The 57,671-nt window shown below is 37.4% G+C and carries 49 protein-coding genes (1 of these 49 running past the window's edge); 23 read left to right on the top strand and 26 right to left on the bottom strand.

Annotated features, from left to right (window positions below):
• Both hutI and fumC read right to left on the bottom strand, forming a co-directional pair.
• On the bottom strand, positions 1–1,147 hold the 5' portion of the coding sequence (gene hutI / locus JEM65_RS04445) for an imidazolonepropionase (protein WP_199597488.1). 104 nt of this gene lie to the left of the window's left edge; 1,147 of the gene's 1,251 nt are visible here — the first part of the coding sequence; its start codon is at positions 1,145–1,147; the stop codon falls past the left edge of the window.
• 129 nt (positions 1,148–1,276) lie between these two features.
• Positions 1,277–2,674: a class II fumarate hydratase gene (gene fumC / locus JEM65_RS04440; RefSeq protein WP_199597486.1), complete on the bottom strand. Its 1,398-nt coding sequence runs from the start codon at positions 2,672–2,674 to the stop codon at positions 1,277–1,279.
• Positions 2,675–2,982: 308 nt separating this feature from the next.
• Here fumC and JEM65_RS04435 point away from each other — a divergent pair, with 308 nt between their 5' ends.
• Together JEM65_RS04435 and JEM65_RS04430 are read left to right on the top strand one after the other, a co-directional pair.
• Entirely contained in the window at positions 2,983–3,624 is a 642-nt protein-coding gene (locus tag JEM65_RS04435) for a peroxiredoxin (RefSeq protein WP_199597484.1), read from the top strand.
• A gap of 95 nt (positions 3,625–3,719) precedes the next feature.
• Positions 3,720–3,911: a hypothetical protein gene (locus tag JEM65_RS04430; RefSeq protein ID WP_199597483.1), complete on the top strand. Its 192-nt coding sequence runs from the start codon at positions 3,720–3,722 to the stop codon at positions 3,909–3,911.
• 63 nt (positions 3,912–3,974) lie between these two features.
• Here JEM65_RS04430 and JEM65_RS04425 read toward each other — a convergent pair whose 3' ends face one another.
• From JEM65_RS04425 to prfB, 5 genes are all read right to left on the bottom strand, one after another.
• Positions 3,975–6,431, bottom strand: a complete 2,457-nt coding sequence (locus tag JEM65_RS04425; RefSeq protein ID WP_199597481.1) for a TonB-dependent receptor domain-containing protein — start codon at positions 6,429–6,431, stop codon at positions 3,975–3,977.
• A gap of 6 nt (positions 6,432–6,437) precedes the next feature.
• Positions 6,438–6,857 (bottom strand): hypothetical protein, encoded by a 420-nt coding sequence (locus JEM65_RS04420; RefSeq protein ID WP_199597475.1) that lies wholly within the window; start codon positions 6,855–6,857, stop codon positions 6,438–6,440.
• Between the two features lie 81 nt (positions 6,858–6,938).
• Positions 6,939–7,280: an arsenate reductase (glutaredoxin) gene (gene arsC / locus JEM65_RS04415; protein ID WP_199597473.1), complete on the bottom strand. Its 342-nt coding sequence runs from the start codon at positions 7,278–7,280 to the stop codon at positions 6,939–6,941.
• A gap of 75 nt (positions 7,281–7,355) precedes the next feature.
• Entirely contained in the window at positions 7,356–7,973 is a 618-nt protein-coding gene (locus JEM65_RS04410) for an HAD family hydrolase (protein ID WP_199597471.1), read from the bottom strand.
• Between the two features lie 33 nt (positions 7,974–8,006).
• Positions 8,007–9,117, bottom strand: a protein-coding gene (prfB, locus tag JEM65_RS04405) for a peptide chain release factor 2 (RefSeq protein ID WP_199597469.1) whose coding sequence is annotated in 2 segments (ribosomal slippage) — positions 8,007–9,053 and positions 9,055–9,117 — 1,110 coding nt in all. Because the reading frame shifts where the segments join, the coding sequence is not laid out codon by codon here.
• Between the two features lie 110 nt (positions 9,118–9,227).
• Here prfB and JEM65_RS04400 point away from each other — a divergent pair.
• From JEM65_RS04400 to JEM65_RS04390, 3 genes are all read left to right on the top strand, one after another.
• A complete protein-coding gene (locus JEM65_RS04400; protein ID WP_199597467.1) occupies positions 9,228–11,642 on the top strand; it encodes a zinc-dependent metalloprotease in 2,415 nt (804 codons plus the stop codon).
• A 6-nt stretch (positions 11,643–11,648) separates the two neighbouring features.
• On the top strand, positions 11,649–12,668 hold the full coding sequence (locus JEM65_RS04395; protein WP_199597465.1) for a threonine aldolase family protein: 1,020 nt from the start codon (positions 11,649–11,651) through the stop codon (positions 12,666–12,668).
• 157 nt (positions 12,669–12,825) lie between these two features.
• Positions 12,826–13,881 carry a glycosyltransferase gene (locus JEM65_RS04390; RefSeq protein ID WP_199597461.1) on the top strand — a complete coding sequence of 352 codons (1,056 nt, stop codon included), beginning with the start codon at positions 12,826–12,828 and terminating at the stop codon, positions 13,879–13,881.
• A gap of 64 nt (positions 13,882–13,945) precedes the next feature.
• Here the strand turns inward: JEM65_RS04390 and JEM65_RS04385 are convergent, their stop codons facing one another.
• Positions 13,946–14,269 (bottom strand): YbaB/EbfC family nucleoid-associated protein, encoded by a 324-nt coding sequence (locus tag JEM65_RS04385; RefSeq protein WP_199597459.1) that lies wholly within the window; start codon positions 14,267–14,269, stop codon positions 13,946–13,948.
• A 198-nt stretch (positions 14,270–14,467) separates the two neighbouring features.
• Between JEM65_RS04385 and JEM65_RS04380 the strand changes: the two genes are divergently transcribed.
• The 3 genes from JEM65_RS04380 (at position 14,468) to JEM65_RS04370 (ending at position 19,217) form a co-directional block, all read left to right on the top strand.
• Entirely contained in the window at positions 14,468–16,528 is a 2,061-nt protein-coding gene (locus tag JEM65_RS04380; protein ID WP_199597457.1) for a S9 family peptidase, read from the top strand.
• 163 nt (positions 16,529–16,691) lie between these two features.
• Positions 16,692–17,732: a PLP-dependent cysteine synthase family protein gene (locus tag JEM65_RS04375; RefSeq protein ID WP_199597456.1), complete on the top strand. Its 1,041-nt coding sequence runs from the start codon at positions 16,692–16,694 to the stop codon at positions 17,730–17,732.
• A gap of 225 nt (positions 17,733–17,957) precedes the next feature.
• On the top strand, positions 17,958–19,217 hold the full coding sequence (locus JEM65_RS04370; protein ID WP_199597455.1) for an aminotransferase class I/II-fold pyridoxal phosphate-dependent enzyme: 1,260 nt from the start codon (positions 17,958–17,960) through the stop codon (positions 19,215–19,217).
• Positions 19,218–19,347: 130 nt separating this feature from the next.
• On the opposite strand, the gene JEM65_RS04365 is transcribed toward JEM65_RS04370, so the two are convergent.
• Entirely contained in the window at positions 19,348–20,469 is a 1,122-nt protein-coding gene (locus tag JEM65_RS04365; RefSeq protein WP_199597451.1) for a GTP cyclohydrolase, read from the bottom strand.
• 28 nt (positions 20,470–20,497) lie between these two features.
• Entirely contained in the window at positions 20,498–21,451 is a 954-nt protein-coding gene (locus tag JEM65_RS04360; protein ID WP_199597449.1) for a transporter, read from the bottom strand.
• Positions 21,452–21,656: 205 nt separating this feature from the next.
• On the opposite strand from JEM65_RS04360, the gene JEM65_RS04355 reads away from it, so the two are divergent.
• The 4 genes from JEM65_RS04355 (at position 21,657) to JEM65_RS04340 (ending at position 27,249) form a co-directional block, all read left to right on the top strand.
• Positions 21,657–21,935, top strand: a complete 279-nt coding sequence (locus tag JEM65_RS04355; RefSeq protein WP_199597447.1) for a DUF4834 family protein — start codon at positions 21,657–21,659, stop codon at positions 21,933–21,935.
• A 30-nt stretch (positions 21,936–21,965) separates the two neighbouring features.
• Positions 21,966–24,398, top strand: coding sequence for a YfhO family protein (locus JEM65_RS04350; protein ID WP_199597445.1), 2,433 nt, complete (start codon positions 21,966–21,968; stop codon positions 24,396–24,398).
• A gap of 67 nt (positions 24,399–24,465) precedes the next feature.
• Positions 24,466–25,743, top strand: a complete 1,278-nt coding sequence (locus JEM65_RS04345; RefSeq protein WP_199597444.1) for a glycosyltransferase — start codon at positions 24,466–24,468, stop codon at positions 25,741–25,743.
• A gap of 48 nt (positions 25,744–25,791) precedes the next feature.
• Complete coding sequence (locus JEM65_RS04340; RefSeq protein ID WP_199597442.1) at positions 25,792–27,249, top strand: oligosaccharide flippase family protein; 1,458 nt, start codon at positions 25,792–25,794, stop codon at positions 27,247–27,249.
• 239 nt (positions 27,250–27,488) lie between these two features.
• On the opposite strand, the gene JEM65_RS04335 is transcribed toward JEM65_RS04340, so the two are convergent.
• Both JEM65_RS04335 and JEM65_RS04330 read right to left on the bottom strand, forming a co-directional pair.
• Positions 27,489–28,760: a hypothetical protein gene (locus tag JEM65_RS04335; protein ID WP_199597440.1), complete on the bottom strand. Its 1,272-nt coding sequence runs from the start codon at positions 28,758–28,760 to the stop codon at positions 27,489–27,491.
• A 443-nt stretch (positions 28,761–29,203) separates the two neighbouring features.
• Positions 29,204–30,130, bottom strand: a complete 927-nt coding sequence (locus JEM65_RS04330; RefSeq protein ID WP_199597438.1) for a helix-turn-helix domain-containing protein — start codon at positions 30,128–30,130, stop codon at positions 29,204–29,206.
• Positions 30,131–31,195: 1,065 nt separating this feature from the next.
• Between JEM65_RS04330 and JEM65_RS04325 the strand changes: the two genes are divergently transcribed.
• Together JEM65_RS04325 and JEM65_RS04320 are read left to right on the top strand one after the other, a co-directional pair.
• Positions 31,196–32,161, top strand: a complete 966-nt coding sequence (locus JEM65_RS04325; RefSeq protein WP_199597436.1) for a sterol desaturase family protein — start codon at positions 31,196–31,198, stop codon at positions 32,159–32,161.
• A 141-nt stretch (positions 32,162–32,302) separates the two neighbouring features.
• Complete coding sequence (locus tag JEM65_RS04320) at positions 32,303–33,349, top strand: DUF3667 domain-containing protein (protein WP_199597434.1); 1,047 nt, start codon at positions 32,303–32,305, stop codon at positions 33,347–33,349.
• Positions 33,350–33,441: 92 nt separating this feature from the next.
• Here the strand turns inward: JEM65_RS04320 and uvrA are convergent, their stop codons facing one another.
• Positions 33,442–36,225, bottom strand: coding sequence for an excinuclease ABC subunit UvrA (uvrA, locus tag JEM65_RS04315; RefSeq protein ID WP_199597432.1), 2,784 nt, complete (start codon positions 36,223–36,225; stop codon positions 33,442–33,444).
• Between the two features lie 228 nt (positions 36,226–36,453).
• On the opposite strand from uvrA, the gene JEM65_RS04310 reads away from it, so the two are divergent.
• Positions 36,454–37,038 carry an RNA polymerase sigma factor gene (locus JEM65_RS04310; protein WP_199597431.1) on the top strand — a complete coding sequence of 195 codons (585 nt, stop codon included), beginning with the start codon at positions 36,454–36,456 and terminating at the stop codon, positions 37,036–37,038.
• Positions 37,039–37,340: 302 nt separating this feature from the next.
• Here the strand turns inward: JEM65_RS04310 and JEM65_RS04305 are convergent, their stop codons facing one another.
• Entirely contained in the window at positions 37,341–38,021 is a 681-nt protein-coding gene (locus JEM65_RS04305; protein WP_199597429.1) for an endonuclease III domain-containing protein, read from the bottom strand.
• 37 nt (positions 38,022–38,058) lie between these two features.
• On the opposite strand from JEM65_RS04305, the gene bcp reads away from it, so the two are divergent.
• Positions 38,059–38,511 carry a thioredoxin-dependent thiol peroxidase gene (gene bcp / locus JEM65_RS04300; RefSeq protein ID WP_199597427.1) on the top strand — a complete coding sequence of 151 codons (453 nt, stop codon included), beginning with the start codon at positions 38,059–38,061 and terminating at the stop codon, positions 38,509–38,511.
• A gap of 59 nt (positions 38,512–38,570) precedes the next feature.
• Here bcp and JEM65_RS04295 read toward each other — a convergent pair whose 3' ends face one another.
• Positions 38,571–40,022 (bottom strand): TonB-dependent receptor, encoded by a 1,452-nt coding sequence (locus JEM65_RS04295; protein WP_199597425.1) that lies wholly within the window; start codon positions 40,020–40,022, stop codon positions 38,571–38,573.
• A gap of 90 nt (positions 40,023–40,112) precedes the next feature.
• On the opposite strand from JEM65_RS04295, the gene JEM65_RS04290 reads away from it, so the two are divergent.
• Together JEM65_RS04290 and JEM65_RS04285 are read left to right on the top strand one after the other, a co-directional pair.
• Positions 40,113–40,874 carry an MBL fold metallo-hydrolase gene (locus JEM65_RS04290; RefSeq protein ID WP_199597423.1) on the top strand — a complete coding sequence of 254 codons (762 nt, stop codon included), beginning with the start codon at positions 40,113–40,115 and terminating at the stop codon, positions 40,872–40,874.
• 5 nt (positions 40,875–40,879) lie between these two features.
• Positions 40,880–41,074 carry a hypothetical protein gene (locus tag JEM65_RS04285; RefSeq protein WP_199597419.1) on the top strand — a complete coding sequence of 65 codons (195 nt, stop codon included), beginning with the start codon at positions 40,880–40,882 and terminating at the stop codon, positions 41,072–41,074.
• A 47-nt stretch (positions 41,075–41,121) separates the two neighbouring features.
• Here JEM65_RS04285 and JEM65_RS04280 read toward each other — a convergent pair whose 3' ends face one another.
• The 5 genes from JEM65_RS04280 to JEM65_RS04260 form a co-directional block, all read right to left on the bottom strand.
• Positions 41,122–41,778, bottom strand: a complete 657-nt coding sequence (locus tag JEM65_RS04280) for an alpha/beta hydrolase (RefSeq protein WP_199597417.1) — start codon at positions 41,776–41,778, stop codon at positions 41,122–41,124.
• Between the two features lie 2 nt (positions 41,779–41,780).
• Positions 41,781–42,107, bottom strand: coding sequence for a DUF4870 domain-containing protein (locus JEM65_RS04275; protein WP_199597415.1), 327 nt, complete (start codon positions 42,105–42,107; stop codon positions 41,781–41,783).
• A gap of 1 nt (position 42,108) precedes the next feature.
• Positions 42,109–43,362 carry a dihydroorotase gene (locus tag JEM65_RS04270; RefSeq protein WP_199597413.1) on the bottom strand — a complete coding sequence of 418 codons (1,254 nt, stop codon included), beginning with the start codon at positions 43,360–43,362 and terminating at the stop codon, positions 42,109–42,111.
• A complete protein-coding gene (locus JEM65_RS04265; protein ID WP_199597411.1) occupies positions 43,359–45,281 on the bottom strand; it encodes a BatA domain-containing protein in 1,923 nt (640 codons plus the stop codon). The genes JEM65_RS04270 and JEM65_RS04265 overlap by 4 nt, the downstream gene beginning before the upstream one ends.
• 107 nt (positions 45,282–45,388) lie before the next feature.
• The gene (locus JEM65_RS04260) at positions 45,389–46,396 is read right to left on the bottom strand and encodes a glycosyltransferase family 2 protein (protein ID WP_199597409.1); all 1,008 of its coding nucleotides are present in this window, start codon (positions 46,394–46,396) and stop codon (positions 45,389–45,391) included.
• A 157-nt stretch (positions 46,397–46,553) separates the two neighbouring features.
• Between JEM65_RS04260 and JEM65_RS04255 the strand changes: the two genes are divergently transcribed.
• Positions 46,554–48,440, top strand: a complete 1,887-nt coding sequence (locus tag JEM65_RS04255; protein WP_199597407.1) for a M61 family metallopeptidase — start codon at positions 46,554–46,556, stop codon at positions 48,438–48,440.
• A gap of 69 nt (positions 48,441–48,509) precedes the next feature.
• Here the strand turns inward: JEM65_RS04255 and JEM65_RS04250 are convergent, their stop codons facing one another.
• Together JEM65_RS04250 and JEM65_RS04245 are read right to left on the bottom strand one after the other, a co-directional pair.
• Positions 48,510–49,991, bottom strand: coding sequence for a S10 family peptidase (locus tag JEM65_RS04250; RefSeq protein WP_199597405.1), 1,482 nt, complete (start codon positions 49,989–49,991; stop codon positions 48,510–48,512).
• 343 nt (positions 49,992–50,334) lie between these two features.
• Positions 50,335–51,108 carry a TIGR02757 family protein gene (locus tag JEM65_RS04245; protein ID WP_199597403.1) on the bottom strand — a complete coding sequence of 258 codons (774 nt, stop codon included), beginning with the start codon at positions 51,106–51,108 and terminating at the stop codon, positions 50,335–50,337.
• A gap of 205 nt (positions 51,109–51,313) precedes the next feature.
• Between JEM65_RS04245 and JEM65_RS04240 the strand changes: the two genes are divergently transcribed.
• Together JEM65_RS04240 and JEM65_RS04235 are read left to right on the top strand one after the other, a co-directional pair.
• Positions 51,314–51,460 (top strand): hypothetical protein, encoded by a 147-nt coding sequence (locus tag JEM65_RS04240; protein ID WP_199597401.1) that lies wholly within the window; start codon positions 51,314–51,316, stop codon positions 51,458–51,460.
• Positions 51,441–51,620 carry a hypothetical protein gene (locus JEM65_RS04235; RefSeq protein WP_199597399.1) on the top strand — a complete coding sequence of 60 codons (180 nt, stop codon included), beginning with the start codon at positions 51,441–51,443 and terminating at the stop codon, positions 51,618–51,620. Before JEM65_RS04240 ends, JEM65_RS04235 begins: the two co-directional genes overlap by 20 nt.
• Positions 51,621–51,622: 2 nt before the next feature.
• On the opposite strand, the gene JEM65_RS04230 is transcribed toward JEM65_RS04235, so the two are convergent.
• Positions 51,623–52,282 (bottom strand): ABC transporter ATP-binding protein, encoded by a 660-nt coding sequence (locus JEM65_RS04230; RefSeq protein WP_199597398.1) that lies wholly within the window; start codon positions 52,280–52,282, stop codon positions 51,623–51,625.
• Between the two features lie 516 nt (positions 52,283–52,798).
• On the opposite strand from JEM65_RS04230, the gene folE reads away from it, so the two are divergent.
• A complete protein-coding gene (folE, locus tag JEM65_RS04225; protein ID WP_199597396.1) occupies positions 52,799–53,395 on the top strand; it encodes a GTP cyclohydrolase I FolE in 597 nt (198 codons plus the stop codon).
• A gap of 49 nt (positions 53,396–53,444) precedes the next feature.
• Positions 53,445–53,717: a hypothetical protein gene (locus JEM65_RS04220; RefSeq protein WP_199597394.1), complete on the top strand. Its 273-nt coding sequence runs from the start codon at positions 53,445–53,447 to the stop codon at positions 53,715–53,717.
• A 37-nt stretch (positions 53,718–53,754) separates the two neighbouring features.
• On the opposite strand, the gene JEM65_RS04215 is transcribed toward JEM65_RS04220, so the two are convergent.
• From JEM65_RS04215 to JEM65_RS04205, 3 genes are all read right to left on the bottom strand, one after another.
• Positions 53,755–55,998, bottom strand: coding sequence for a TonB-dependent receptor (locus JEM65_RS04215; RefSeq protein WP_199597392.1), 2,244 nt, complete (start codon positions 55,996–55,998; stop codon positions 53,755–53,757).
• Between the two features lie 392 nt (positions 55,999–56,390).
• Positions 56,391–56,885: a DUF6787 family protein gene (locus tag JEM65_RS04210; protein ID WP_199597386.1), complete on the bottom strand. Its 495-nt coding sequence runs from the start codon at positions 56,883–56,885 to the stop codon at positions 56,391–56,393.
• 36 nt (positions 56,886–56,921) lie between these two features.
• The gene (locus JEM65_RS04205; RefSeq protein WP_199597385.1) at positions 56,922–57,353 is read right to left on the bottom strand and encodes a DUF6146 family protein; all 432 of its coding nucleotides are present in this window, start codon (positions 57,351–57,353) and stop codon (positions 56,922–56,924) included.
• Positions 57,354–57,671: the final 318 nt, after the last annotated feature.

Below are 57,671 nucleotides of genomic sequence, written 5' to 3'. Positions count from 1 at the left end.
TGATTATGATATTTGCTTTTTTTCCTCTACAGATGCTACCGTATTGATTGGAGATACCCATGGCATAGGCACCATTGATGGTTGCGGCGTTAATAGCCTCTTCAGGTGTCATCTTCATTTTAATGCAAGCCGTACTTACTACAAAGTTCATATTGCCACTTGGTGTAGAGCCGGGATTATAATCAGTTGCTAAAGCTAATGGAAGTCCAGCATCAATGATTTGCCGTGCAGGCGAATAGGGGATGCTCAAGAAATAGGAACAGGAGGGAAGTGCGACCGGCATCGTACCACTGCCTTTTAAGGCTTCTATATCTTCTGGTCTCATTTCCTCTAAATGGTCTACAGAACGGGCTTTATGTTTTACCGCAAGTGCGACGCCTCCAAAAGCATTGAATTGGTTGACGTGGATTTTAGGGATCATGCCGTGCGCTTTACCCGCAGCCAATATACGATCAGTGTCCTCCAAATTGAAATACCCTTTTTCACAAAACACATCCACGTAATCGGCAAGTTTAGCGTTTCCAACTTCAGGAATCATTTCAGATACGATCAGATCAACATATCCTGTCTTGTTATCTTTATAGTCTTTGGGCACAGCATGGGCAGCGAGTAAGGTGGTTTTAATGACAGCTAACGATTCTTTCTTTAACCGTTTGATAACACGAAGCATTTTTAATTCCGCTTCAACCGTTAAGCCATAGCCAGATTTTATTTCAATAGCACCTGTACCTAACTGCATGACGTTGTTCAGACGCTTTAAGGATTGTTCGTATAAGTCTTCCTCCGACGTGTTTTGCAAGACTTCAGCAGAGTTTAGGATGCCACCACCACGTTCTGCTATTTCTTCATAGGTCAACCCATTAATACGATCTACAAACTCCTGGGAGCGGTCTCCAGCATACACAATGTGGGTATGGGAATCACACCAAGCAGGAAGCACCATTTTTCCGGCAGCATCAATAACCTCGTCCGCTTCATACTCTGTATATGCTGACATCGGTCCATATTCTACAATGGTGTCATTTTCAATAATGAGATACGCGTTTTTAAGGGTGGGAAGCGTTTTCATGTCTTCGCCTTTAACTATCGTGACGTTGGTTTGCCTAACTTGAAGCAGCTCCTTAATATTTTTGATGAGTATGGACATAGTATGAATTTGAAATTGAACTTGAAATTGAAAAAAAATGAAATAAAAAAAAGCAAGTTATTAAAATTAACTTGCTTTTTATAGAATTCGAATAGCTTTATAATTTTTGAAAACGCTATTGGTTAGGGTTTATTTAAGTCCTCCAACCATTTCCTCAGGTTTTACCCATGCGTCATAGTCTTCTGCAGTAACATACCCTAAATTGATGGCTTCTTCCTTTAAAGTCGTGCCGTTTTTATGGGCTGTGTTGGCAATTTCTGCCGCTTTATAATACCCAATTTTTGTGTTTAAGGCAGTTACCAACATCAAGGAATTATTCAACAAATGTTTGATAACATCGTGGTTAGGTTCTATACCTTGGGCACAATGCTCGTCAAAACTTCTACAGGCATCTCCTAAAAGTTGGGCAGATTGCAACACGTTTGCCGCCATCATCGGTTTAAAAACGTTCAATTCATAATGGCCTTGCGTACCACCAACCGTTACGGCAATATCATTGCCCATGACCTGCGCACAGACCATTGTTAATGCTTCACATTGTGTTGGATTGACTTTTCCAGGCATGATTGAACTTCCGGGCTCATTGGCCGGAATTATGATCTCACCAATTCCGCTTCTTGGACCAGAAGCCATCATACGGATATCATTGGCTATTTTATTCAAACTTACCGCCAATTGCTTTAAGGCACCATGTGTTTCTACTAAAGCGTCATGCGCAGCAAGAGCTTCAAATTTATTAGGCGCTGTAACAAAGGGTAACTCCGTAAATTTTGCGATATATTCTGCTACCAGTTTGCTGTAGCCTTTTGGGGTATTTAATCCCGTACCTACTGCTGTTCCACCAAGAGCAACCTCACTTAAGTGTGGTAAGGTGTTTTGTAAAGCTTTTAATCCATAGTCCAGTTGCGCCACATAACCAGAAATTTCTTGGCCGAGTGTAATGGGCGTGGCATCCATTAAGTGGGTGCGTCCTATTTTGACAACATCTTTAAATTCGCCAGCTTTGTTATGGAGTGTATTGCGGAGTTGAATCACGCCGTGAATGGTGTTTTCAACAACTTTTTTATAAATAGCGATGTGCATTCCCGTTGGGAAGGTATCGTTGGACGATTGTGATTTGTTAACGTCATCATTCGCTTTGATGACTGGCTCATCTTCGCCAATGTTCTTATTTGCCAATTGCTGCGCTCTATTGGCAATGACTTCATTGACGTTCATATTACTTTGTGTACCAGAACCCGTTTGCCAAATTACCAACGGAAACTGATCATCATGTTGACCTTCTAAAATCTCATCACATACTTGCGCAATCAAATCGCGTTTTTCTTCAGGTAAAACCCCTAATTCGCAATTGGTATAAGCGGCCGCTTTTTTAAGATAAGCAAAACCGTGAATGATTTCTAAAGGCATGGATGCAGGAGCACCTATTTTGAAATTATTTCGGGAACGTTCAGTTTGTGCGCCCCAAAGTTTGTCTGCAGGGACTTTAACATCTCCCATTGTGTCTTTTTCAATTCTGTATTCCATAATTTTTTGATGATTAATTACCTTTACAAAGTTAAGATTTTGAGGAGGATTTAAGAGCAGTTTAAAGGTTTAATTTTTATGTGTAATTTATAGAACCGCTTATAATAGTGAGTAGCGCGACGAATTATTAAAGTTTTAAAAGCTTAAGGGAAAAAGACAAATAAGTCTATAGTATTCTTGCTTATTTCAATTACCTTTTCTAAAGTTAATTTAGCCTTTTCAAAGTTTAATTAACAATTCCTTCATAATAATCCTTGGCAATTATCCCTATCTTTAGTTTTATTAATTACTAAAAAAATAAGATATTTATGAAAACGATTCGATTAGGTGATGAAGCTCCAAATTTTAATGCACAGACCACAGAAGGAGATATTAATTTTCATGAGTGGTTAGGGGATAGCTGGGGAATTCTATTTTCGCACCCTGCTGATTATACGCCCGTTTGTACCACAGAACTGGGTACTGTAGCCAAATACAAAAAAGAATTTGATAAGCGTAATACCAAGGTTATTGCACTTAGTGTTGATGGACTGGAATCTCATAAGGATTGGATTAAGGACATTAATGAGACTCAAAATACCACGGTAAATTTTCCAATCATTGCTGATGAGGATCATAAGGTATCAAATTTATATGATATGATCCATCCCAATGCCGATAGTAAACACACGGTAAGATCAGTTTTTGTGATTGCACCAGACAAAACCATTAAATTAACAATTACCTATCCTGCTTCAACGGGTAGAAATTTTGATGAATTACTGCGCGTCATTGATTCGTTACAATTAACTGCCTATCAAAAAGTCGCGACACCGGCCAATTGGAACGATGGGGAGGACTGTGTTATTGTTCCGGCTGTAAGCAATGAAGAGGCAACAAAACTGTTCCCAAAAGGGTTTACTGAATTGCGCCCTTATTTAAGAATGACGCCGCAACCTAGCAAAAACTAAGTCTTAACAACCTTGTTAATAAAAGTTAATTAAGGTATTGTATAACACAATCCTTTCTTATATCTTTGTTTCAATTATTAAAAATAACTTTCAGCATGTTTACATTTGACCAATATTTAGGGTTTTTAGCGTTTTTGACAATTTTAACCATCGGTTTCTGGCTGATGATATTTTTGATGACTTTTGTTATTCCTTACTGGATTTTTGGTTCTTCAATGGAACGTTTTAAAGAAATGAAAGCAGAGCGCAAAGCAAAAAGAGAGGCGACAAGCTTAGATCAATTATAATTAACGATATAAAAAAGCGGTTTCTATATGAGACCGCTTTTTTTATGCTTTAATTGTGAGGTTTTATCCTTCAAAATCCATGTCATCTCCACCATTGTTGCGTTCATTATTGCGCTGCTGTTTCTTTTGTTGATTGAAACGGTAGGTAAAAGAAATATTATAACTGCGCTGTCTCCACTGAAATTCTGCATTACTATTGAATGTTGGGGTAAAAGATTCCATACTACGTTTTCTAGTATTAAATAAATCGCTGACATTAAATGCTATAGAAGCACGGTCGTCAAATAAATCTTTGCTGAATGCCATATCTGTAGAGAACATCCCTTTTCTTTTATTTTGAGCATCTTCACTTGGTCCCATATAAAAAATACGTGTTTGCCAATCAACATTACCAGGAAGTGTATATTTATTGTTCAACCTTGCAAACCAGCTTAAGTTCTCTGCACCATAATCAAATCCGTTATAAAACCCTTCAGTATTAGATTGAAATAAATTGAAGTTACCATTAATATTCCAATCTTTCGATGGTCTGTAAGTCAGTGTAAACTCAAAACCAAAACGGTCATTAGTAGCAAGATTTATTGGTGTACGACGTATAATGGGAAATTCTGTTCCGTTGATCATGGCAACCTCACCAGTATCTTCTGAAATAAAAGTGAAAACATCTGTAGCGCGCTGATAGTACAGGGAGCTGTTTAAGGTTAATTTCCCAAATTTATTTAAATACCCTAAATCCACTTTATTGGAATAACTAGGGTTAAGGTCTGGGTTACCTTGAAAAAGGTTTGTTGCACTACTTCTGGAAGGGAATGGATTGATAAATCGGGATCTTGGTCTACTGATTCTGCGGTTGTAGCCTAACTGTAAACTTTGATTTTCATTAATTTCATAACCTAAATTAACTGTAGGAAATACATCTAAATAATTTTTTCTTTGAAAATCGTTACTGGTTAACTGATCAATGGTTAATCTGGTCGATTCCATACGAAGGCCTAACAAATAAGAAAATTTACTTTTTATTTTACTGCCAAATTGAGAGTAAACAGAATTTACGTATTCTCTATATATCAGGTTGTTACTCACGTCTGTGTCCAAAACAAACTCACCGTCATCATTAAATTCTAAACTGTAGTCTGTGTCCAATTCATTAAAATTACCACGATAGCCCAGTTCAAATTGACTGTTTTCTCCAAGGGGTAACACGTAATCTGATTGCAGTAATATTTCATCTTGAGACTGTAGTGTTTTGACGCGTTCAGCAGCATCACCATCTTGAGATATTATAGAGCGTTCGTTTTCATCGCTAGTTTCGTATTGAAAGTCAAAAGTAAGCTTGTGCTGACTATTGCCACCAAACTGTTTATCATAGTTTACCGAATATTGGATGGTTTTATCGTCTTCAAATTCCGGATCAAATCGTGTGGATTCATTCAATATATCGCCAGCTGCGTTGAATTCCTTAATAAAGTTGGAGGTACTATTTTCTTCATCACTATTTCTATAAACAACTGATGTTGTTAAAGAAGCTGAATCTGTAATGTACCATTCCAATCCTATATTGGTTGTGAAGTTTTTATCCTGTCTATCTGTTTCACGATTTTCATTGAGAAACGTATCAGGATTATCAATTATAAGATTCCCATTTTCATCAAATTGTCTGTTAAAATACTGTGTTTCAGTAAATGATTTTCCCGGAGATTCTCTATAACTGTATCCTGTTGTATTAAAAAAGTTGAAATCGCCAGTTCTATAATTAATGTTTCCAGAAAGCCCAGCGGTAGCAGGATATCCAGCGTTTGCAGTAATGGCACCATTAAAACCTTGAAGTTTACTTCTTCTTAAAATAATATTTAATATACCTGCAGTTCCTTCAGCATCATAACGTGCAGAAGGAGACGTGATCACCTCCACACGTTCAATAGACTCCGCTGGTAATTGACGCAATGCATCTGTTGAGTTAAGACCGACTAATCCGGAAGGTTTACCGTTGATTAATATGGTCACGTTATCATTTCCTCTTAAAGAGACATTACCTTCAACATCTACAGACACTGAAGGAACATTGTCTAAAACATCACTTACAGTACCTCCTCTAACAGTAAGGTCTTGTCCTACATTATAAATCTTCTTGTCTAATTTGATCTCTACAGTAGTGCGTTCTGCAATAATAGAAACTTCACCTAAGGATTGCGCATCAATGGCAATGCCCATAACACCTAAGTCGATATCCTTGTTAATGGTTTTATTTGGAATATTTTTAGTACCGTAGGAAATATATTCTATAGAGATATCATAGGTGCCTTTGGGTACTTTAATATCGAATTTACCATCGAGGTCGGTAATACCACCAGTCACGATTCTATTTTCTGACTTACTGAAAAATGCAATAGTAGCATATTCTAAAGGTTGATTGACATCATTGTCCATGACAACGCCAGTCACACTAATCTCTTGTTGTGCGGAAATGAGATGTGATGTAAATAAAAAAAGGAGGGTAAATGCGTAGGAAATCAGTTTCATTAGTGTTTAGTTGTTTTTCTTGGTTTTGGTTTTTTGCAATTTTTTTATTTCAGCTTTATTATCGTCTACAAAGCGCAGGACTGAGGCGATGGTTTCTTCTGTGTAAAGCTCTTTGACATCAGCAAAATGTGAAATTTTTAACTGCTCTATTAATGGTTCTTTTTCAAGTTCTTGATGCTTTTCAGAAAATGCGATTTGATTTCGCTTTTGGTAGAAATCGTCAATTTTTTGTTTGATGATTTGTGCTTTAAAATCATCAACATTGAGCAGCTTGACAAATGTATCTACACGATCTCTGTACTGTTCCATTTGCTTTTCCATATACTTTTCCCGCTCTTTTTCCATCGCATCTTTGCTTTGGGCATAAGCGGGAGTGACGCCTAAAACAAGCATCAAAAGGGTAACCTTAACTAATTTTGCAACCATACTAAAGTGGGTTTGTTAGTGAGATTGCAAAAATAGAACTTGGTTTAATGAGGTTTGGTTAAAGTTGTGTTAAAGCTACCCTTAAAGGATGTCAAGGATACTGTGCGGAGGCCGACCAATAACGGCTTTGTTGCCATTAATAACTATTGGACGCTCAATGAGTTTGGGGTGTTTTGCCATAGCAGCAATAATCTCTGTATCGGTAAGGTTTGAATTCTTGAAGTTTTCTTTCCAAACTGCCTCGTTTTTTCTAACGAGGTCGATAGGTGTAATACCCAATAACTTGATAATATTTTCTAGATCTTCTCCGGTCAATACATCATCAAGGTATTTGATAACCTTAAAATCTGATGTATTGGCTTCAAGTAGTTGTAAAGCTTCTCTTGATTTGCTACAACGCGGATTGTGATAAATTGAAATCATTGCTCTTGGTTTTAAAGAAAGACCAAAGTTAAACAAAATGATCGCATCAACCACGAGAAGATAATTGAGGAAGCTTTAGAGGATAATATTGAGCGCCTTCAATTCTTCTTCCAATTTTTCTGGATTTTTAAAAAGAATGGTATTGATGCCCATGTCTTTGGCAGCAATGATATTTCGAAGATTATCATCTATAAAAACGGAACGTTTCGCTTCTATATCAAAACGACTCAAGGTCAATTCGTAAATGTCTTTGAAGGGTTTTCTGGTTTTTTCTTCGCCAGAAACTAAAATGCCGTCAAACCAATGTAAAAAGTCGAATCTCTCAAGAGCGATAGGGAAGGTTTCATGACTCCAGTTGGTCAATGCCACCACTTTGTAATCTTTGTTGTCTATCAGTTTTTTCAAAATGGCAACGGTACCTTCAATGGCTTCTCCCAGCATTTCTTCCCAGCGACCGTAAAACATTCTAATCAAGTCTTCATGTTCAGGAAAGAGGGCCACGCGTTCTTCAGTAGCTTGTGCCAATGGATGGCCTGCATCTTGGTTCTCATTCCAATCGTGGGTGCACACCGTATCAAAAAATTGTTGCATTTTTTCCCGATCGCCATCAAAAACGTCTAGATAAACATATTCAGGATTCCAGTCAATAAGAACACCTCCTAAGTCAAAAATAATTGTATCAATTGTTTTCATTCGATTTCTATATTTTGATGACGCTAAGATAGATTAAAGTTCATTCGGATTTTCATCCTTTTGTCCCATCATCATTAAATAGGCTTTTAGGAACTCGTCAATCTCACCGTCCATTACATTGTCTACATTTCCAGTTTCATGACCGGTTCTGACATCCTTGACTAATTTATAAGGATGCATCACGTAGTTACGAATCTGGCTACCCCATTCAATCTTCATTTTTCCAGCTTCAATGTCTTCACGCTGTGCCAGTTGCTTTTGAAGTTCAATTTCATACAACTGCGATTTAAGCATTTGCATGGCTCTTGATCTGTTGTCGTGTTGTGAACGCGTTTCAGAACAGGAAATTTGAATGCCCGTAGGCTTATGGGTCAGCTGTACTTTGGTTTCCACTTTGTTGACGTTCTGCCCACCAGCACCACTAGAGCGCGCGGTGGTTATTTCAATATCTGCAGGATTGATGTCAATTTCAATGGTATCATCCACAAGCGGATAAACATATACAGAAGCAAAACTGGTATGGCGTTTGGCATTACTGTCAAATGGAGAAATCCGCACCAATCTATGGACGCCGTTTTCACCCTTTAACCAACCAAAGGCAAAAGCACCATCAATTTCAAAGGTTACGGTTTTGATCCCCGCAACATCGCCCTCTTGATAGTTCAGTTCTTTAACCTTGAAACTGCTATTCTCTGCATACATCAAGTACATGCGCATAAGCATACTTGCCCAGTCACAGGATTCTGTACCACCAGCACCGGCAGTAATTTGAAGTACGGCACTTAAACTATCGCCTTCTTCAGAAAGCATATTTTTAAACTCTAGCTTCTCAATGTGGGCTACAGTTTTATTAAAATGCATCTCTAATTCTTGTGCTGAAAGTTCTTCGGCTTTATAGAATTCATAAAACACCTCCAAATCTTCAACTAGAGTTTTGGCAGTATTATAATCTTGAACCCAACTTTTTTTCTCCCTAATGGAGCGCATCACCAGCTCAGCAGCTTTAGAGTCGTTCCAGAAATTAGGATCAAAAGTTTGTTCTTCTTCGTTTGTTATCTCAATAGTTTTGGCATCAACGTCAAAGATACCTCCTCAACGCTCCAAGGCGTTCTACAAGACCCTTAATTTGATCAGATGTAGTCATAATAGTGTGAATTTTTTACAAATATATCATTAAAACTGAGGAGAGATAAAGAAATTTAGGGATTAATTTTTCAAGTTAATTTATGTAGATTTATGAGCTAATTCTCAGCTATGAAAAAATACACCCTGCTTTGCGTTTTCGTTTTATTTGCAACGTCTTCATTCTCACAAGTATTAAAGAAGAAAAAAGTTGAACCCTATACAGGGTTTTTTGATTTTTATTATGAAGAACAGCAGGATAAAATTTATTTGGAGGTTGCAAATCTCGACGATGAGTTTTTATATGTGAATAGTTTGGCCAGTGGTATTGGTTCTAATGACATTGGGTTAGATAGAGGACAATTAGGCTCCGAACGCCTTGTGAAATTTATAAAAACTGGCAATAAGTTGCTTTTGGTGCAGCCCAATCAGAATTTCAGGGCCATTACAGAAAATGCACTGGAAAAGAAAAGTATCGAGCAAGCCTTTGCAACATCTGTTTTGTTTGGTTTTAAGATTGAAGATACTATTAACGGAAACTATGTCATCGATTTGACGCCATTTTTGATGCAGGATGCCCATGGTGTGGCAGACCGACTGAAATCTCAAAATGAGGGTACCTATAAGTTAGATCTTTCTAAAAGTGCCTTGTCCTTAGAGCGCACCAAAGCATTTCCTAAAAATGTAGAGTTTGAAGCGCTGTTAACATTTGACGGAGAAGCCAAAGGTCGACATATAAAAAGCGTGACGCCTACATCGTCCTTAATAAGCGTTATTCAACACCATTCATTTGTTGAACTTCCGGATCATAATTATAAACCTAGGACCTTTGATCCGCGTAGTGGCGCCATTTCAATATCGTATATGGACTATGCCACACCTATTGAAGAGCCTATTGTGAAGCGGTTTACTATCAGACACCGATTGGAAAAGAAAAACCCTGAACTCCCAATGAGCGAAGCGGTTGAGCCCATTATTTATTACTTAGATCCAGGTACACCAGAACCAGTGCGGACCGCATTGTTGGAAGGGGGGAGATGGTGGAATGACGCTTATGAAGCGATTGGTTTTAAAGATGCTTTTCAAATTAAAATGTTACCCGATGATGCTGATCCTATGGACTGTCGTTACAACGTGATTCAGTGGGTGCACCGTTCTACAAGAGGGTGGAGTTACGGGGCATCCGTTGTTGATCCTAGAACAGGAGAAATTATTAAAGGTCACGTGAGTTTGGGCAGTTTGCGTATCCGTCAGGATTTTATGATTGCACAGGCGGTATTAAACCAACCCTTTGCAAACTCTGATGCTAATACTGAACCCATGTTACAAATGGCGCTGTCAAGAATCCGCCAGTTAAGCGCACACGAAATAGGGCATACCCTTGGGTTTGCACATAATTTTGCGGCAAGTAGCACGTCGGATGCCTCGGTAATGGATTATCCGCATCCTAAGATTAGTTTAAAAGATGGGACCATCAGTTTAGATAACGCCTATACCGATGGCATTGGAATTTGGGATAAGATCACTGTGGCTTACAGTTATTCTGAATTCGAGGAGGACACGGATGAACAGGAAGCTTTGCGTGAGATTTTGAAGCAAGCACAGGTTAAAGGCCTGCGCTTTATTTCTGATTCAGACGCACGAGCTTCAGGCGGTGCTCATGCTTTTGCGCATTTATGGGACAACGGTAGCAGTGCTTCTGAGGAATTGGAACGTGTTTTAAACGTACGCGCTCGAGCCATCTCCAACTTTTCGAAGGACAACATCCGCACTTACGAACCGTATTCTGTGCTGGAAGATGTATTTGTGCCGCTCTATTTCTTACACAGATATCAAACAGAAGCCACGTCGAAATTAATAGGCGGATTGGACTATAATTATGCTGTTAAAGGCGACGGCCAACTCATTATGAGAGTTTTAGAGGCAAATCTTCAAAAAGAGGCGTTGCGTGCATTGTTGAATTCTATAAGCGCTGAAACCTTGGCCATTCCTAAAGATAAACTAGCTTTGTTTCCACCGAGGGCCTTTGGTTACGGGAAATCTCGCGAATCATTTTCTGGAAAGACAGGCGTTTCTTTTGATGCATTAAGTGCTCCAGCAACTGCTAGTGATATGGTATTGGAACTGTTGTTGAGTCCGCAGCGCGCCAACCGACTCGTACAGCAAAAAAGTTTAGATAAAAACCAATTAGGCCTCTACGAGGTGCTTCGTCAACTCATTGAGAGTACATTTGCTAAAAGCTATAAGGACGATTATTTAAATGAGGCACAGCAATCCATCAATGTGAATGTGTTAAAATATATCATGAACCTTGCCGTTTCTGATACAGCTACCTTTCAGGTACAGGCACAAGCAAATGGGGCTATTGACGCTATATCTAGAAGTTTAAATGATAAAAAGCAAGTAGCACCAATTTATGCTGCCCAATACGGACGATTAATTTCTGAGCTGCGCGAACATCCTGAAAAATTTAAATTAGAAACCGCACCGCGTATTCCCGATGGATCGCCTATAGGAGCAGATGTTTGTAATTATAATTCAAAATAAAAAATAATGATTATAGATTTAAGAAGTGATACTGTTACCAAACCAACTCAAGGAATGTTGGAAGCCATGATGAGTGCTGAGGTTGGTGATGACGTGTATAAGGAAGATCCAACAGTTAATGCGTTGGAAGAACGGTTAGCTGATATGTTTGGCAAACCGAAAGCATTGTTTTTTCCAACTGGAACCATGGCCAATCAAACGGCTTTAAAATTGCATACCAATCCTGGAGATCAGGTTATTTGCGACTCAAACGCGCATATTTATCATTATGAAGGTGGCGGTGCATCTTTTAATAGTGGCATTTCTTGCAAATTACTAAATGGCCATCGGGGCATGTTTACGGCAGAACATGTCATTGAAGCTATTAATCCGCCAGATTTTTATCACAGTCCGCTCACTGCCCTAGTGGAAGTAGAAAACACGGCCAATAGAGGAGGAGGCTCCTGCTGGGATTTTGAAGAATTAAAAAAAATAAGAACCGTGTGTAATGATCATAAGTTAGGATACCATTTGGACGGCGCCCGTATTTGGAATGCATTGGTAGCAAAACCAGACACAGCGCAAGATTATGGGCAATTGTTTGATACGATGTCTGTGTGTTTAAGTAAAGGTTTGGGATGTCCTATTGGATCTGTATTGATTGGCGATGAAGACATCATGCAAAATGCCTTACGCATCCGTAAGATTCTTGGTGGGGGCATGCGTCAGGTAGGTTACTTGGCAGCAGCGGGATTATATGCCTTAGACCATCATATGGAACGACTCAAAGATGATCATCAGAAAGCCAAAGAGATCGAAAAAGTGTTAGCTGGCTTAGAGAGCATTAAAAATGTAGAACCCGTTGAAACAAATATTATTATTTTTGAGCTGACCGATAAAAAGAATGATACAAGCTTTCTAAATACTTTCGCCGAGAAAGGCGTCAGGTTGAGTAGTATGGGCGGTGGTAAACTTCGTATCGTTACACATCTGGATTATACGGATGAAATGCACGACAAATTCCTTACACTTTTAGAATCCATATAATTAAAGGAGATCAATCTTGATTTCAATGATTATAATAATAAAAGGTGAAGAGGGTTAAAATTGAAACCGTTAAAGACTATTTTTTTTAAGTTAAAATTAGAGGTATTAAACTATAAATTTTTGAATATATTCGCCACCTAAATTATAAACCCTTTTCATGCAGTTAAGTATCATCATACCAGTGTACAATGTTGAAAAACACATTGCTCAATGTTTAGACAGCTTGCTTGATCAAGGCTTGGGACCTGATGATTATGAGATTATTTTAGTTAATGATGGGTCAACAGACAGCAGTTCTCAAATAGCTCACCGCTATGCAGATCAAAATTCTAACATTCTAGTTATAGATAAAGAGAATGGAGGCGTTGGTAGCGCCAGGAACTGTGGGATGGACAGTGCCAAAGGCAAGTATATCTATTTTATTGATTCTGACGATTATCTTGTATCTCATAGTTTAAGAACACTAATCGATACTTGTAACGCTAACGATCTGGATATATTGACCTTTTTGTCTACGTCTTTTTCTACTTCTATTTCTAAAATTGAAACACTCGTAAAAAGCAAAGAATTTAGGGTTTCGTTTGGTGATGATGAGCTTTCTCCAATAGTGGATGGAGAGGAGTATTTGGCCAATGTCAATTATAGAGGAGAAATCTGGTGGTTTGTGACCAATCGGGAGTTTTTAGTCAATTCCAATATTCGGTTTATAGAAACCGGGTGGATGGAAGATGCTATCTTTTCACTCCAGCTTATTCTAGAGGCTAGACGTATGGCACATCTTAAATTAGATGCCCACAGACATCGGTTTGCTCCTGGAACAGCCATGACCAGCAAAGAACCTAAACATTATCTCAAGGTAATTAGAGATCTTCATAATGCAGCAAATGTTCATGTGCCGATTATAGCAAAACTGGAAAGCAATAACGCTAACCCTGAAGCCATTACACGTATAAAGGCCAGACAGCAATCCTTTGTGTTTTTCTCGATGTTAAGAATGATCGAATCTACTATGAGTTTTGATGAAGTTAAAGAACGCATGAATACAATGACTCATATAAAAGCGTACCCTTTAACCTCTTTTTTAGGAAAGGATTATAACGGTATTCCGTACCAAGTCTTGAGCAAGTTGTTAAATTCGAAAAGAAGTTTTTACTTTTTCTTTAAACTTCTAAATCCTATTTTTAAGCTGAAAAACAATTCTTCAAAACCTTGATAATAAAATAGCGTTTATCCTTAGTTAGAAGGATAAACGCTATTTTTCATATCGTAGTGACTGATTATTTAAACATGTCCAAACCTGGAATGTTAGGCATGCCATCTTTTGCCACAGCAGCCAATTCTGCGTCATTCACTTGTGTCGCTTTTTCAATAGCTTTATTCATTGTCATGATTAAATAGTCTTCAAGCATTTCTTTGTCCTGTAGTAACTCATCATCAATCGTTATTGATTTTATAGTTCTATTGGCAGTTAAGGATACTTTCAATTTCCCGTCGGAACTTTGTTCATCAACCAAAACATGATTTAAACGTGCTTTGGTTTCTTCAACTTTTTTTTGGGTCTCTTTGAGTTTATTCATCATGCCCATCATATCTCCAAACATATTCTTCGATTTTAAAATTAGAAAGCAAAATTAAGAAAAGATTTAGAAACCCCCGAAATCTCTGAGCTAATAAATCTCACAAAAAGATATAGAGGTAATAAGCAGATGATTTTACTTTTTTATCAATTCTATACCTTTGCCCTTTGTGCGCTCTTCTTTTAAAAGAGTACTTTTGCAATCCGTTATAAAAATACACCAATGACAAATTTTATTCAGCCTCCAAAAGCAAAACAACTCCTCAAAACCTTGAGTATCCATGATGATGATCGTAACGATGATTATTATTGGTTAAATGATAAGGAAAATCAGGAAGTTATTGAGTATTTAAATGCTGAAAACCAGTATTACGATGCCGTCACTTCAAAGTATAAGGATTTTGAAACTACACTTTTTGAAGAAATGAAGGCCAGAATTAAGGAAGATGATGAATCTGTTCCTTATAAATACAACGGCTATTGGTACATCGTTAAATATGAAATAGGTAAAGATTATCCAATTTATATCAGAAAAAAGGATACGTTGGACAATCCTGAAGAATTGTTGTTTGACTGTAATGTGATGGCGGCAGGGCATGATTATTTTAAGTTGGTAGGATTAAGCGTGAGCCCTGATAACACCATGATTGCCTTTGGAACGGATACAGTAGGAAGACGTAACTACACTTTGCAAATTAAGAGTTTGGTGACGGATGAACTGTATTCAGATGCGATCCCTAACACCACAGGTTCAGCAACTTGGGCCAATGATAACAAAACCTTATTCTATACCGTCAAGGATGAAAAAACGCTACGCTCAGATAAAGTTCTAAAGCATAAATTAGGAAGTGCGTCAGCAAACGATACGCTTGTGTTTCATGAAGAAGATGATACGTTTGGGGTAGCAGTTTATAAATCTAAATCAAAAAAATATTTAATTATTGCTTGTTACAGCACGCTCACCAATGAGTATCATATTTTGAAGGCGGATACTCCCGATGAAGACTTTACTGTTTTTCAAGAGCGTGTAAGAGGATTGGAGTACAGCATTGCGCATTATGGAAATCAATTTTATATTGTGACCAACGCAGATGGTGCCGTTAATTTTAAATTGATGAAAACACCAGAAAATGATACCCATTTGAACCATTGGACGGAGGTCCTTCCTCACAGAGAAGAGGTTTTACTTGAAGATATTGATATTTTTAAAGACTTTTTAGTCATTAGCGAGCGTACCAATGGACTGAACCATATCCGCATTAAACGTTGGGATGGCACTGACGATTATTACCTTCCTTTTGATAATGAAACCTATACTGCCTTTACCTCTACAAATGTGGAGTTTGAGACCAATATATTGCGCTATGGCTACAATTCCATGACCACCCCATCGTCCAGTATTGACTTTAATATGGTTACCAAGGAGAAAACCATTTTAAAAGAACAAGAGGTTTTAGATCCAAACTTTGATAAGGATAATTACGCTTCTGAAAGAGTTTGGGCCACGTCTACTGATGGTACTAAAGTGCCAATTTCCATGGTCTATAAAAAAGGGATTAAGAAAGACGGTACTAATCCGGTGTTGCTATATGCGTATGGTTCTTACGGTCATACCATTGATCCGTACTTTTCTAGTATCCGTTTGAGTTTGTTAGATAGAGGTTTTATTTACGCTATTGCACACGTAAGAGGTGGTGAGTATTTGGGACGTATGTGGTATGAAGGTGGCAAATTGCTCCAAAAGAAAAACACGTTTACTGATTTTATTGAGTGCTCAAAGTATGTAATTGCTGAACAATATACTTCTTCAGAACACTTATATGCGCTGGGTGGAAGTGCAGGCGGCCTTTTAATTGGTGCGGTAATAAACGAAGCTCCTGAACTTTATAAAGGTGTAATCGCGGCAGTTCCTTTTGTGGATGTCGTGACTACCATGTTAGATGATTCGATTCCCTTAACAACGGGGGAGTATGATGAATGGGGGAATCCAAATGACAAAACGTATTATGATTACATAAAGTCGTATTCGCCTTATGACAATGTGAAGAAACAAGAGTATCCCCATATATTAATCACGACAGGGCTACATGATTCTCAAGTACAATATTGGGAGCCTGCAAAATGGGTGGCCAAATTAAGAACTTATAAAACGGATCAGAACAAGTTGCTTTTAAAAACTAACATGAAAGCAGGACATGGAGGAGCTTCAGGACGTTTCGAAGCCTTAAAAGAAGATGCGGAAGAGTATGCATTTTTGTTAGACTTAGAAAACATTCATGCCTAATTGAAAAAAAAAACGTACGTTTGCAACGTTTTAGGTTACATTTTTTTTAAATTGTAATCAGTGAATAGCATTTATAAAATCGCGGTGTTTTCCATCGTTATAAAAAAACAGAAATTAACATTCGCGATACTGTACGTACTATTGTAAAGAATAAGAAACACGTATGAAAAAAGACATCCAGGTATTTGATAACGTATTGCAACTGATAGGTAATACGCCTCTTATCAAACTAAACAAAATCACGGCTGACTATAAGGGTGAATTTTACGCAAAAGTAGAAGCTTTCAACCCCGGCCATTCTTCAAAAGATCGCATTGCATTACATATTATAGAGGAAGCTGAAAGACAAGGTATTTTAAATCCGGGAGATACTATTGTTGAAACCACTTCAGGTAATACAGGTTTTAGTATCGCTATGGTGAGTATCATTAAGGGGTATAAATGTATCCTTGCAGTAAGTTCAAAATCATCTCCAGATAAAATTGATATGCTAAAATCAATGGGAGCACAGGTTTATGTGTGTCCTGCCCATGTTAGTGCTGATGACCCGAGGTCGTATTATGAAGTTGCAAAACGCTTACACGAAGAAACTAAAGGTTCTATTTACATCAATCAGTATTTCAATCAATTGAATATTGATGCCCATTACAATAGCACTGGCCCTGAAATTTGGCAACAAACGGAAGGTCAAATTACACATTTGGTCGCTGCTAGTGGTACAGGAGGAACAATTTCTGGAACTGCAAAATATCTGAAAGAGCAAAATCCAAACATAAAAATTATAGGTGTAGATGCTTACGGTTCTGTGTTGAAAAAATATCATGAAACACGTGAGTTTGACCACGACGAAATTTATCCGTATAGAATTGAAGGTTTAGGAAAAAATCTGATTCCTACCGCTACAGATTTTGATATGATTGATGAATTTGTAAAAGTTACCGATGAAGAAAGCGCCCATACCGCACGAGAAATTTCCCGTACTGAAGGCTTATTTGTTGGTTACACTAGTGGGGCAGCAATGCAAGCCATTAAACAACTTCAGGAAGAGGGCGAGTTTAAAGCCGGAGATCAGGTGGTTGTTATCTTTCCAGACCACGGTTCGCGTTACATGAGCAAGATTTATAATGATAAATGGATGGAGGAGCAAGGCTTTTTTGATAGTAAGAAGGTGGGTACATTAGAATCTATACAATACATTAAATAATTGAACAACAACTCTATAATCCTGTAACAACTCTAGCGTTATAGGGTTTTTTGTGGGCTGAAATGTTATAAACAGCGGTTTATAACTAAATTATGCCATGAAAAGGAATTTAGTTAATTTTGCCCGAACTAATTAGACTAATTGAAGATGATCACGCCACAGTGCTTTAGCCCGTATAAAGGTTGAATAACGTGGCTGCTTATGTCCGAATAATACTAACATTACATGAAAGACTTATTTGATAAAATTTACAGAGATAAAGGCCCTCTTGGTAAATGGGCTTCACAAGCTGAAGGCTATTTTGTGTTTCCGAAATTGGAAGGTCAAATCTCTAATCGCATGAAATTCCGTGGTAAGGATGTTATCACTTGGAGTATCAATGATTATTTAGGATTGGCAAACCATCCTGAAGTCAGAAAAACGGATGCCCAAGCTGCAGCCGATTATGGTTCAGCTTACCCAATGGGCGCGCGTATGATGTCCGGTCATACAGGTCTTCATGAAGTCTTACAGAATGAGTTGGCAGAATTTGTAAATAAGGAAGCAGCATATCTTTTAAATTTTGGATACCAAGGTATGGTGTCTACCATTGATGCGTTAGTGTCCAAAGATGATATTATTGTTTATGATGTAGATGCTCATGCTTGTATTATTGACGGTGTGCGCCTGCATATGGGCAAACGTTTTACCTATAAGCACAATGATGTTGAAAGTTTAGAGAAAAACTTAGATCGTGCTACTAAAATGGCAGAACAAACTGGTGGAGGAATCCTTGTGATATCTGAAGGTGTGTTTGGAATGCGTGGTGAACAAGGTCGTTTAAAAGAAATTGTAGCGCTTAAAGAAAAATATAATTTTCGCTTTTTAGTGGATGATGCCCACGGTTTTGGTACGCTTGGTAAAACAGGCGCTGGAGCAGGTGAGGAGCAAGGTGTTCAAGATGGTATTGATGTATATTTTGCAACATTTGCGAAATCACTGGCCAGTACTGGCGCTTTTATTGCTGCAGACCAAGAAATCATAGATTACTTAAAATACAACTTGCGTTCACAAATGTTCGCGAAATCACTACAAATGCAATTGGTAGTTGGGGCTCGCAAGCGTTTGGAAATGTTGAAAACCATGCCAGAATTAAAAGAAAAGCTTTGGGAAAATACCAATGCCCTACAATCTGGACTTAAATCCCGTGGTTTTGATATAGGTACTACACAAAGTTGTGTGACGCCAGTCTATTTAAAAGGAAGTATTCCTGAAGCAATGGCTTTAGTAAAAGATTTACGCGAAAATCACGGCATTTTCTGTTCTATTGTTGTGTATCCGGTTATTCCTAAAGGATTAATCTTACTAAGAATGATACCAACGGCAACACATACCTTAGTGGATATCACCGAAACTTTAGATGCTTTTGAAGAAATCAGAACGCGTTTGGAAAACGGTACTTATAAAAGATTATCAGCATCTGTTGCCGCAGCAATGGGTGAGTAGGTTATAAAAACCAAATAAAAACAAAAAAATCCCAATACATTATTGGGATTTTTTGTTTTATATACTCAGCTACTAAATTAAAGTTCTCTTTTTACTCTTAAAGAACTCTCTAATTATTCAGGAACTGCTGTTATTCAATCGCTTTCCGCACCGTCTTTCTCCTTTTAAAAACCTCAGGTTTAAAGTGTTTCCATATTTGATGAATGGCCAAGTTATCTTCCAATTCCGGTGTCCTGACACAGTTTAGAATTCCTTTTTTAGTAAATACATTGTAGTATTCATTAAATATAACTGCAGTAACACCTTTGTTTTGATAATCAGGATGAATACCTATCAAATAGAAGACAACTTCTTTGCTGTGTTTTTTGGCATGTAGAATATGTGTAAAACCAAAAGGAAATAACTTCCCTTTCGTTTTTTGTAAAGCTTTCGCAAAAGACGGCATTACTATGGCAAAAGCAACCAATTCGTCATTTTTATCCACTACAAATTTGATGTATTCAGGATTGACAAAACTGATGAATTTCTTCTTAAAATACGCTTTCTGAATATCCGTGATCGCTACAAAGGAAGATAATGACGCATAAGACTGATTAAAAAGATCAAACATCTTATCAACGTATGGCATCACTTCTTCGGTTTTGGTAAATCCCAATGCCGTAAGTTGATAACGTTTTTTTATGAGTTCTTGAGCCTTATAAAAATGCTCAGTTTTGACATTAGAAAAAGGAAAGCGGCTTTCAGAGTATAATTTTTCATCCTTGTAACCCAATTCCTGAAAATGGTTCACATAATATGGGTAATTATACCACGTGATCATATTGCCCATGTATTCATAACCTTCAGTCATCAACCCTACTTTGTCGAGATTTGAAAACCCTACAGGACCTTCAACATAGTCCAGCGCATTGGCCTTACCAATTTCGTGGACTTTTTCTAAAAGAGCCTTGGTGACTTCAACATCATCAATGACATCAAACCATCCAAAACGCATTTTCTTTTGGTTTTGCTGCTTCACTTCCAGCCAATTGATTATCGCTGCTATTCTTCCAACAATTTCGTTGTTTTTATAGGCCAAAAAGAGGGTTGCCTCCGCATCATTAAAAATCGGATTCTTATTTTTGTCAAAAGTTTCTAATTCTTGTTTGATAATGGGAGGGACCCATTTTGTGGAGTCTTTATAAAGTTCAAAAGGAAATTTCACAAATGCCTTTAAATCTTTTGGGGAACTTACTTGCTTAATTGTAATCATAAAGTGGTCTTAAAAATTGCCGGCACCATTAATTAAAGTCAGTTTCTTTCTTCTTTTGAATGCGTCGTTCTTGAAGTCTTAATTCGTCTTGGGCAGAATTGCCATTGTCAATCTCTTTGTCTTGGTGAAAATCTAAGCGGTAAGACATTCCAAAATTCACTCCAAAAACTGATGGGGTGTCTTTTGTATTAAAGGTTAAAGCAGTATCCAATTGAAAATTTTTGCTCCAAAGATATGCTCCTCCAAAACGAAATAAATTATCGGCATAGAAATCACTTTTAATGCCTTGTGTTTCTCCGAAAACAGCCCATTTCGGATTAAAAGAATGGGTTAAAGTTAAGATATATTGAAAATCAGATTGGTCTGTTCCAATCCGGTCTTTAATTAAATTGATTACAAATACCCATCCTCCAGAAAAATTATTTTGGGAGATTAACGCCACTTTAGGGCTAAACCCTTCAATTCCTGGAGCAGTATAAGGATTGTCTTCTGTGTCAAAATTTGCACCGGCATAAATGGCTACAGCGGGGATTAGGGATTTCCATTTAAACTGATGGTTTGCTTTCCAACTGTATAAATTGGGTTTCTCTTCTGCGGACTTTCGGTAAGGATCATAAACCATATACTTCGCACCAATGGTGAGGTTTTTAAAATTGCCACGTTTCTGATCCATACCTGAGGCGTTGAAGGTTTTCGTGTCATTTTGATAGTTGCCTTGAATATTCAATTCCAGTTCCTCAAACAGCAATCCATAACGTGCTGCAAAATCGACACCAAAACCTGAAACATCATAGTTTAGTGGGGTATGTTCTTCTTTAAAGATATAAGGACCCGCTTCAAACTGGATGACGTTTGGACCAACAGCAAAGGCACTTTGTGAGACTCCGGGTCTGTTGGAATTAATGACTTCGGTATATTGGGCAACTGCGAATTGAGTACACGTGAAAATTAAAAATATTAAGAAATATTTGACAGATTTCATTTTCTTATTGATTAGCCTCAAAACTACATATTTTTTTTGATTTTGAATTGCTTTTAATGTATTGATAAGCACAGCCAAAGGCATGAAGTAAATTGTTTGAAGTGATGATACGGCGTGAAACAGCGGTATTTTATATTTTTTTTAAGGATTTAAAAGAGTTTTTAAATGCGAAGAATTGTACTTTTGTAGAAAATTACTTTTCATTATGCAAATGGCGTCCTTTACAGGTTTTTTAAGAACCATTTTGATTATTTTATTGGTCTATTATGGTATAAAGATTCTTATGAAACTTTTTGCTCCATATGTTATGCGTTATATGTCTAAAAAAGTGCAAGAACGCTTTGGAGGTCAATTTCAACAGCAACCGGATGCCGAAAGAAACCGTCCAAAGGAAGGAGAGACCATTATTGATAAAACACCAGACCGACGTCAGTCTTCTGATAAAAAAGTGGGGGAGTACGTCGATTACGAAGAAATTGATTAATTTTCCACAATCAAACAATCGCAATAGTTCATGGCTCTGTCACTAAAAAAATTCCTCCCACACCTCTTAGTTATTATTGGTTTTATAGCACTTTCACTGGCTTATTTCAGTCCGGTTTTGAGTGGTAAACAAATTTTCCAGAGTGATATCATGCAGTATATTGGGATGTCTAAACAACAAACTGATTTCAGGGCAGCTACCGGAGAAGAAACCTATTGGACCAACAGTGCTTTTGGAGGCATGCCTACCTATCAATTAGGCGCCCAATATCCTCATAACTATATTAAAAAATTGGATTCTGTCTTGCGTTTTCTTCCAAGACCGGCTGATTATCTATTTTTATATTTTATCGGGTTCTATATTCTACTGCTCACGCTTAAAGTCAATTATAAATTGGCTGCGTTGGGTGCTTTAGCCTTCGGGTTTTCTACCTATCTCATTATTATTCTAGGTGTTGGCCACAATAGTAAAGCGCACGCTATTGCCTATATGCCCTTGGTGTTGAGCGGTATTCTGCTCGTTTTTCAAAAAAACTATATCTGGGGGTTTCTATTGACAACAGTTGCGATGGCATTGGAGTTAAGTGCCAATCATTATCAAATGACTTATTATTTATTGCTCTTGGTATTGATACTCGGAGCAGTTTATCTATTTGATGCTTATAAAAAGAAGCTGCTGCCTCACTTTTTCAAATCGGTAGGGATCCTGTTTTTTGCGGTGATCTTAGCCATAGGAATGAATGCCACAAATATTATGGCAACGCAAGAGTATGTTAAGGAAAGTACGCGTGGTAAAAGTGAATTGACCATCAATCCTGACGGGACTCCTAAAGCAATAACTTCAGGACTGGATAAAGACTACATTACAGAATACAGTTATGGATTTCTAGAAACCTTCAACCTTTTTATTCCAAGGCTTTTGGGCGGTGGTAATGGAGAGGATGTTGGCAAGGATTCTGAAATGTATAAGTTTTACACCTCAATTGGAGCGAGCCCTGTAGAAGCCATGCGCGAAGTGAAACACACGCCAACGTATTGGGGAAATCAACCTATTGTAGAAGCCCCTGCCTATGTTGGTGCTGTGGTGCTGTTCCTATTTGTGTTTGCGCTTTTTGTAGTTAAAGGTCGCTTAAAATGGTGGCTCGTTGGTGGCACAATCATGTCTTTGCTATTGTCCTACGGGAAAAATTTGGGCATTTTAACCGATTTCTTTATTGATTATGTGCCAATGTATGATAAATTCAGGGCAGTGAGTTCTATCCAAGTTATTTTGGAGCTCTGTATACCTATATTGGCTATTTTCGGATTGGTACACCTGTTCAACGATTTTGAAAAGAATGAGGGCAAGCTTAAGGCTTTAAAGATTGCTGCGGGAATATCGGGAGGACTTGCTATTCTGTTTTTGCTGTTCAAGGGTTCCTTTGATTTTGTGGGCGTTAACGATGGCTATTATAGACAAGCGTATGGCGAATATGGTCAAAGTTTTGTAGATGCTCTAAAAGCTGATCGGAAAGCGATGTTTACTACAGATGCTTTGCGGACACTGATATTAGTGTTGCTTTCTGCCGGCGCTATTTGGTTGTTTTTAAAGAAGAAATTGTCTCAAAACATGTTAGTTGTTGTGTTCGCGGTACTGATTTTGTTTGATTTGATTAATGTAGACAGACGCTATGTTAACAATGAGAACTTTGTATCGCCACTGCAAGTGAGTAAGCCTTATCAAGCCAATGCTGCCGATTTGGAGATATTAAAGGATGACGGCCATTTTAGAGTGTTGGATGTGGCGTCAAGTGGCGCCCGAGCCTCGTATTTCCACAATTCACTAAGTGGGTATCATGCTGCAAAATTAGGACGCTATAATGAGCTGTTTAATTTTTATATTGCCCAGAACAATATTAATGTATTGAATATGTTTAACACCAAATACATTATTGCCGATGATGAAAAAGGTGGTGTTTTTCCTTACAAAAACGAGGATGCCAATGGCAATGCGTGGTTTATTTCGGACTTAGAAAAAGTGAATTCAGCCAATGCAGAAATGACCGCTTTAGATAGTTTAGACACCAAAACAAAGGCGGTAACCACACAGGAATTAAGTACGGCCAAATTTAGTATAGATTCATCTGCAACAATCAAACTCTCAAGTTATAAACCAAACTATCTAAAGTATAACTCTAACAATCCTAATGATGGGTTTGCGGTGTTTTCTGAAGTCTATTATGGGGATGGTTGGAACGCTTATATTGATGGTGAGCTGCAGCCTCATTACCGAGTTAATTACGTGTTGCGTGGGATGCCAATTCCAAAAGGTCAGCATACTGTAGAATTTAAATTTGAACCACAAGTTATTAAAACAGGTAGCAGCATTGCGCTCGGAAGTAGTGTTTTGTTTGGGATACTCATTTTGGTGGGTTTTGTATATGTACGCAAGCGGGTTTCTGAGAATAGTAACGCCACCTCGTAAGGAGACCCTTTAGAATGTATAATCGATAATTATTATAAGAGATTCCCACTTTCGTGGGAATGAACATATGCCAAAAAAAGCACTCATCATCACTTATTATTGGCCACCGGCAGGCGGTCCTGGGGTGCAGCGCTGGTTGAAGTTTGTTAAATACCTTCCAGATTTCGACGTACAACCCATTGTGTATGTTCCTGAAAATCCGAGTTATCCAATGCTCGATAACACCTTGTTGGAGGAGATTCCAAAAGAGGTTACAATTCTTAAACAGCCCATAAATGAACCTTATAAACTGGCTGAGTTCTTTTCAAAGCAATCCTCTAAAACTATTAGTTCTGGCGTCATCCCCAAAGAAAAGAAACAAACGGTCATGCAGCAACTGATGCTGTATGTGCGTGGCAATTATTTTATTCCAGACGCCCGAAAAGCATGGGTAAAACCTTCGGTCACTTACTTGTCAGAATATATTAAAAAGCATCACATACAAACGGTTATAACTACGGGGCCACCGCATAGTATTCATTTAATAGGTCTGCAATTAAAAGCAACATTAGGCGTCAAATGGATTGCTGATTTTCGGGATCCTTGGACGACTATTGGTTATCATAAAAAATTGAAACTCAGTACAAGTGCTGCGCAAAAGCACGAACATATGGAGAAACAGGTACTCTCAACTGCTGATCATATACTCGTTACCAGTGAGAATACCAAGAAGGAATTCGCCACAAAATCCAATCAACCCATAACTGTAATTACCAATGGGTATGATTATCAACCACTTCCCAAGACTAAAAAGGACCGAAGTTTTTCATTAGCCCATATAGGATCTTTATTGTCTGAACGCAACCCGAAGGTGTTGTGGAAGGTTTTGGGCAAATTGATTAAAGAAGACAAGGGTTTTAAAGATGCTTTTGTTTTAAAATTAATTGGTGTGGTGAGTGATGATGTATTGCAGGAAATTCGGAAATTTATTCCGGAAAATAACATTGAGATTGTGGGCTATGTCAATCACATTGAGGCTTTAGTTTCTCAAAGGCAATCACAACTGCTCTTAATGATTGAAATTGATTCTGAAGACACCAAAGCTATTATCCCTGGAAAATTGTTTGAATATATGGTTGCTGAAACCCCCATTATTGCAGTAGGGCCGCAAGATTCTGACGTTGAACACATCCTAAAAGCTACAAATACCGGACGTTATTTTGGTTATAACGCTGAGACAGAACTAAAAGTATATCTTCGTTCTTGTTTTGAGGATTATAGAAATTCAGCATTATCAACACATCCTATAGGTTTACAGCAGTACAGCAGAAAAGCACTCACCAAAAAATTAGCAGAACTCATCTGACCTCTTGTCTTGCAGCTCAAAATTCTTATCTTCGGGTTTTAAAATTCTATGGGAATAGTCACCAGCCAATCTTTTAAGAATACTATCACCACTTATTTAGGGTTTGCCATAGGCGCTTTGAATACGCTGTATTTATATGTATTCTTTATTTCTGATGTACACTATGGGTTGATTTCCTTTATGTTATCTACCGCCAGTATAATGATGCCTTTAATGGCTTTTGGGGTACACAATACCATTGTAAAATTCTATTCTACATTTAAAACAAAGAACTCACTCAATAGTTTCTTGACCCTCATGCTATTTTTACCCTTGGCACTTATTATTCCAATAGGGTTAATTGGTGTTTTTGCTTATGACAGTATTGCGAATTTACTGTCGCAAAAAAATCCAATTATTGGCAATTATGTGTGGTACATTTATTTAGCTGCTATTGTCATGGCCTACTTTGAGGTGTTTTTTGCCTGGACCAAAACTCAAATGCAGACTGTTTTTGGAAACTTCCTAAAAGAAGTCTTCCATCGTGTAGGCATCATGTTACTGCTATTTTGCGTCTATTTTGAATGGATTTCTGTAGATGCTTTTATTGTCGGAGTAATTGGCGTCTATGCATTGCGAATGTTAATTATGATGTTCTATGCCTTCAGTGTTCGATTACCTGTCTTTAAGTTCAATAGAATTGACCGGTTGAGCTCGATTTTAAAATATACGTTTTTAATCATTATTGCGGGATCTATCGCAACGGTCATTTTGGATATTGACAGTTTTATGTTGGGGATGTACATTTCTATTGAAAAAGTAGCTTATTATGGCGTTGCAATTTACATTGCCACAGTTATAGTCGTGCCTTCAAGATCAATGCAACAAATCCTCCAGCCTTTAACGGCGAAGTATTTGAATGAAAAAAATAAAGTCGCCTTAGAGGATTTGTATGTCCGCAGTTCCCAGACCTTATTTATTATTGGCGGACTCATTTTCTTGCTCATCATATTGAACATCAATTCGCTTTATGAAACCATTCCGGTACAGTTTAGCGGTGGATTGGTAGTGGTGTTTTTGGTGAGTATGGCCAAGCTTTACGACTGTTTAATGGGCTGTAACAACGTCGTTTTGTTTAATAGTGATTATTACCGGGTGGTTTTGCTGTTTGGTGTAATTTTGACCATTCTGACGGTAGTCCTCAACATGATATTTATACCAAGGTTTGGAATAAACGGATCGGCATTTGCAACATTTTTAGCTGTGTCAGTCTATAATACGATTAAAATATATTTCGTCAAGCGTAAATTTAACATGATGCCTTTTACCATAGATACGGGAAAAGTAGTGCTTCTGCTAATGGCAATGGTTGGGTTGTTCTACTTTTGGGAGTTTCCATTTTATCCGTTGATAAATATCGCCTTAAAAACTGTTTTGATTACTTTGATGTATGTCTTCATCATTTTTAAGATGAACGTTTCCGAGGATATTAGCGCGCTGATAAGAAAGTATTTGAAATTGCGGTAGGAGCGATAGTAATCGATTGGAAATCTCTAGAGTCCTCAGTTAAAATTACAGTTAAAACTATTTTAAAATTTCTTCATCCATTTTACAAGAATAATTTATCCTTCTCAATTTTATACGTTTGTTTAATTTTCATGAGATCCCTGCCTTCGCAGGAATAAAAAAAGGAACATCCCGCAAGGTGCTTTGAGGCATACTACTTGCAGGACATTCCAACTAACCAACCAGAAAATTTATGGATATTAATTTCCTCTACCTTGTGTAGATCTTGGTACCGACGTTGACGCTTGTCGATCTACATTGGCGTTTCTTCTACTATTAGATCGGGTGTCACGGGTATTTCTACTGGTGCTTTCCGCTTTATTATATGTACGAGACGGGGCGGCATTTGGTTTTCTTTGCACCGAGCTTTTAGGATTACTTTTAGAGTTTACAGTTCTACTAGATTGCGCAGAGGTTGTGGTCTGACTTCTTCTAGTGGTACTTACGGTGCCGCTATTGTTTTTAACAGTTCTTGGAGCATTGCGCGTTGTATTGCGGCTATCCGAATTTCTGTCTATAGATCTTGAAACATTAGTATTTACCGAACGTTCGTTGCTTCTTGGTGCTTGTGTGGCACGTTGATATTGCGTTCTTTCTGATGCTTCTCTATTCATGCTTTTTGAGATGCCATTGTTGCCTCTAGAGTTTTCAATTCTATTTGAATTTGAAGTACGTGCTACAGTGTTATCCGTTCTCCTAGTGCTACCTCTCGAAGAGATCCCATTACTTCGGCGAGCTGAAGCATCCTGACGGTAACGATCACTGCTACGGGAGTTCGTTGCCATCGCATTTCTTCTACCAGAACTGTTTGAATATTGGCGCGGTTGCGGCGTGTATCTTACAGGTGCTCTATAGTTATTCGCATAGGGTCTGTAGTAATGATGTCTTACTGGTTTGTAATGTTGTCGATAAGGTTGTACGTAAACTACACGGTAGTCATGCGCCGGGATGGCGTAATAACGATGCCAAGGTCTATGTACATAAACCTGGTTATAGACGTTGATATATCCTGAATAGTGAGAAAATCTATGGTGACGGTCATAATGCACATATAAACCCCCTACACGGTTTACATGGCCGTAGCTGTTGTAGTGGATATTGATGTTGCCAGCTTGTGTGATACGGCCGTAGTAATCATAATAAATTGGAATATTTTCAATTTGTATGATAGCACCATAATCGTCATATTGTACATACGGGCTATAGTCATAACCAGTATTAAAACTAAAGGACACATTAGGTGTATTGATGGAAACATGAGCATCCGGACCATAGTTTGGCGCATAGAAGTCAAATTGCCCATCAGGGAATACCGAAAACTCAATACCACCTTCGGTAAAAATAAAGGAATTACCATACCCCTTAGAGTAGCCTTTATTGAATGAATCGTCTTTAGCAGTGTTGGTGGTTTTTGCGTCTACTGATACCCCGAGGAGGAATACGGCAGTAAAAAGTAAAGCTAATTTTTTCATGAGTTTTGGGATTTTAATTTATTATCTGTTTATTAGAATACAAACAATGTGCCAAAAACTCAAGCTAGCCGTGATAGCGTTGGTTTTGATTCCGTTATATCGCAATCGGTTTAGTTGCCTTTTACTGTGTAGCCAATATAAAATGCTTTGTATATCCGTTTTTTGTCATACTAGTAAAAAAATCTGCGAACATCTGCGAGATCTGCGGGAAAAACAAAGAAGCGTATGGAAAGATTATCCCGCAAATCGCGCAGATTTACGCGGTAAAAAGACAAATATGTGTTTTTTTTTGATGAAATATACATGTAATAATAATGAATCAATTGATATCATAATGACGTTTACGGACAATCGATAAAGTGATTTTGTTTTGGAAATCGGAGAAATATGGAAATAAAATTCAATCTATATCAAATGGAGTATTGTGTTTTGTTTAGCAAAGATTATGCTACCACAAATTTCATTTTTCTCAAATACTCATTAGGACTGAGTTGATATTTTTCTCTAAATATTTTTGAAAAATAACTTCTGCTGGTGAGGCCTACGGAATACACTATTTGAGAAACATTCATTTCAGTGGTTCTTATGAATTCTTCAGCTTTTTCAAGTCGGTAATTTTTGATAAAAGAGGTCACCGTATGCCCATACAACTCTTTAAAACCCATTTGAAGTTTATTGGCAGAAAGTGAAGACTTCAAGCATAACATATCAACGTCTAATGGTTGGGCATAATTTTCTTGTATATAGTGAATACAGTCATGAATGCGATTGATTTCATCGGTTCTTAAATCTACTAGTTTTTGTGGTCCCTTTATAAATTGGTTATATTCCTCTAATTTTGAGCCAATAACAATATTTGTGTAGCCTAACAGAAGATGTAGATTGTCTGAAAATGTACGATCCAAATTCATGAGGTCATAAATAAAGTTAGAGAGTTTTATATTGGGTATTCCTGTATACCAACAATCATGTACATTTTTAGATTTGAAATTAGTTTGTAAAGAATCAGCTTTAAAATTTCCCAAAGTTTCTAATCTATCCACAGTGATAATACAGAAATGGTAGTTGCGTTCTCTAGGAAAAACTAAGCTTATCTCTTGACCTTGTGTTAACATCATACTTTGGAAACTCCCTAAACAAAAGTCTTGATTGTTTGAGGCTGTGCGACAAGTAATATCATCCTTTAAATTAAAAATGAATAACAGTCCGTTTTGATTAGATTTTATTCGTTTATGTTGTAATAAAACGGTTTGGAATTCTAGCTCTGAGATTTCAATTGATTCTTTAGCCAAGTGAGTAGTCTCATCGAGATTCTTCGAATTGTTTATTAATATTGTATCAGTCTCTAAGACCTGTGCTGAAGGGTTCATAATAATAGTTTTAGTAAGGGTTTTCCTCAAATTGATTATTATATGTACGGCTCATAACTGGCATCTGGTCTGATATAGGTTGTAAAAATGGTGTTAAATATTGTATAATATGCTCTTAATTAATGTTAATTAGTAAAGAATTCATGCCGTATTTTGTTATAAATGAAACAAATACAGCAATTTATATGTTTGTGATATTCCGCCGGTGAGTGCAGTATAAACGGGAAGGAATTGAGAACATGTGAGTGTTGTTTTGGAAGGGGTATATCTTGAATTAATAATTTTCGGACAATAAATGAGGACGAATTTTGAATAAAAAAATCCCTCGCAACAATTTTCAGTTTCAAGGGATTTTGGAATGTTTTAAATTGGAGTACTTCAATTAAAACTATCTTCGTTTTCTGTTTTTCTTTTCTTCCAATTTCATTTGGATCTTCTCCTGTTTAAGTGCTTTTAAACCCTTTTTGGGAGTTTTTAAGGTCTTTCCTTTAGCCATGATGTTATCTGTTTAAAAATTAAAATCTTGAATGCATAAAAAAGGAGTAATCGTAATTAATAAACCTAGCCTTACGAGTTTTAATAGTGCACACTATTTGTGATACACGACGGCTAGAGTTGAAACGATTGGTTGAAGCACACTCGCGGGTGCTTAAAATTCAGGAAGATAATTTTAGACTTACGGAAATGGAACGCAAATAGAATTGCTATAAACAAATCACCAATACTGCCAGGTATTGAAGGTATGATGGTTCCCAACATAATTATAAAATTAACAGCGTTTGTTTGATGAATGCTCTAATCACAACTTTAAAAGTAAACATAGGCATTATAACCGGTAGAGACAAGCAAACGAATAGGTAAAGAGAGTCTTAAAATTATTTTGAACTAGTTGTTGATGTTTAAGTGCAAAAATGGCGCAATACCACATATTTCAGGTAGTTTTCTTTACTTTAGGCTGTTTTTTATAAATAACGGGATCCCCTCTATTGAAGCCATATTTTATTAACTATCTTTGCCCACTTAACAATAAAGTCTTAATATTTAAGCTTTTTTTTCTACAATTATATGGATTTCACAAATCCCCTAGTATATGGGGTTCCTTTCTTTTTAGGTATGATTTTATTAGAACTTACCTACAGTAAAACTCATGATCATAAAGATTTATACAATTGGCGGGATCTCGCTTCTAGCGTTGGTATGGGGGTAGGGTCTGCAGTTATTGCACCGATTGTCAAAACAATAACAGTCATCCTATTATTTAGTTTTGTGTACGACCTTTTCAATCCTTTGGTAGACGGTGTACGTACAAATATTATGGGTTATGAATCGTTTGGGTACGCGTGGTATGTTTGGATTTTGTGTATGTTGTGTGATGATTTGTCATATTATTGGTTCCATCGTCAAAATCATATGGTCAGGTTCTTTTGGGCAGCCCATATTGTACATCATTCATCTGATAATTTTAATTTAGGTACCGCGGTCAGGAACGGCTGGTTTACAATATTTTATAAACCCTTATTTTATGTGTGGATTGTTGCTATCGGTTTTCCGCCAGAAATGCTTGTGGTATGTTTAGGAATTGAAGCGATATGGCAATTTCAATTGCATACAGTGTTTATTCCGAAATTAGGTTTTTTGGATAAATTTTTGAATACCCATACCATGCATCAGGTGCATCATGCTTGTAATCTTGAATATATGGATAAAAATCACGGCGGCATCTTAAATGTTTTTGACCGAATTTTTGGTACGTGGAAACCACTCGATGAAAGTATAGATATTACATACGGCGTTACCCAACCGCCAGATTCTTATAATATATGGGTGATCTTGACACATGAATATGCTGATATCTGGAAGGATATGAAGAAGTCTAAAAACCTTAGACATAAATTCATGTACGTTTTTGGGCCTCCAGGATGGAGTCATGATGGGAGTACAAAAACGGTAAAACAAATTCGGAGAGAGATGGCCATGGAACAACGCCAAGCTGAAAAAGAGCATGAAAAGGTTTTGGTTTCTCGTGCTTAGGGTTTTTATGCCCTACCAGATTTTTTATTAGTTTAGGTGCCTAATGATTATTTCTACGAGATGGTCCACAAATGATTTGAGTTCGGGAATTTTAATCAAAAATATTTTTTTACTACTTTTAAAGCTCCAATATATGAACTTATGGCGAGGTCTTTAACAGAGTGTAAAAACTGTCTCCAGCAGTTTGATAGTCATTATCCGTATTGTCCTTACTGCGGACAAAAATCAGATGATCAATTGACCTTAGGGGTTCTTTTTAATAATACTCTTAGTAATTATTTTTCTGTAGACGCTCGATTCTTCAAGAGTTTTTTCCCCTTAATGTTCAAACCTGGATATCTTGCAAAGCAATTTGTTGAAGGAAGACGATTGCTTTATTTACATCCCGCACAGATGTATTTGTTTATCTCCATCGTATTCTTCTTTTTATTTTCATTTATCAGTCGTCAACAAGCAGAAATTATTGATAACGAAATCAAGAAAGAGATTGAACGAAGCCATCTCTATCAGGACTCCGTTAAAAATAGGGTAGCAATTCATAAGGATCTATTGGCAGAGAAGGATTCTTTAGTTGCCCTAGATGATAAGCTTAAACCTGAAGATCTTGGAGAGGCTAAAACCCAAAGTTCAAACACTCCTTTTAATATAAATTTTAGCGAAACGGAAATAGATTCGATGATTACCGCGGGCGCTTCTGATGAAGCCATTTACAAAAAAATGGGAATGGAGGCAGACGATGGTTTTTTAACAAAGCGGGCCTACAAGCAAGCGCTAAAATTCCTTAAAAATAAAAGTGGGGGCTCCATATTGCATGCCTTTTATGATAGCGTCCCATTGGCAATGTTTATTCTGTTGCCAATTTTTGCACTCATTTTAAAACTATTTTATCACAAGAAAGGCAGGTTTGCGCACCATTTGGTATTTAGTTTTTACTTTTTTGCCTTCCTATTTGCCATTTTGACCTTAATAGTTATTGGGTATTTAATCTGGCCAAATTTTCCAATTTGGTTGATGTTTTTGATGCTGCTTTCAGTCTTCTTTTATTTGTTTATGGGAGTGAGGCGTTTTTACGGGCAGGGCATCGGTATGAGCTTTTTCAAAACCAATGTGATTAGTTTTTTGTTTTTATCGATTGTGGCACCCTTTGCGTTGGTCATTATGGGGTTCATGGCCTTCTTGTTTTATTGATGAAGATTGCAGGGCACAACGTGTTTATCGGCGGCTTACCTAAATTTTCCTTACACCTAACCAGAGCAACTACTGCAACGACCACGTACGACTTAAAGTTTTTCTTTCAAATATTTTCCGGTCACTGAATTTTTGTTTTTCACCAACTCTTCAGGAGTGCCCGCCGCCACTACTTTTCCGCCACGTTCTCCCCCTTCAGGTCCTAAATCAATTACATAATCAGCACATTTTATTAATTCGAGATTATGTTCAATTACAATAATAGAATGTCCTTGTGCAATGAGCGCTTGAAACGATTTTAAAAGTTTTTTTATGTCATGAAAATGGAGTCCTGTAGTGGGTTCATCAAAAATAAAGAGCGCATTGTCGCTTTTGGAGCCTTTGCCGAGAAAGGTTGCTAGCTTGATACGTTGTGCTTCACCCCCAGAAAGTGTTGAAGAGCTCTGGCCCAAGGTCACATACCCTAATCCTACATCTTGTAAAGGCTGTAATTTGCTTTGGATTCGTGTTTGTTGATGTTTGTCAAAAAACGCAATGGCATCATCAATGGTCATGTTGAGGACATCATCAATGTTTTTTCCCTCAAAAGTAACTTCTAAAACTTCTTTTTTAAAACGTTTGCCATTACAGGTTTCACAGGTTAAATGTACATCAGCCATAAATTGCATTTCAATGGTCACTTCGCCATCTCCTTTACAGGTTTCACAGCGACCGCCATCAACGTTAAAACTGAAATGTTTGGCCTGATAGTTTCTAATTTTACTCAATTTCTGATTGGCAAAAAGCGCCCTGACATCATCATAAGCCTTGACATACGTAACTGGGTTGGAACGTGACGAACGTCCAATCGGGTTTTGATCAACAAACTCAATATGTTTAATGTTTTTGTAATTGCCTTTCAACTCCGTAAACTGTCCGGGTTTATCACCAAAACCTGTCAACTCCTTTTGAATGGCCGGGAACAGTATTTTTTTGACCAAGGTGCTTTTTCCACTTCCAGAAACACCGGTGATGACGGTTAACATTTCTAAAGGAAGTGTGACGTCAACATTTTGTAAATTATGCTCTCTTGCACCTACAATATTAATTTGATATTTGGAGGTACGCCGTTTCTTAGGGACTTCAATTTTTAGTTTCCCGTTCAAATATTGAGCGGTTAACGATTCGGATTTTAAAATATCATTATATGTACCTTCAGCTACAACCTCACCACCAAGAGTTCCTGCTTCAGGACCAATATCAATGATTTGATCTGCAGCCTGCATGATGTCTTCATCATGTTCTACTACGATAACCGTATTGCCTAAATCGCGCAACGCTTTAAGCACCACAATGAGTTTTTCAGTGTCTTTTGGGTGTAAACCAATGCTCGGTTCATCTAAGATATACATCGATCCTACCAAGCTGCTACCTAAAGAGGTCGCCAGATTGATCCGTTGACTCTCGCCACCTGATAAAGTGTTGGACTTTCTATTGATCGTTAAATAATCTAGCCCGACATTGGATAAAAACGCAAGCCTGTTTGATATTTCCTTTAATAAGCGCTTCGCTATGGTTGTGTCGTATTCATTAAGTTTGAGTGTATCAAAAAACACGGTGAGTTTATCTAGAGGTAGGGTGACCAAATCAGTAATGGTGACGCCTCCAATTTTTACGTAATTAGCTTCTGGTCTTAAACGTTTACCGTGGCACTTGCTGCATTTGGTTTTGCCTCTATAACGCGAAAGCATTACTCGATTTTGAATTTTATAGGCCTTTGATTCCAATTCTGCAAAGAAATTGTTCAAACCTGAAAAATGTGAATTACCTTCCCAAACCAATTCTTTTTGAGCTTCTGTCAATTGGAAATAGGGCTTATGGATAGGAAAGTTAAATTTATGAGAGTTGTTGACCAATTGGTCTCTGTACCAGCTCATGCTCTCTCCGCGCCAAGGGAAAATGGCGTTTTCAAAAACAGATAACGCTGTATTGGGGATAACCAACTCTTCATCAATCCCAATCACATCACCGTAACCTTCACATTTTGGGCAGGCACCATAAGGATTATTAAAGCTGAACAAATGCACATTAGGCTCCAAAAATGTCATGCCATCCAATTCAAACTTGTTATTGAAGGCCGTTTGGTTATGGTCAGAAAGTGATTCTATTATAGTAGTGCCCTTTCCTTCAAAGAATGCGGTTTCAATAGCATCAGCCAGACGGTTGTAAAAATCTTCTTCATGTTTTACCACAATTCTGTCAACCACTAAAAACACCTCATTTTTAAGGTCTTTATCAAGTGCATCTTCAATGCGCAACACCTCCTGTTTATACTGCACTCGAGCGTAGCCTTGTTGTTGGAGCACTTTTAATTTATCGGGCATGGTTCGGCCTTCTTCTAAATTGATAGGAGCGAGGAGCAACAACCGTTCTCCATCTTCAAAAGATTTGACTAAATTAAGTACATCGGCAGTGGTATGCTTTTTAACTAAATTTCCTGAAATAGGCGAGTACGTTTTACCAATTCTTGCAAAAAGTAATTTTAAATAGTCGTAGATTTCTGTAGTGGTACCCACAGTAGATCGTGGATTGGTCGAATTGACTTTTTGCTCTATGGCAATTGCCGGCGCGATCCCTTTAATGTAATCAACTTTAGGTTTGTTAAGTCGTCCCAAAAACTGACGCGCATAACTAGACAAACTTTCCACGTAGCGCCTTTGTCCTTCAGCATACAAGGTGTCAAATGCCAAACTCGACTTTCCTGAGCCAGACAACCCTGTGATCACCACCAATTTATTGCGCGGAATCACCACATCCAAATTCTTTAGGTTGTGTAGGTTGGCGCCTTTTATAATGATATTTTCTTTTGGATTTACTTCTGAAAGGTTAACGTTCATAGTCATTTTTACATATAAGAATGCAAAGATAGTACATCTAACGCAGTCCTAAAATAAAGTTATTGTGCAATAAAATGTTAAAGTTTTAGTTGTTTTTTTGTTTTTTAGGAACGATTATTGTTATATTTGACCCCGAACATTCATACAAACCAGTCGCCTATACCATACTTTTACTTTATATAGATTAACCCCAAGCAAGGAGCTTTCCTAGCATTTAAAGTAATTATTATGGAACACGAACCAGTCAGCGACGCTGTTTTAGTGAGCAATTATATCAAAGGAGAAGAGCATGCGCTCTCGGTATTGATCACAAGACATAAGCAGAAAATTTATAGTTTTATCTATTCCAAAGTTTATGATAGAGATATCACTGAAGACATCTTTCAGGATACCTTTATCAAGGTCATCAGGACCCTGAAATTAGGAAAATATAATGAAGAAGGTAAGTTCTTGCCTTGGGTCATGCGTATTGCCCATAACTTGGTTATTGATCATTTTAGAAAAAGTAACCGAATGCCTAAATTTGACAATTCGGGCGAATTCAGTATTTTTTCGGTATTGAGTGATAGTTCACTCGATGCAGAAAAAGGAATGATTAAGGAGCAAATTGAATCGGACTTAAGACGTTTAATTCAGGAGTTGCCCGAAGATCAAAAAGATGTCCTGGTCATGCGAATGTATAACGACATGAGTTTTAAGGAAATTTCTGATAAAACAGGAGTGAGCATCAACACAGCATTGGGAAGAATGCGCTATGCCTTAATTAATTTAAGGAAAGTTATTGAACAGAAAAACATTATTTTGACAAATTAGAATTACTAAAGACAAATTACACATACTAAAGTTAATTTTACTGCGTTATTAGGATTATAATCAAACAAAAATCCTTATAATGGCAAAACTTTACTATGAATATCCCCAGAAGAACAACAACCTGAATCCAAAGGAAGAAACTGTAAATCTTCTTTTAAATTATTCTAAGGCTTTAAGTGTTATACATTGTAATAAATGGAAGTTTGAAGCACTTCTAAACTAAGATTGGAAAAGTCCCGTGAAATTCACTGAACGGGACTTTTTTTGTTCCATAAAATGAAGGAATCTTGAGGGTTATCAAGTCACATTTGATTATGACGTGCTGAATTTTGTGTTTTTTTATAGTATGCTTGCAGCACACTTGCTCTCCCAATGGTTTTGGTAATGATGTCTTTTTCTAAATCCCAGCCTCGTGCAGGAGAATATTGCCTTCCGTACCATATAATCTGTAGGTGTAAATCATTCCAAATTTCTTTAGGAAAGAGGCGCTTTGCGTCCCGTTCTGTCTGTACAACATTCTTTCCATTGGTTAAGTTCCAACGGTACATGAGTCTGTGGATATGGGTATCTACAGGAAAAGCTGGAATGCCAAAGGCTTGAGACAGCACTACAGCAGCAGTTTTATGGCCTACGGCAGGTAATTCTTCCAACGCTTCATAGGTTTTTGGCACTTGTCCGTTATGCTTATCAATTAAAATATGAGACAATCCATAAATGCCCTTGCTCTTCATTGGAGATAGACCCACAGGCTTTATAATTTCGCGGATCTCTTCAACAGATAGCTTGATCATTTCATAAGGATTATCAGCTTTTTCAAAAAGTAGCGGCGTTATTTGATTGACGCGTACATCTGTACTTTGCGCAGACAGCAACACTGCAATTAAAAGTGTGTAAGGATCTTTATGGTCTAGAGGCACCGGGATTGTTGGATACAGTTGGTTTAACGTATTAATAACAAAATCTACCTTTTCTTGTTTGGTCATTAGTTGTATTTTTACAAATATCAAATTTAAAATAGTTATGACCAAATTAAAAGTAGGAGACAAGGCTCCAAATTTTTCAGCAAAGGATGATCAGGGGAATACAGTTACGTTGTCAGATTACAAAGGAAAAAAACTAATTGTTTTTTTCTATCCAAAAGCCAATACACCAACCTGTACCACTGAAGCTTGCAACTTACGGGACCATTATAAGGATTTAAAAGATAAAGGCTATGAAATTCTGGGTGTAAGTGCTGATAACCAAAAAAAACAAGCCAATTTTAAAGCAAAATATGATTTTCCTTACCCGTTGTTGGCTGATGAGGAGAAAGAAGTGATTAAAGCCTTTGATGTTTGGGGTGAAAAGAAATTTATGGGCCGTACTTTTGATGGTATTCACCGAGTCACGTTTGTAATCGATGAAAACGGGGTTATAGAAAAAGTCATTGACAAGGTTAAAGCAAAAATACATACGGAACAAATTTTGGCTTAGTAAGTCCAACTATTTGTCTCAAAAAAAGACCTTAGCTTTTATAAACTAAGGTCTTTTTTTTATTGATCTCTGTAAACTTCTTCTGCTTCATAACCGAAGAGGCTTTTTTCTTTTATAATTTTGGCTACTCCAGGTGGTAACATGGCTTCCCAGCCTTCATCGCCTTCTGAAATGGCTTTAAGCACAGATCTTGAAAAAATGGTAAGAATATTGGGGTCGTAATCTGTAATGTCTACCACTTTGCCGTTATATTTAAAGAACTTATACAATTCTTTCATTCGTGGATGTACTTTTAGGTTTTCGCTATCCGTCAACGTACCGTCTTCATTGACCATTGGATAAAGATAGACACGTAAATCTTTAAAGAACAGTTTACCGAAAGCTTCCAAGATGCCACCGCTCAAATGGCGGTAATATTTCTCATCAAAAATATCCACTAAGTTGTTCACTCCCATGGATAATCCCATTCTGTTTTTAGAGTATTGAGAAAAATATTCCACCAATTTGTAATACTCCTGAAAGTTGGAAATTAAAACCGTATGACCCAAAGAGCACAGCAATTTTGCTCGGTCCATAAAATCCTGTTCATCAATTTCTCCTTCAGCCCTTAAATTGGAGAGTGTAATTTCAAAAACAACTTGTGTATTTTTTGGATCGACCTTGTTTTCTTTGACGAACATGTCATAAGATCTCTGGTACATGTCAATATTCACCTTAGTTACGGGTCTAAAACTACCGCGTAAAGCCAAGATATTTTTCTTGTAAAGAATTTTAGCAGGCAGCACGTTGTTTCCGTCAGGAGCAAACATGACCGCATCTGTCATATTATTTTTGACCAATTGCAAACTCATCAATCTATTGTCAACATTCTCAAATACAGGTCCTGAAAAATTAATGGTATCAATTTCTATTTGATCCTTGTCTAAATGGTCGTATAAATAACGCAATAATTTTTTAGGTTCGTTGTACTTGTAATACGCACCGTAAATAAGGTTGGTTCCGAGAATACCAAGCGTTTCCTGTTGTAATCTGGCGTCATTTTCCCTAAAACGCAAATGCAAAATTATTTCGTTATACGGTTTGTCCTGTTCAATTTGATACCGGATACCTACCCAGCCATGGCCTTTATATTGCTTAGCAAAATCAATGGTTGCTACCGTATTGGCGTAAGAAAAGAACATTTTGTTGGGATGCTTGTCCCGTGAAAGGCGTTCTTCTATTAAATTGATTTCATGGTTTAGCATTTTGCGCAAGCGCGCTTCCGTTACATAACGTCCATCTTCTTCAATACCATAAATAGCATCACTAAAATCCTTATCATATGCTGACATGGCCTTAGCAATGGTTCCAGAGCCACCACCAGCTCTAAAAAACTGACGTACAGTCTCTTGTCCTGCGCCAATTTCTGCAAAAGTTCCGTAGATATTCTCATTGAGATTAATACGAAGTGCTTTGGTTTTAAGCGACGGAATATCTTCGAATTCTTTGTCGCCCTTTAAGGTGATCTCCATGTTGTAGATTGAGTGTTGTAAGCCACAAAGGTATCGAATTGCGCTCTTAAAAGAAAAAATAAACTTACTTTTGTTCCAAACAAAACGCCTTTGAAAGTCACATTTTTAGGAACCGGTACCTCTCAAGGAATTCCAGTAATAGGAAGCACTCATCCTGTTTGTTTAAGCGATAATCCCAAGGACAAACGCCTACGTGTTTCCGTCCTGATAGAGTGGGATAGGTATACCTATGTGATCGATTGTGGCCCTGACTTTAGGCAACAAATGTTGACTGCGCAATGCACGCGATTGGATGGTGTTATTTTTACCCATGAACACGCTGATCACACGGCGGGTCTCGATGATATTAGACCGTTCTATTTTAAGCAGGGCGACATTCCTATTTATGCACACAATCGTGTCTTAAAGGCACTTAAAGAGCGATTTGCCTATATTTTTGAAACTGAAAACAAATATGCTGGCGCTCCTGGTGTAACACCCATAAGAATTGAAAATAAACCATTTGATGTGGGCAATTTGACCGTAGTGCCTATTAATGGGATGCATTACAACCTTCAGGTGTTTGGCTTCCGATTTGATCAATTTGCGTATTTAACAGATATGAAATTGATAAAGGACGAAGAGATTGAGAAGTTAAAAGGTGTTAAAGTTCTTGTAGTTAATGCGTTGCGAGAAACAGAACATATTTCACATTTCAATTTAGAAGAAGCGCTGGAGCTTATACATAAAGTACAACCAGAACGTGCTTATCTGACACATATTAGCCATATGCTAGGGTTTCATGATGAAGTTGAAAAAAAACTACCTAAAAATGTCTTTTTGGCTTATGATAACCTACAAATTAAACTTTAAGACTTATGAAAGGTAAAATCTTTATGTATGCATTCATCTTTGCATTGCTATTGATGGTATTTCAATATGTAAATTCAAAGAACATCTTTGAATCTTACCAAGAGAAAATGACTAAGCATATAGAAAGAGAACAGACTCTTAAGGATTCTATTGCACATCTCAACAAGGAGCTTGAGAAGTATAAATCTAAGCCTCAGTGATTTAGATACATTATAATTTAGAGTTTGCTGAATATTATAGAGAATTCTTATTTTTCTAATCTTTTATTCAGCCAACTTCTAAACTCATAAAAATTTTGTGGGGCTACACCGTGACCAGTAGGGAATTCACTGTAGCTGTGTTTTACGTTCAACGAATTTAAAAACTGCGGTACTTTTCTCGCCCATTCTACAGGAATCACCTGATCTTGGCTCCCATGGGAGCAATAAAACGCTAACCGCGAATAGTCTTTAGTTTCAATATCCTCCGGAAGCATTTCTGGACTGATATAGCCACTTAGAGCAATTACATTTTTAATTTTTTCAGGATAGGTGAGTGCCACAGCATAGCTCAAGATAGTACCTTGGCTAAAGCCTAAAAGAGACACCGTATCTTTATTGACAGGGTAAGTTGCTTTAACTTCATCAATGAATTTTGCAATTAAATCGCGCGTTTGAATGGCCTGTTCGTTGTCATTCCATTTATTCATCTCCGCGTCGAAATTGATGGCGTACCACGCATTCCCATACGGTTGTATAGGGAAGGGTGCCCTTGCCGAAATAATAAACAGTTCTTCAGGCATTTCAGAAGCGAATCCGAAAAGGTCGTTTTCATCACTTCCATAACCATGAAGCATGATGAGAACGGGTGCGTTTTCTTTTAAAATGGAAGGTCTCGTAACGTGATGTAATGAAAGTTCTGACATAATTAATTGATATTTTTAAACCATTCCTGAAATTTATCGCCTAAAACAGGGATGGGTTTGTATTGTTCTTTGATAGCGTGATATAGCCCAAATAGCCAAGATACAAAGGTAATGATCCAAAACGCGGTTCCTAACAAGCTATTGATATATTCTTCAACTAGATTTGAAAAGATGAGCATCATAATTAAGCCAAGCATTTGACGGATATGGAACGACGTAAATGGATTTCGTTTTTCCAAATTCATGATGATGGCAATAATGAGGCCTACAAATGTGAAATAGCTGACAATGGCCAATGTTTTGCCTTCTTTTACAGTAGAATTTTGCATCTTAATTTAATACGAGTTGATGGTTTGAGTAAATGCCGTAAACCTTTCCTTTTAGTTTATGGCCTTCAAAAATGGTGTTTTTTGAGGTAGAATGAAGCATGTCCTTATTAAAAGTGTAATTTTCACTCGGATTGAACAGGGTTAGTTTTGCTTTTTCACCTATAGCGATAGGTATAGACTCTAGACCGTAGCGCTCTTTTCCTTTTGTCAATAGATCAATGCTCTTTTTTAAACTGAAGATGGTGTGTAGAGCGCCAAAGGCTGTTTCTAAACCTACTGTACCATATTTGGCATAGTCAAATTCAATTTTTTTATGCTCGATATCTATTGGGTTATGGTCAGATGTTACGATGTCAATCGTGCCATCTTTTAAGCCTTCAATTAATGCGTTACAATCTGATTGGGTGCGTAATGGTGGTGCTACCTTAAAGCGGGTATGGAAGGTTTTTAATTCGTCGTCCGTCAATATTAAATTATGAATGGCCACGCTGCAGCTCACATCTAATTTTCTAGCTTTTGCATCTCTAATCAACGCTACTGATTTGGCAGATGATATAGTGGGGATGTGCAATTTTCCACCGGTATATTCCAATAAAAACAAATCGCGCACAATCTGTAATTCTTCAGCAAGGGTCGGGTTTCCTTTTAATCCTAAGGAGGTACTCATCACATTTTCATTCATCACACCAAGTCCTGAGATTTTAGATTCTTGTGGGAATGAATAGATCAAGCCTCCAAAGTTACTGGCGTACTGCAATGCCAATTTCATCAAATTAGGGTTTTTGATGGGCTTTTGGTAATCATAAAAAGCGATGGCACCAGCATTGGTCATATCATAAAGCTCTCCCAGATCTTCGCCATCACTATGTTTTGTCAACGCACCAATAGGAAATAAATTAACGGGATTGCCCTGCGCCTTTGCTTTTAAAAATGAAATATCCGCATAACTGTCAATGGCCGGATTGGTGTTGGAATTTACCGCAACATCCGTAAAACCGGAAAGTGCTGCTGTTCTTAGTCCATTAGCTATCGTTTCGCGCTCTTCATAACCAGGTTCTCCAAAACTCACACTGCTATCAAACCAACCTTGGGAAACATGAAGATTATCTAAAGTGACTTCTTTAAATTTGGAAGTATTTTCAATCTGTTTCTGAATTTGGGTAATGATGCCCTTTTGTATGAGGATATCGCAGGTATCATTGTGGAAATCGCTTTTGGAGTCTACTATGGTAGCCGATTTTATGAGTACGTTCATTTAAGAAATTTTAAGATGAGCATTTCAATAATTAAAAAAGCTATTGCAAAAATAACAAACCATTTCCATAGCTCATTAACATTTGTCATACTTTTTATATCCTCTATGGCAGAGGCCACAGAAGTATTTTTGATACTGTTTTTAACTTGAGAGAGATTTAGGTAATTAAGGGCACTTTCAGTTCTGTCATAATTATAACTGAGGTGTCGTACAACATTTTCATTGTTTTTGACTTGATAAATATCAGCTGTATTGGGATAGTCGTCCGTAATCATTTGGACTTTATGGCTGTAGGTTTTTTGCTGAGGGATTATAGCGGTTTCTGCCTGTTCAAGTTTTAAAATAGCATCTTGTTGTATGGTGGTCCTAATATCAATGGTATTTGTGGTTCCAACCGTGTAATATAAACGGGGCAATTTTAAACTTTGCTTGCCAATATTGTAAAATATAGGGACGATTAGTGGGGAGTTTTTAAAATTGGAGTTGTTTTCATCCAAAGCTGCGGAAAAGGCATAGGTGTTGTTGACTTGGGTCAAAAATGGAGTGCTGTCTTCATAGCTTAATATGGGTGTTCCTGATGTTGCAAAAGTGTAGTGCGTCTGGACCTTGGGGTATTGAAAATTGTCCACTTTTTTATCGAAAACATTATTTAACAGCGGATGGGAAAAGTTGATTTTAGTAATGCGTTTCTCAGTCGAAACCTTCGCATGGAAATTAGGAAATAAAAAAATGTTAAACAATTGATTGTAAGAGTCTAATTCGGGTTCACTTGAAGGAATAATTAAAATACTTCCGCCGTCTTCTGAAAATGAATTTAAAGAGGTCACCAAACCATTGGGAATATTTTTTAGTTGATTGAGTATGATCAGATTTTGATTGGCAATACTGTTGTAGTTAAGCGCTCTAAAATCGACTAGCGTTAAGTCAAATTCATCAGCGGTATACAATTTTTTTAAGAAGGCAGCATCTGCTTCATTGATGGCTAAAACCTTGATGGGGTCGTTTCTGTCTAAGTTAAAATAAAAGGTGTTATCATAATTTAAGTACCCGTCATCAATGGTGATTTTTCCTTTGAAGGCTTTATTATTGGGGATGGTAAACACCGTTTCAGCAGTAGTAGTGATGCTCACCGCGCTTTTTGCCATCAGTTGGTCATCTTCAAATAAAGATACGGGAAGCGTTTCAATGGGATCGCCCTGATTGCTCAAGAGAACAGTCAATTCAAGAGATTCTATAGTAGTTTTTGAAATGTATAAAGAATCAATGCTGACGTTCGCTGCTTTTGTAGGCGTTAGTTGTACTAACCTATACTTGATGAGACTATCATTTTTAAGGGTTATGGGGGCTTGCTTTTGTTGAAAATCAGATATGAGCACAAAGTTTTTAATGCTGCCTTTATCTTTAGAGAATGCCTTTTCTCCTTTTAAGACCATCGCATCATATTCTAATTGATTGGCTGAATACGATAGTTCAATTAAATCATTCCGAATCGCCTTAATGCTTGTATTTATAAAGTTAAGATCATTTGTAAAAATGCTGATGTTTTCATTGTCACCCATATGTTCAATTAAATCCTGGACGGCCGTATTTAAAAGGGTTCCATTGGCACCTTTGGCTTGCATGCTAAAGGAGTTGTCCAAATAAATAACTGTTTCGCTCTTGGTGTTAAAGGAGCTGGTGTTGCTCTGGTAAGGTTGTGCAAAGGCGATGATGATGCACGCCAAAAGTAACATACGGGTCAATAAGGTCAACCATTTTTTTAGTTGCGAACTTTTACGCGTTTGTATGGTAATGGTTTTAAGAAGCTGAACGTTGGTAAAGGCTTCCTTTTTAAAACGTCTTAATTGAAATAAATGGATGATAATAGGAATGATCAGCAGGAGAAGAGCGTAAAGAATTTCTGGATTTTTAAACTGCATTCCGTTCTCTGATTTATAACTGTTGAAGACGCGTGTCAAATATAAATAATACGGGAGGATAAACGTCTTATGACCTTGAGAAATTTAACCTTAATAAGCTGAGATTACTAACAAAAAAAGAAATAATCCTTGGCTTTGCCCAAGTCTTGATTTTCTAAGATACCTGTAATCCGCTTTTGTGAGATTTTATTGGCAACAGTCACAATTACTTGAGGTTGTATTACATCGTTTAAAGCAGACACCGCTTGCAGTTCATTGTCATAAATGTGTTTCCCTATTTTCTTCGGATTATTACAAATCCAGATGAATGGCACCTTGTGCTTTTTTAAAAATTTGGCACAAAATTTCCCTTTAAACCCAGCACCCCAAAGTACTAAAGCATGATCTGAATTTCTGTCGAGTTCCAAAAAATAGTTCAATTTTAAGGTTAAAAAACGATTGTCGGCATAGTGCTCGTCGGTTCGCGAGGTTCTGGTGCTATAGTCTCTCCAATGGTGCAGTATATGTTCACTAGGAATACATTGCAAACCGTATTTATAAAACCGAAACGCCAAATCATAATCTTCGGGATAGACAGCACTTTCAAAGCCGCCACAGGCCATCAAATCGTCTCTATGCACCATCCAGCAAGGTGAGGGGATAACGCATTCCTTATATATTTCAGTATAATTTGCTCCTGTTTTGGTAAGTCTGTTGAGCCATTGTTCGTAATTCTTATAGCCATCTCCGAGATCTCCTTCGCAAAAATAAGATACCAACGCTAAAGCCACATGTCCTTTTCCATGGGTTTTTAGGTTCTGCACCATGGTTTCCAGTTTGTTGGTAGCCATGAGATCATCACTATCCATCCGTGTAATATACTCACCTGAACTGTTTTTAAACGCTATTTTCAAGGCCTCAATAATGCCTTGACCAGAATTTTTAAACACCTTTATTCTAGGGTCTTTTTTTGCAAAAGCCGCTACTATAGTAGAGCTGTCATCTGAAGAATGGTCATCAACAATCAGCAATTCCCATTGCGAGTAGGTTTGGTTGATGATGGAATTTAGACAGTCTTCCAAAAATAATGCACTGTCTTTAAAAGGCGTTAAAATACTGACTAAAGGTGGTAACATCCCGCTAAAATACGATTTCTAGATGGTCTATTTTAACACAACCTTTACTAAAATAAGGAACTGACACTGTAGTTTTGTTGTCCTTGAGAAGGCCTATCATATTTCGGGGGTTTATCAAAGAAAAATAAAACATCAAAATTTTAAACTAAAAAAAATAATGAAACATTTCTTAACAAGCATAGGTTTAGCAGTGCTTCTCGCCGCTTGTGGTTCTTCAAAAAATATAAGCAATGATTTGGCAGTAAGCACACCTATTGTCACGACAATTAATCTCACTGCGGTCACCAATGATAAAGTGCCAGTAACTATTGATCCGGGAAGGTTTACCGAAGAAACAGTTACCTACTATTTGCCAAAAGTAGTACAAGGCACCTACAGTGTTAGTGCGTTTGGACGCTTTGTGGAAGATTTTAAAGCACTCGATTATAATGGGAACCCTTTGCAATTTACCCACCCTGAAGAAAATACTTGGGTAATTTCTAATGCTAAGAAGCTCGATAAAATTGTGTACCAGGTCAATGATACGTTTGACCAGGAGGTTGAAGGCGGTATTGGTGGGGATATGCCTTTCTCTCCAGCAGGAACCAATATTGAAGAAAAAAACTATGTACTGAATCTTCACGGATTTATCGGCTATTTTGATGCTTTAAAGAACAATCAATATACCTTGGATGTTGCGGCACCGGCTATTTTTAAGCATTCTTCAGCGTTGCAGGTTACTGCAAATACGCCACATGCTGACGGATCAGTTACCCATAGTTATCTGGCGCCTCGCTACTTTGATATTACAGACAATCCGATGATGTATGGCGACATGAGCATTGAAGAATTTATGGTGGGTGATATTAAAGTGGTGCTGAGTGTATATTCTCCAAATTCTGTGCATAGTGCTGCCGAATTAAAGCCCTCTATGTATAAAATGATGGAAGGTCAGAAAGCGTATTTGGGAGCTATCAATTCTACACCACGATACGATATTTTTCTCTATTTGGCCGATGCCACCGAGGATGCGCCTAAAGGTTTTGGAGCCTTGGAGCATCATACCTCTACGGTTGTGGTTTTACAGGAAGCCATGCCTATTGATGCACTGGAAAAAGCGATGATTGATATTGTGGCACATGAGTTCTTTCATATTGTAACACCACTTTCTGTGCATTCAGAAGATGTGCATTATTTTGACTACAACAATCCTACCTTCTCCAAGCATCTATGGATGTATGAAGGGGTGACCGAATATTTTGCGCAGCATTTTCAAATTTCTGAAGGCTTAATGACCAATGAAGAGTTTTATGCGCAACTCATGGAAAAAATTAAGATGTCTTCATATTTTGATGACCGTATGAGTTTTACGGAAATGAGTGAAAATATTTTAGAGGCGCCTTATGCAGAGAATTATATCAATGTATACTCCAAAGGAGCGCTGATAGGAATGTGTATTGATATTTTAATGCGCGAAGAAAGTAATGGCCAACGCAGCATGTTGTCTTTAATGAAGGAGCTTTCTACGCGCTACGGGACGAACAAACCTTTTAGTGATGACGCATTAATTACTGAAATTTCTGCAATGACCTACCCATCTGTTGCTGAGTTTTTAAAAACGCATGTAGAAGGCACTACGCCAATTGATTATCATCTGTTTTTTAATAAAGTGGGGTTGACCATGGGCGATAAAAAGGTTGAAACGTCTTACATTCAAGATGGTACCGGATTTATTTTTAGTGGAGACCAAGAAAAGATGACCTTATTCTTTTCAGAGAATGTTGTCAATAATAGTTTCTGGACGGAAGAAGGCGTGTTGCCTGGAGACGTCATTAAAGAGGTTGGGGGCACGGTATTAACCCTGCAAAATGCACAGTCTTTAATTGGCGCCATGTACCAATGGCAACCTGGTAGTGCTTATGAAATAAAGGTAGAGCGTGATGGTAAGGAGTTGATTTTTAAAGGAGAATTGAGACAAGCCTTTACCTTTAGTAAAACTTTAATTGAAGATAAAAACGCATCATCAGCCCAGAAAGCGCTAAGACAAGCGTGGTTGAAAGGTTAAAACATTTTCTTAAATAAAGAAAGCCTGATGAATTCATTCGCCAGGCTTTTTTTTGTGCTTATATGTTTTTTAATACTTGGCAGGTTTTCCTTTAGAATCAGAGTCTTTGATAAATTGTCTGATATCATCCGTTGCCAGCTTCAAATCTTCTTTTCTTAAATACATCATATGTCCGCTGCGATAGCCTTTAAAAGTTACACGATCTTTCATCCTGCCGCTTGGGTCCATTTGGCCAACAGTATATTTAGCTGCAAAATATGTTGTAGCCCCGTCATAATATCCAGACTGCACCAATACCTTTAAAAATGGGTTTTGAGCCATTGCCTGACGTAAACCATCTCTTGTGTTGTCATTCTGTCTATCCCAAGGATGTACATCGCCAAACATATTGTATTTAATGTCGGTTTTAAATTTTAACTCTTCTCTAATGTAATAATTGATTGCCGGGGTAAAGGAGTGTAACCAAGAGGTTAATTCAGCGTTATAATCAGGGCGGTTGCCAGCGGTCATTTTATCAATGCCCAAATAGCGGGAATCCAATCTTCCAATGGTGTAGCCATCCTCACGCAACAATTCTTTCCAAAAGAAGTTTGTTGGCACATTCAAATTATGATCAACAATTGAGGCTTTGTCCAATCCTGAATACAGACTCATTTTTTCGGCCACCTCATTTCTTTCTTGGTCAGAAATAAATCCTCCTTTAGCAATCGCCGGCATGACTTTATCAATGGTATAGGTTTCAACTTCTGGTAAAATTTCCAGTAAATCCTTTTGCTGCAGGGCAGGGGAAAGCGCTTTTTGATACCAAGCGGCGGCAGTAAAATACGGAAGGTTTAAAGCCGAGTAAATTGGCTGATCGGTTGAGTATATTTTATAATCGGCTGGAGACACTAAAATGACCCCATTTAAATACATCCATTGGCTGTTTTGCAATTCGCGAGACAAGCCCATCACTCTTGGTCCGCCGTAGCTCTCTCCAATCAAATATTTAGGAGATTCCCAACGGTTGTTACGAGAGACAAACGTATTCATCCACTCCGCTAAATAGGTAATATCGGCATTGATTCCAAAAAACGACTTTCGGTCTGGTAATTTACCGTCTTTATCTTCAATCATTCGTGAATACCCTGTGTTTACAGGATCGATAAACACAATATCGGCAACATCCAAAATGGAATTAGGATTGTCTTTTACACCATATGGTTGTACGGGATAGCCTTCATCGTCCATATTCAAAATGACAGGTCCGGTATAGGCAATGTGCATCCATGCTGATGCTGAACCTGGGCCGCCGTTAAACGAAAAAATTATAGGGCGTTTCTCCTTCTCACTATTGCTTTTTTTATAATAGGTGTAAAATAAGGTTGCAGTGGGTTCGCCTTTCTCATTCCACACTGGCTGAGTTCCAGCTATGGCCTGATAGGAAAGGTTTTGACCGTTTATAGTAATAGAATGATTGGTAACCACCATCGTATCTACAGGAATTTTTTGGACCTGCGAAAAGAGTAGACTTGTAAAAAATGTGGCAAGTAGTAAGAAAAGGTTTTTCATTTGGTTAGAATTTTAACCTTTAAAGATAAAATGTTTTTTTGGATGACGTTTTAAATTATGGTAAAAATTACCATACCCAGCTTGTCGCAATATTTTAAAAGTGTCTAATGGGGAGAGTGGCAATGAAATATTTTTAGTGGATTCTCTATGAGAAATCTCGTAATGCGCCTGATAAGTTTTATGGGTTCAATGCAAAATCGTAACTGGCATAATCAGGCACTAAGTGTGCTTGGTGAGCACTATGCTTTCAGAATCTCTGGGCTATTATTGATGTTCAGCTCTTGTGGGTATGGTAGTAATCTAGTAGTTGGTGTGCACAAACAAATACGTCTTTTCTCTGGTTTTACAATTTAGAAAAGTCTTCAAAAACGCCAAGACCAAAAAGGGCATAGTCATATTTTACAGGATCGTTTTTATCCAATGCCCTTAACGCCATGTCCAGCTCATTCAAGGCCTTCGCGTCATTTTGCGATCTTTTCAATAGGCCTAAAGACCGTGCCACATTTCCGGAGTGTACATCTAGCGGACAGGATAATTGGGCGGGTGAGAGCGTTTTCCAAAGTCCGAAGTCCACACCGTTATGATCGTTCCTCACCATCCATCTCAAAAACATATTGATGCGTTTAGCTGCTGAGTTTTTTAACGGGTCACTGACATGCTTTTGGGTGCGTGGCAAATGCTCAATTTCAAAGAACTGTTTTTTGAATTGATGAATGGCTTTCTGCGTCGAAAATTCTTCTGAGTGTTTGTGAAAAACAGCTTCCAATCCGCCATGTTCATTGTAAATATGTTTAAGACTTTTAACGAATTGTTTAAAATCCTCTTCATTAAAGGTTCTATGAACAAAATTGTGAAGTTTATGTAAGTCAGAAGCTTCATGATGCAAAATGAAATCATGAGGAGACTGGTCCAACATCGTCATCATTTTTTTAGCATTGGTGATGATGCTTTTACGATTGCCCCAAGAAATGGTGGCAGTGAGGAAGCCCGCAATTTCAATGTCTTCCTTTTTTGAAAATTGATGGGGAATTTGAATAGGGTCGCTTTCAATAAAACGGGGATGGTTATAGGCGATGACTTTAACATCTAGAAATTCTTTCAGTTCTTGCTTGTTCAATGATACTGGGGGTTTTAGGTGGTTTTTGAAATGGTTTATTTGTTTATCAATTTTCTTGCCATTATCCCATGGCAACTAAATTAATGGTTTATGGGTGATTTTAAGTTTGACGCAATCAGAATAATTTTAAACTCAAAACAGTTTTATGTTTTTTGACTGCTTTAATTTAATTAATTTAGTGCTACTCATTCAAAATAAGATGCTAATGAAATCACTTATAAAATTTGGATTTAAATCAGCTGTTGCGCTGTTTGCCATTGGTGTTGGTACCAAGCTGGGTAAGGACGCCATCAATGATTTAAAACAATTTCAAGATAACCGTAAACAAGTAAATGATGGAAAACACAGATGATATCGTAGACTCAACATTAAATGTTGTAAGCAATTCTATAACAAATTTTGATAATGTTTTAGGCAATGTACCACTCTATAAAGGTGGGCATCAATTAGGTGGAGCTATAAGCAGATTTATTGACCGTATCGTGGATACTATCCCTGATATCAAACAATAGCTTTAAACTATTTTTCCATCTACCATGACCAATTTCCGGTCGGCCATATTTGCCAACTCTTCGTTGTGGGTTACTATAACGAAGGTTTGGCCAAATTGGTCACGGAGCTTGAAAAATAAATTGTGAAGGTTCTCAGCGCTTTCACTATCTAAATTTCCAGAAGGTTCATCTGCAAAAATTAACTCCGGATTATTGATCAAGGCTCTTGCCACGGCCACACGTTGTTGCTCCCCACCTGACAGCTCGCCAGGTTTGTGATGGTGTCTATGATTCAGTCCTAAAAAATCCAACAATTCCTTCGCGCGATTTTCAGCATCTTTCTTAGGTGTTCTTTTTATAAAGGCAGGAAGACAAACATTTTCTAACGCCGTAAATTCAGGTAGTAATTGGTGAAACTGAAAAATAAAGCCAATATGCTCATTTCTAAATTTAGCCAAATTCTTATCCGATAGCCCCATGATGTCCACATCATTGATATGCAATGTGCCCTGATCTTTAGATGATGCTTTATCCAAAGTACCCAGAATATGTAAAAGTGTTGTTTTCCCTGCTCCAGAAGCTCCTACAATAGAAACGATTTCTCCTTTTTGAATGTTAAGATCGACACCTTTCAAGACATGGAGATCAGTGTAATATTTGTGGATATTGTTAGCTTTTATCATGTATTTTAAAAAAGAAAGGCAAGTTAGTATTTTGTTTGTTGCTATCCAATTATGAATTGGGATTCTTAGCAAAATGAAACTTCACGACATAAGAAAAGGTAAAATAAGTTGGACTATGTCCATAACATCCTTTCGAAGAAGATAGGTATCATTTGAAAATATGTGAAACCCCTTATTAAAATCAAATATCAATCCATCAATAGTATACAAGTGAATAAAATATAGTTGATGACTTCAGATTTAATTTTGTTATTATCATGTATTTTTATCTAAACTTAACATTAGTGTCCGACAAAGACTTAAGACCGCTTCGCTGAAAGACATAAGACTTGATTCGCAAACATTTGAAAATTAAGCTTATCGGATTTTCATTTTTAAGCTCAAAAACTAAAACGCCCTTTAGGGCTTTAGCAAGGTGATATATTTTTAAATTTCCCTGACAGTTTGCTGCTGTTAGCAAAATCAAATTGTATAAGATTTTAATCGGACAACAATGTAAACTTAAATAAGAAAGTGATGGGTTACCAACATTTAGAAGAATATGACCTTCAGATTACCGAAGATATTAAGCAGCGCTACGAGCGTATCATTACAGATTTAGGAGAAGATATTACCCGAGATGGGCTTTTAAAAACACCTGAGCGTGCCTCTAAAGCACTGCAGTTTTTAACACAAGGTTACCATCAGGATGCTGCAGAAATTTTAAAAAGCGCAATGTTTGAGGAGTCTTATAATGAAATGGTGATTGTGAAGGACATTGAGGTATATTCACTTTGCGAACATCATATTTTACCATTTTTCGGAAAAGCTCACATAGCATATATCCCTAACGGACAGATTGTGGGTTTGAGCAAGTTGCCCCGGATTGTGGATGTGTTTGCCAGACGTTTACAAGTACAGGAGCGTTTAACGGAACAAATTTTAGATTGCATCAATGATACCCTTAAACCTCAAGGTGTTGCTGTAGTGATTGAGGCGTCTCACATGTGTATGATGATGCGTGGCGTACAGAAACAAAATTCTGTAACTACAACGTCAGGGTTCAGAGGGCAATTTGAAAAGATAGAAACTCGTAACGAGTTTTTAAAATTGATTAGTCATACATTCTCCTGATATCTTTGGTATATTTTTTGTTATAATAGATTGAATAAATAATTAAACCATGAATTTAGATAACTTAAGTAAAAATCAAAAACTCGTTCTGGGGATCGTCTTTGATGCTATTGGAATGATTACTTTTATTGATATTATATGGGCGCCTGTTTCAGGTTTCTTAATGACAAAAATGTATGCCGGAAGAAAAGGTAGGATAGCGGGAATGTTTTCATTTATTGAAGAAATACTACCTGGTTTTGATGTTATTCCGTCTTTCACCATCATGTGGTTTTACACCTATGTGTTTGCTAAGAAGCCGAAAACAATAGAAGTAAGATAAAAAAAATCCCTTTCACATTTGAAAGGGATTTTTAGTTTTAAAGTGTGTAGGTCACTCCTACATTGATATTTCTTCCCATGTTAAAAATCCCTTCCGGTTTTAAACGTGATAAATGATTGATATACTTTTTATCGGTAAGGTTGCTCCCTGAAATCTTTATATCCAAATCTTTTTTGAATAATTTTACAGTGCCTCCTAAGCCTGCACCTAAAAGGTTATAACCGTTTGTTGGTGTCTCAAAATCTCCCACATGAGCTTGTTTAAAAGTGGTTTTGAGTCTTACAAACCCGTAAAATTTCTGAATATGCTTGGAGTTAAATTCTACTCTCAAGGTGTTGGATAGGCTGTTGGCAGGAATAAGTGGCAAATAGCTATCATTATCCTGTTCACCTGTAACCGTCTCGAAGCTGCTTTCAATATGCAACCAATCTAGTGGGTGAGGGTGGAAGTGTAGCCCTAGTTCTCCTCCATATAGATTAGCATCGGCTTGTAAATAATCATACACAGGTGTCTCCTCCATAAACTCGCCATTAGATGAAAGGAAAATATAGTTGTTCACTTTATTATAAAAAGCATTTGCAAATATTTCGATATGCTCATTTTTATATTCCAAGGCTAAATCGGCTTGAAAATTTTGTTCATTTTTTAACTGGTCGTTTCCAACCTCATACCTGTTGGTCCCTTCATGGGTGCCATCAGAGGTGAGTTCAGCTAAATTTGGAGCTCTATAGCCCGATGCCAAATTCAGTCTGATTGTTACTTTTTGAACCAGATTTGTTTTAATACCAACTGCACCGTTAAAACTTGAGAAATTTTTGTTTAGTCCAGAAACAACATCGATACTCCGATGATCATAGCGTGCGCCAATTTGGATGTCAGCGTCGTCAAAATGGATGTGTGAGGTTGCCAAAACCCCGAAATCATTGGTGGTAGCATCTGGGATTAATTGTTCTTCAGCATAGTTGGTATTACTTTGGCTCATTCCTTGAACACCTACGATGGTTTCAAACCTACCAAGTGTTGGTAAATTATATTTCACGTCATAATTGATGGTCTTAAGTTTCATATGAAGTGCTGCCTCTAAATGATCAGCATTAAGGAATTCATTTTCTAGATCTTCATGATCATCATCAGCGTGATCTTCATCCTCATCTTGAGGATGCGGCTCTTCAAATTCTTTCCGATCATTGTAGAGCAATCCTAAATTAACATCCAAACTTGAATTGTTGAAGAATACGGTCGATTTTGAGCTCAATACATGATTGGTCACTTCCTGAAAGGGCAGCAAAGGGGTTTTATCAGTGCTTTGTTCGCCAATAGTTTCAGGAATGCCAAGTTTAGAATTGTTGACATTGTAGCGCAATTCTGTCTTGAAGTTGGTTGTTTGATAGCCTAAACCAGCCTTAAGATCCTGTTCTCTAAAACGGGTATTGGTCACTCTGTAGTTGGCAGTATTATAATCTGCATGTTCCGCTATGCTTCCTCTAAACAAAAATTTGAAGTGGTCACCCGACGCTTTATAGCCTGCGTTTGTATTGAAACCTTTGGTATTGCTAAAATAATTGTAGCTCGCATCTGCCTGATTGGAATTGGCCTGCGCGAATCTCTCAGGATTTAAATACAGCACGCCGCCAAGCGCATCACTACCATAGAGCAGGGAAGCGGGGCCTTTGATTACTTCAATACTCTCAATTCCTGAATCGCTAAGGCCGAGTCCATGTTCTTCGCCAAACTGCTGATTTTCCAATCTCACACCTTGTGCGTATACCAATACCCGATTAGAACTTAAGCCTCTAATTACAGGCTTTCCAATACTAACCCCAGTGGTTACGCTTTCAACACCTGCAATAGAGGTCATGCCATCTGCTAAAGTCATGGCGCCTTTGGTCTGTAGGGTGGCAATGGTTTCCCGTTCAACCTTCATCACATTTTCACTTTGTAATTTATGAAAAGGTGTTGAGATGATAATTTCCTCCATTTCAATTGCAGAGGGGATGAGTTTGATGTTAAATTGATTTGTGGAAGGAAAAGAGAGGTTTCGGGAATAGGTTTCATACCCCAGTATCGAGACAACAATATTATAGGTGCCGTTTGGAATATTTGAAAGAATATACTTCCCGTGATCATCAGTGGTAGCACCTTTTTCTAATTGGGTCATATAAATATTCGCAAAAATTAAAGGTTCATTTGTGTTTTTGTCTACGACATTCCCCTGTAAGGTATTTTGTGCGTAAATGGATGGTATTGCTAAAAATAGCAATACATAAAATATCTGTTTCATAGATGTATTGTAATTAATTTAATATGATTTTATTCTGAAGTGATTTCAGAAAAACTAGATTAAATTAATTGAAGGGGGACCTCTGAGTGAGAAATGAAGCGTTTGAAATTCACTTAGAAAAGAGTAATGCGTAGGGATGGCACTTTCTATTTTAGAGAAAGCAAGTAGTACAATAGTGTTTTTAGGAATTGTAAATGGACTATTTAATTTGAATTTATAAAATTCGCAGTCGACATCTTGTGTATGGAAATGTGAATCAGGTTCTCCCAAACATATTTCATGTTGGTGCTGTTCAAAAATATGCATGAATTTAACCGCAGAAGGCAATAAAAACGCTAACACTAAAACAAGTGTCACGCTTTTAAAAAGTATATTTAGCCTTAATGCGCTCATCAATTTAAAAATTTTTCCAATCCGAATCTTCGTAACATTTTTTTTTCAAACTCCCAAAAGAAATTGAACTGGCCAAACAGCCACCCGTAGGCCACCAGTAAAATTTGATAGAAGATTAATCCTACTAAAATATATAAAATCCAATAGAATACAGTATTGAAATTCTCTTTTGTAATACCGATTAACGCAATAATGGGTTTTCCTATAAATACGGAGGAAGAACCAGTAATTGCAAACACAATAAACACGCGGATCATTTCCCATCGGTATTCTACAGACCATTTACGTTCTAGTTTTTTAAACAGAAACAAGGTCAGTTTTAGCAGGATAAAAAACAGAACCATGGAGAGGATTATAACCAAAAATAAATTGATGCCCCCCACAATGACGTCTACCAATCTGAAAGAGGAATACCCTAACATGAGCATGCCCAAAACAGGAAAAAGCAACTGCCAGTTATGTTGTATTTGCCAATTTTTCTTGAAATTTTCCATTGCACCTTTTTGCGGTGCGAAGATACTGTTATTCCTCTAAATTCGAGGAGTAAAAGGACCTAATTTTTGCCTGTAGGTTAATTGAAAGTATATAAAATAGTTGTAAAGTTTGTAATTCACCTCATAACCGTAATCTATAGTGGGTTGATAATCAATTTGAAGTTCGTACAAATTACTGTTGTAACGTTGAGGCTGCAGCACACGTTGGTTCCATTCTGAAACATAGATTCTATTTCTACTTTCCATATATTCTTGTGAATAAAACCCTTCTGGTTTTGCGGTAGAGGCAAGCCAAGAATTAAAACCAGGTTCAATAATAAGAATTTCATATTCTAAAGAATCGTTGGCAATCCTGACCGTGTCCTGTGCTGTAGAGGTGCTATTGGAAGCTATAGTACGGGGTGTTTTTGTACTGTTGCAGGATATTGCAAACGTTGCTAAAAGTATAATTGTGATAACGGTTTTCATAACGATGTCTTTTACCATTTAAATTACAAAAATTATACCCAACAGTTTGATTAATAGAGGTTTTTTTAACAAAGAAGTCGATCCTACAGGCGCGACTTCTTTAAATTAGTGAAACTCAATTTTTAAAAGTTGCGAAGCAATGAATTAAAAATTGTTAGTTGAACTAATCCCGCTTTTTAGCGGGATCCTTGGGTTTTATTCCCCGACGCTCTGCGTCGAAATAAAAAAGGAACTTCTACTTGATACCTCGTACCCTTGGGTCGAGGTTGTTCATTCCCGATAATTATCGGGAGTCATTCCCGTGAAAACGGGAATCTA

The sequence above is a fragment of the Gelidibacter salicanalis genome (assembly GCF_016469035.1).
GTDB classification, from domain to species: domain Bacteria; phylum Bacteroidota; class Bacteroidia; order Flavobacteriales; family Flavobacteriaceae; genus Gelidibacter; species Gelidibacter salicanalis_A.
Note: the sequence above shows the minus strand (reverse complement) of the source record. Positions and strands in the feature narration are given on the sequence as shown.

Excerpts from the sequence above, each read along its gene's own strand:
- JEM65_RS04235 (WP_199597399.1), top strand. The coding sequence starts at position 51,441 with ATGATGGAAAACACAGATGATATCGTAGACTCAACATTAAATGTTGTA.
- JEM65_RS04320 (WP_199597434.1), top strand. The coding sequence starts at position 32,303 with ATGGCGAGGTCTTTAACAGAGTGTAAAAACTGTCTCCAGCAGTTTGAT.
- folE (WP_199597396.1), top strand. The coding sequence starts at position 52,799 with ATGGGTTACCAACATTTAGAAGAATATGACCTTCAGATTACCGAAGAT.
- JEM65_RS04305 (WP_199597429.1), bottom strand. The coding sequence starts at position 38,021 with ATGACCAAACAAGAAAAGGTAGATTTTGTTATTAATACGTTAAACCAA.
- JEM65_RS04435 (WP_199597484.1), top strand. The coding sequence starts at position 2,983 with ATGAAAACGATTCGATTAGGTGATGAAGCTCCAAATTTTAATGCACAG.
- JEM65_RS04345 (WP_199597444.1), top strand. The coding sequence starts at position 24,466 with ATGCCAAAAAAAGCACTCATCATCACTTATTATTGGCCACCGGCAGGC.
- JEM65_RS04285 (WP_199597419.1), top strand. The coding sequence starts at position 40,880 with ATGAAAGGTAAAATCTTTATGTATGCATTCATCTTTGCATTGCTATTG.
- JEM65_RS04220 (WP_199597394.1), top strand. The coding sequence starts at position 53,445 with ATGAATTTAGATAACTTAAGTAAAAATCAAAAACTCGTTCTGGGGATC.
- JEM65_RS04330 (WP_199597438.1), bottom strand. The coding sequence starts at position 30,130 with ATGAACCCTTCAGCACAGGTCTTAGAGACTGATACAATATTAATAAAC.
- JEM65_RS04215 (WP_199597392.1), bottom strand. The coding sequence starts at position 55,998 with ATGAAACAGATATTTTATGTATTGCTATTTTTAGCAATACCATCCATT.
- JEM65_RS04295 (WP_199597425.1), bottom strand. The coding sequence starts at position 40,022 with ATGGAGATCACCTTAAAGGGCGACAAAGAATTCGAAGATATTCCGTCG.
- JEM65_RS04240 (WP_199597401.1), top strand. The coding sequence starts at position 51,314 with ATGAAATCACTTATAAAATTTGGATTTAAATCAGCTGTTGCGCTGTTT.
- JEM65_RS04390 (WP_199597461.1), top strand. The coding sequence starts at position 12,826 with ATGCAGTTAAGTATCATCATACCAGTGTACAATGTTGAAAAACACATT.
- JEM65_RS04275 (WP_199597415.1), bottom strand. The coding sequence starts at position 42,107 with ATGCAAAATTCTACTGTAAAAGAAGGCAAAACATTGGCCATTGTCAGC.
- JEM65_RS04260 (WP_199597409.1), bottom strand. The coding sequence starts at position 46,396 with ATGTTACCACCTTTAGTCAGTATTTTAACGCCTTTTAAAGACAGTGCA.
- uvrA (WP_199597432.1), bottom strand. The coding sequence starts at position 36,225 with ATGAACGTTAACCTTTCAGAAGTAAATCCAAAAGAAAATATCATTATA.
- JEM65_RS04370 (WP_199597455.1), top strand. The coding sequence starts at position 17,958 with ATGAAAGACTTATTTGATAAAATTTACAGAGATAAAGGCCCTCTTGGT.
- JEM65_RS04255 (WP_199597407.1), top strand. The coding sequence starts at position 46,554 with ATGAAACATTTCTTAACAAGCATAGGTTTAGCAGTGCTTCTCGCCGCT.
- JEM65_RS04410 (WP_199597471.1), bottom strand. The coding sequence starts at position 7,973 with ATGAAAACAATTGATACAATTATTTTTGACTTAGGAGGTGTTCTTATT.
- JEM65_RS04425 (WP_199597481.1), bottom strand. The coding sequence starts at position 6,431 with ATGAAACTGATTTCCTACGCATTTACCCTCCTTTTTTTATTTACATCA.
- JEM65_RS04365 (WP_199597451.1), bottom strand. The coding sequence starts at position 20,469 with ATGATTACAATTAAGCAAGTAAGTTCCCCAAAAGATTTAAAGGCATTT.
- JEM65_RS04205 (WP_199597385.1), bottom strand. The coding sequence starts at position 57,353 with ATGAAAACCGTTATCACAATTATACTTTTAGCAACGTTTGCAATATCC.
- JEM65_RS04335 (WP_199597440.1), bottom strand. The coding sequence starts at position 28,760 with ATGAAAAAATTAGCTTTACTTTTTACTGCCGTATTCCTCCTCGGGGTA.
- JEM65_RS04400 (WP_199597467.1), top strand. The coding sequence starts at position 9,228 with ATGAAAAAATACACCCTGCTTTGCGTTTTCGTTTTATTTGCAACGTCT.
- JEM65_RS04250 (WP_199597405.1), bottom strand. The coding sequence starts at position 49,991 with ATGAAAAACCTTTTCTTACTACTTGCCACATTTTTTACAAGTCTACTC.
- JEM65_RS04430 (WP_199597483.1), top strand. The coding sequence starts at position 3,720 with ATGTTTACATTTGACCAATATTTAGGGTTTTTAGCGTTTTTGACAATT.
- arsC (WP_199597473.1), bottom strand. The coding sequence starts at position 7,280 with ATGATTTCAATTTATCACAATCCGCGTTGTAGCAAATCAAGAGAAGCT.
- bcp (WP_199597427.1), top strand. The coding sequence starts at position 38,059 with ATGACCAAATTAAAAGTAGGAGACAAGGCTCCAAATTTTTCAGCAAAG.
- JEM65_RS04420 (WP_199597475.1), bottom strand. The coding sequence starts at position 6,857 with ATGGTTGCAAAATTAGTTAAGGTTACCCTTTTGATGCTTGTTTTAGGC.
- fumC (WP_199597486.1), bottom strand. The coding sequence starts at position 2,674 with ATGGAATACAGAATTGAAAAAGACACAATGGGAGATGTTAAAGTCCCT.
- JEM65_RS04375 (WP_199597456.1), top strand. The coding sequence starts at position 16,692 with ATGAAAAAAGACATCCAGGTATTTGATAACGTATTGCAACTGATAGGT.
- JEM65_RS04380 (WP_199597457.1), top strand. The coding sequence starts at position 14,468 with ATGACAAATTTTATTCAGCCTCCAAAAGCAAAACAACTCCTCAAAACC.
- JEM65_RS04350 (WP_199597445.1), top strand. The coding sequence starts at position 21,966 with ATGGCTCTGTCACTAAAAAAATTCCTCCCACACCTCTTAGTTATTATT.
- JEM65_RS04230 (WP_199597398.1), bottom strand. The coding sequence starts at position 52,282 with ATGATAAAAGCTAACAATATCCACAAATATTACACTGATCTCCATGTC.
- JEM65_RS04360 (WP_199597449.1), bottom strand. The coding sequence starts at position 21,451 with ATGAAATCTGTCAAATATTTCTTAATATTTTTAATTTTCACGTGTACT.
- JEM65_RS04265 (WP_199597411.1), bottom strand. The coding sequence starts at position 45,281 with ATGCAGTTTAAAAATCCAGAAATTCTTTACGCTCTTCTCCTGCTGATC.
- JEM65_RS04210 (WP_199597386.1), bottom strand. The coding sequence starts at position 56,885 with ATGGAAAATTTCAAGAAAAATTGGCAAATACAACATAACTGGCAGTTG.
- JEM65_RS04355 (WP_199597447.1), top strand. The coding sequence starts at position 21,657 with ATGCAAATGGCGTCCTTTACAGGTTTTTTAAGAACCATTTTGATTATT.
- JEM65_RS04395 (WP_199597465.1), top strand. The coding sequence starts at position 11,649 with ATGATTATAGATTTAAGAAGTGATACTGTTACCAAACCAACTCAAGGA.
- JEM65_RS04385 (WP_199597459.1), bottom strand. The coding sequence starts at position 14,269 with ATGTTTGGAGATATGATGGGCATGATGAATAAACTCAAAGAGACCCAA.
- JEM65_RS04280 (WP_199597417.1), bottom strand. The coding sequence starts at position 41,778 with ATGTCAGAACTTTCATTACATCACGTTACGAGACCTTCCATTTTAAAA.
- JEM65_RS04270 (WP_199597413.1), bottom strand. The coding sequence starts at position 43,362 with ATGAACGTACTCATAAAATCGGCTACCATAGTAGACTCCAAAAGCGAT.
- JEM65_RS04340 (WP_199597442.1), top strand. The coding sequence starts at position 25,792 with ATGGGAATAGTCACCAGCCAATCTTTTAAGAATACTATCACCACTTAT.
- JEM65_RS04310 (WP_199597431.1), top strand. The coding sequence starts at position 36,454 with ATGGAACACGAACCAGTCAGCGACGCTGTTTTAGTGAGCAATTATATC.
- JEM65_RS04325 (WP_199597436.1), top strand. The coding sequence starts at position 31,196 with ATGGATTTCACAAATCCCCTAGTATATGGGGTTCCTTTCTTTTTAGGT.